The organism is Leeia oryzae DSM 17879 (assembly GCF_000376945.1).
GTDB lineage: Bacteria > Pseudomonadota > Gammaproteobacteria > Burkholderiales > Leeiaceae > Leeia > Leeia oryzae.
The window spans coordinates 115,344-173,014 of record NZ_AQXU01000025.1 but is presented as its reverse complement, the minus strand read 5'-3'; the positions used below and the strand labels follow the sequence as shown (position 1 = coordinate 173,014).

General features: G+C 55.2%; 53 protein-coding genes (2 of these 53 cut by a window edge). 30 read left to right on the top strand and 23 right to left on the bottom strand.

Going from position 1 to position 57,671, the window contains the following annotated elements; genetic code table 11:
* On the top strand, positions 1-375 hold the 3' portion of the coding sequence (locus F552_RS0114230; protein WP_245546698.1) for a helix-turn-helix domain-containing protein. 255 nt of this gene lie to the left of the window's left edge; 375 of the gene's 630 nt are visible here — the last part of the coding sequence; its start codon lies off the left edge, out of view; the stop codon is at positions 373-375.
* 52 nt (positions 376-427) lie between these two features.
* Here F552_RS0114230 and rph read toward each other — a convergent pair whose 3' ends face one another.
* The 3 genes from rph to F552_RS0114215 form a co-directional block, all read right to left on the bottom strand.
* Positions 428-1,144, bottom strand: coding sequence for a ribonuclease PH (gene rph / locus F552_RS0114225; RefSeq protein ID WP_018152423.1), 717 nt, complete (start codon positions 1,142-1,144; stop codon positions 428-430).
* Between the two features lie 115 nt (positions 1,145-1,259).
* Entirely contained in the window at positions 1,260-2,177 is a 918-nt protein-coding gene (locus F552_RS0114220; RefSeq protein ID WP_018152422.1) for a PP2C family protein-serine/threonine phosphatase, read from the bottom strand.
* Positions 2,178-2,186: 9 nt separating this feature from the next.
* The gene (locus F552_RS0114215) at positions 2,187-3,140 is read right to left on the bottom strand and encodes a serine/threonine protein kinase (RefSeq protein ID WP_018152421.1); all 954 of its coding nucleotides are present in this window, start codon (positions 3,138-3,140) and stop codon (positions 2,187-2,189) included.
* A gap of 234 nt (positions 3,141-3,374) precedes the next feature.
* On the opposite strand from F552_RS0114215, the gene F552_RS0114210 reads away from it, so the two are divergent.
* The 5 genes from F552_RS0114210 to F552_RS0114190 all read left to right on the top strand — a co-directional run bounded on the left by F552_RS0114210 (position 3,375) and on the right by F552_RS0114190 (position 8,417).
* On the top strand, positions 3,375-4,241 hold the full coding sequence (locus tag F552_RS0114210; protein WP_018152420.1) for a YicC/YloC family endoribonuclease: 867 nt from the start codon (positions 3,375-3,377) through the stop codon (positions 4,239-4,241).
* A gap of 243 nt (positions 4,242-4,484) precedes the next feature.
* The gene (gene gmk, locus F552_RS0114205) at positions 4,485-5,102 is read left to right on the top strand and encodes a guanylate kinase (protein WP_018152419.1); all 618 of its coding nucleotides are present in this window, start codon (positions 4,485-4,487) and stop codon (positions 5,100-5,102) included.
* Positions 5,103-5,375: 273 nt separating this feature from the next.
* Positions 5,376-5,582 carry a DNA-directed RNA polymerase subunit omega gene (gene rpoZ / locus F552_RS0114200; RefSeq protein WP_018152418.1) on the top strand — a complete coding sequence of 69 codons (207 nt, stop codon included), beginning with the start codon at positions 5,376-5,378 and terminating at the stop codon, positions 5,580-5,582.
* A 10-nt stretch (positions 5,583-5,592) separates the two neighbouring features.
* Positions 5,593-7,794: a RelA/SpoT family protein gene (locus tag F552_RS0114195; protein ID WP_018152417.1), complete on the top strand. Its 2,202-nt coding sequence runs from the start codon at positions 5,593-5,595 to the stop codon at positions 7,792-7,794.
* Between the two features lie 128 nt (positions 7,795-7,922).
* Entirely contained in the window at positions 7,923-8,417 is a 495-nt protein-coding gene (locus F552_RS0114190) for a GNAT family N-acetyltransferase (protein WP_018152416.1), read from the top strand.
* A 43-nt stretch (positions 8,418-8,460) separates the two neighbouring features.
* On the opposite strand, the gene F552_RS20155 is transcribed toward F552_RS0114190, so the two are convergent.
* Positions 8,461-9,243, bottom strand: coding sequence for a Trm112 family protein (locus F552_RS20155; RefSeq protein WP_018152415.1), 783 nt, complete (start codon positions 9,241-9,243; stop codon positions 8,461-8,463).
* 53 nt (positions 9,244-9,296) lie between these two features.
* On the opposite strand from F552_RS20155, the gene F552_RS0114180 reads away from it, so the two are divergent.
* The 4 genes from F552_RS0114180 (at position 9,297) to F552_RS0114165 (ending at position 17,477) form a co-directional block, all read left to right on the top strand.
* Positions 9,297-10,079: a TatD family hydrolase gene (locus F552_RS0114180; protein WP_245546697.1), complete on the top strand. Its 783-nt coding sequence runs from the start codon at positions 9,297-9,299 to the stop codon at positions 10,077-10,079.
* A gap of 89 nt (positions 10,080-10,168) precedes the next feature.
* Positions 10,169-11,080 (top strand): oxygen-dependent coproporphyrinogen oxidase, encoded by a 912-nt coding sequence (hemF, locus tag F552_RS0114175; RefSeq protein WP_018152413.1) that lies wholly within the window; start codon positions 10,169-10,171, stop codon positions 11,078-11,080.
* A 466-nt stretch (positions 11,081-11,546) separates the two neighbouring features.
* A complete protein-coding gene (gene gltB / locus F552_RS0114170) occupies positions 11,547-15,995 on the top strand; it encodes a glutamate synthase large subunit (RefSeq protein WP_018152412.1) in 4,449 nt (1,482 codons plus the stop codon).
* Positions 15,996-16,067: 72 nt separating this feature from the next.
* Positions 16,068-17,477 carry a glutamate synthase small subunit GltD family protein gene (locus F552_RS0114165; protein ID WP_018152411.1) on the top strand — a complete coding sequence of 470 codons (1,410 nt, stop codon included), beginning with the start codon at positions 16,068-16,070 and terminating at the stop codon, positions 17,475-17,477.
* Positions 17,478-17,556: 79 nt separating this feature from the next.
* Here the strand turns inward: F552_RS0114165 and F552_RS0114160 are convergent, their stop codons facing one another.
* A complete protein-coding gene (locus F552_RS0114160) occupies positions 17,557-18,882 on the bottom strand; it encodes an APC family permease (protein WP_026182748.1) in 1,326 nt (441 codons plus the stop codon).
* 82 nt (positions 18,883-18,964) lie between these two features.
* Positions 18,965-19,777, bottom strand: a complete 813-nt coding sequence (locus F552_RS19465) for a carbon-nitrogen hydrolase family protein (RefSeq protein ID WP_018152409.1) — start codon at positions 19,775-19,777, stop codon at positions 18,965-18,967.
* 190 nt (positions 19,778-19,967) lie between these two features.
* Between F552_RS19465 and F552_RS0114150 the strand changes: the two genes are divergently transcribed.
* The 4 genes from F552_RS0114150 (at position 19,968) to F552_RS0114135 (ending at position 23,056) form a co-directional block, all read left to right on the top strand.
* Positions 19,968-20,786, top strand: a complete 819-nt coding sequence (locus F552_RS0114150; RefSeq protein WP_018152408.1) for a helix-turn-helix transcriptional regulator — start codon at positions 19,968-19,970, stop codon at positions 20,784-20,786.
* A 64-nt stretch (positions 20,787-20,850) separates the two neighbouring features.
* Positions 20,851-21,444: a chorismate--pyruvate lyase family protein gene (locus tag F552_RS19460; protein ID WP_018152407.1), complete on the top strand. Its 594-nt coding sequence runs from the start codon at positions 20,851-20,853 to the stop codon at positions 21,442-21,444.
* Positions 21,419-22,288, top strand: coding sequence for a 4-hydroxybenzoate octaprenyltransferase (gene ubiA, locus F552_RS0114140; protein ID WP_018152406.1), 870 nt, complete (start codon positions 21,419-21,421; stop codon positions 22,286-22,288). The genes F552_RS19460 and ubiA overlap by 26 nt, the downstream gene beginning before the upstream one ends.
* 150 nt (positions 22,289-22,438) lie before the next feature.
* Positions 22,439-23,056 (top strand): OmpW/AlkL family protein, encoded by a 618-nt coding sequence (locus F552_RS0114135; RefSeq protein WP_018152405.1) that lies wholly within the window; start codon positions 22,439-22,441, stop codon positions 23,054-23,056.
* A gap of 80 nt (positions 23,057-23,136) precedes the next feature.
* Here F552_RS0114135 and F552_RS0114130 read toward each other — a convergent pair whose 3' ends face one another.
* Entirely contained in the window at positions 23,137-23,562 is a 426-nt protein-coding gene (locus F552_RS0114130; RefSeq protein WP_018152404.1) for a MaoC family dehydratase, read from the bottom strand.
* Positions 23,563-24,033: 471 nt separating this feature from the next.
* On the opposite strand from F552_RS0114130, the gene F552_RS0114125 reads away from it, so the two are divergent.
* Both F552_RS0114125 and F552_RS0114120 read left to right on the top strand, forming a co-directional pair.
* Entirely contained in the window at positions 24,034-24,783 is a 750-nt protein-coding gene (locus tag F552_RS0114125) for an electron transfer flavoprotein subunit beta/FixA family protein (RefSeq protein WP_018152403.1), read from the top strand.
* Positions 24,783-25,715, top strand: coding sequence for an electron transfer flavoprotein subunit alpha/FixB family protein (locus F552_RS0114120; RefSeq protein ID WP_018152402.1), 933 nt, complete (start codon positions 24,783-24,785; stop codon positions 25,713-25,715). Before F552_RS0114125 ends, F552_RS0114120 begins: the two co-directional genes overlap by 1 nt.
* 146 nt (positions 25,716-25,861) lie before the next feature.
* On the opposite strand, the gene F552_RS0114115 is transcribed toward F552_RS0114120, so the two are convergent.
* Positions 25,862-26,788: a GGDEF domain-containing protein gene (locus F552_RS0114115; RefSeq protein ID WP_018152401.1), complete on the bottom strand. Its 927-nt coding sequence runs from the start codon at positions 26,786-26,788 to the stop codon at positions 25,862-25,864.
* A 386-nt stretch (positions 26,789-27,174) separates the two neighbouring features.
* Between F552_RS0114115 and mpl the strand changes: the two genes are divergently transcribed.
* From mpl to F552_RS0114085, 5 genes are all read left to right on the top strand, one after another.
* Entirely contained in the window at positions 27,175-28,530 is a 1,356-nt protein-coding gene (gene mpl, locus F552_RS0114110; protein WP_018152400.1) for a UDP-N-acetylmuramate:L-alanyl-gamma-D-glutamyl-meso-diaminopimelate ligase, read from the top strand.
* A 310-nt stretch (positions 28,531-28,840) separates the two neighbouring features.
* Positions 28,841-29,584 carry a YdcF family protein gene (locus F552_RS0114105; protein WP_018152399.1) on the top strand — a complete coding sequence of 248 codons (744 nt, stop codon included), beginning with the start codon at positions 28,841-28,843 and terminating at the stop codon, positions 29,582-29,584.
* Between the two features lie 517 nt (positions 29,585-30,101).
* Positions 30,102-31,088: a porin gene (locus tag F552_RS0114095; RefSeq protein WP_018152398.1), complete on the top strand. Its 987-nt coding sequence runs from the start codon at positions 30,102-30,104 to the stop codon at positions 31,086-31,088.
* A gap of 201 nt (positions 31,089-31,289) precedes the next feature.
* A complete protein-coding gene (locus F552_RS0114090) occupies positions 31,290-32,141 on the top strand; it encodes a UDP-2,3-diacylglucosamine diphosphatase (protein WP_211208294.1) in 852 nt (283 codons plus the stop codon).
* A gap of 25 nt (positions 32,142-32,166) precedes the next feature.
* Positions 32,167-33,225 carry a glycosyltransferase family 4 protein gene (locus tag F552_RS0114085; RefSeq protein ID WP_018152396.1) on the top strand — a complete coding sequence of 353 codons (1,059 nt, stop codon included), beginning with the start codon at positions 32,167-32,169 and terminating at the stop codon, positions 33,223-33,225.
* A 202-nt stretch (positions 33,226-33,427) separates the two neighbouring features.
* Here the strand turns inward: F552_RS0114085 and F552_RS0114080 are convergent, their stop codons facing one another.
* Positions 33,428-34,378: a GSU2403 family nucleotidyltransferase fold protein gene (locus F552_RS0114080; RefSeq protein ID WP_169333604.1), complete on the bottom strand. Its 951-nt coding sequence runs from the start codon at positions 34,376-34,378 to the stop codon at positions 33,428-33,430.
* A 528-nt stretch (positions 34,379-34,906) separates the two neighbouring features.
* On the opposite strand from F552_RS0114080, the gene F552_RS0114075 reads away from it, so the two are divergent.
* The 3 genes from F552_RS0114075 (at position 34,907) to ypfH (ending at position 37,841) form a co-directional block, all read left to right on the top strand.
* Complete coding sequence (locus F552_RS0114075; protein WP_018152394.1) at positions 34,907-36,178, top strand: aromatic ring-hydroxylating oxygenase subunit alpha; 1,272 nt, start codon at positions 34,907-34,909, stop codon at positions 36,176-36,178.
* Positions 36,179-36,292: 114 nt separating this feature from the next.
* Positions 36,293-37,099 (top strand): DODA-type extradiol aromatic ring-opening family dioxygenase, encoded by an 807-nt coding sequence (locus tag F552_RS0114070; protein ID WP_018152393.1) that lies wholly within the window; start codon positions 36,293-36,295, stop codon positions 37,097-37,099.
* Positions 37,100-37,253: 154 nt separating this feature from the next.
* The gene (gene ypfH, locus F552_RS0114065) at positions 37,254-37,841 is read left to right on the top strand and encodes an esterase (protein ID WP_018152392.1); all 588 of its coding nucleotides are present in this window, start codon (positions 37,254-37,256) and stop codon (positions 37,839-37,841) included.
* An 18-nt stretch (positions 37,842-37,859) separates the two neighbouring features.
* On the opposite strand, the gene rbsD is transcribed toward ypfH, so the two are convergent.
* The 10 genes from rbsD to F552_RS0114015 all read right to left on the bottom strand — a co-directional run bounded on the left by rbsD (position 37,860) and on the right by F552_RS0114015 (position 49,097).
* Positions 37,860-38,255, bottom strand: a complete 396-nt coding sequence (gene rbsD, locus F552_RS0114060) for a D-ribose pyranase (RefSeq protein WP_018152391.1) — start codon at positions 38,253-38,255, stop codon at positions 37,860-37,862.
* Between the two features lie 6 nt (positions 38,256-38,261).
* Complete coding sequence (gene rbsK / locus F552_RS0114055) at positions 38,262-39,188, bottom strand: ribokinase (RefSeq protein WP_018152390.1); 927 nt, start codon at positions 39,186-39,188, stop codon at positions 38,262-38,264.
* Between the two features lie 13 nt (positions 39,189-39,201).
* Positions 39,202-40,209: a LacI family DNA-binding transcriptional regulator gene (locus F552_RS0114050; protein WP_018152389.1), complete on the bottom strand. Its 1,008-nt coding sequence runs from the start codon at positions 40,207-40,209 to the stop codon at positions 39,202-39,204.
* Between the two features lie 85 nt (positions 40,210-40,294).
* Positions 40,295-41,278, bottom strand: a complete 984-nt coding sequence (locus tag F552_RS0114045) for an ABC transporter permease (protein ID WP_033375731.1) — start codon at positions 41,276-41,278, stop codon at positions 40,295-40,297.
* 19 nt (positions 41,279-41,297) lie between these two features.
* On the bottom strand, positions 41,298-42,824 hold the full coding sequence (locus F552_RS19455) for a sugar ABC transporter ATP-binding protein (protein ID WP_018152387.1): 1,527 nt from the start codon (positions 42,822-42,824) through the stop codon (positions 41,298-41,300).
* 52 nt (positions 42,825-42,876) lie between these two features.
* Positions 42,877-43,824, bottom strand: a complete 948-nt coding sequence (locus F552_RS0114035) for a sugar ABC transporter substrate-binding protein (protein WP_018152386.1) — start codon at positions 43,822-43,824, stop codon at positions 42,877-42,879.
* 162 nt (positions 43,825-43,986) lie between these two features.
* Positions 43,987-46,077: an ATP-dependent DNA helicase RecG gene (gene recG, locus F552_RS0114030; RefSeq protein WP_018152385.1), complete on the bottom strand. Its 2,091-nt coding sequence runs from the start codon at positions 46,075-46,077 to the stop codon at positions 43,987-43,989.
* A 145-nt stretch (positions 46,078-46,222) separates the two neighbouring features.
* Positions 46,223-47,182, bottom strand: coding sequence for an NlpC/P60 family protein (locus F552_RS20150; protein ID WP_018152384.1), 960 nt, complete (start codon positions 47,180-47,182; stop codon positions 46,223-46,225).
* A gap of 41 nt (positions 47,183-47,223) precedes the next feature.
* Positions 47,224-48,051, bottom strand: coding sequence for an SEL1-like repeat protein (locus F552_RS0114020; RefSeq protein ID WP_026182743.1), 828 nt, complete (start codon positions 48,049-48,051; stop codon positions 47,224-47,226).
* A gap of 122 nt (positions 48,052-48,173) precedes the next feature.
* Positions 48,174-49,097 (bottom strand): LysO family transporter, encoded by a 924-nt coding sequence (locus tag F552_RS0114015; RefSeq protein WP_018152381.1) that lies wholly within the window; start codon positions 49,095-49,097, stop codon positions 48,174-48,176.
* 169 nt (positions 49,098-49,266) lie between these two features.
* On the opposite strand from F552_RS0114015, the gene F552_RS0114010 reads away from it, so the two are divergent.
* Entirely contained in the window at positions 49,267-50,172 is a 906-nt protein-coding gene (locus F552_RS0114010; protein ID WP_018152380.1) for a LysR family transcriptional regulator, read from the top strand.
* Between the two features lie 82 nt (positions 50,173-50,254).
* Here the strand turns inward: F552_RS0114010 and ridA are convergent, their stop codons facing one another.
* From ridA to rdgB, 4 genes are read right to left on the bottom strand one after another with little or no spacing between them, the layout of a single operon-like run.
* Positions 50,255-50,635: a deaminase RidA gene (gene ridA / locus F552_RS0114005; RefSeq protein WP_018152379.1), complete on the bottom strand. Its 381-nt coding sequence runs from the start codon at positions 50,633-50,635 to the stop codon at positions 50,255-50,257.
* Between the two features lie 51 nt (positions 50,636-50,686).
* Entirely contained in the window at positions 50,687-51,856 is a 1,170-nt protein-coding gene (gene hemW / locus F552_RS0114000; protein WP_026182741.1) for a radical SAM family heme chaperone HemW, read from the bottom strand.
* 14 nt (positions 51,857-51,870) lie between these two features.
* A complete protein-coding gene (locus F552_RS0113995; protein WP_018152377.1) occupies positions 51,871-52,092 on the bottom strand; it encodes a hypothetical protein in 222 nt (73 codons plus the stop codon).
* Positions 52,089-52,703, bottom strand: a complete 615-nt coding sequence (gene rdgB / locus F552_RS0113990; RefSeq protein WP_018152376.1) for an RdgB/HAM1 family non-canonical purine NTP pyrophosphatase — start codon at positions 52,701-52,703, stop codon at positions 52,089-52,091. The genes F552_RS0113995 and rdgB overlap by 4 nt, the downstream gene beginning before the upstream one ends.
* Before the next feature lie 130 nt (positions 52,704-52,833).
* Here rdgB and F552_RS0113985 point away from each other — a divergent pair, with 130 nt between their 5' ends.
* The 5 genes from F552_RS0113985 to F552_RS0113965 all read left to right on the top strand — a co-directional run.
* Complete coding sequence (locus tag F552_RS0113985) at positions 52,834-53,868, top strand: AraC family transcriptional regulator (RefSeq protein WP_018152375.1); 1,035 nt, start codon at positions 52,834-52,836, stop codon at positions 53,866-53,868.
* Between the two features lie 170 nt (positions 53,869-54,038).
* On the top strand, positions 54,039-55,103 hold the full coding sequence (locus tag F552_RS0113980) for an ABC transporter ATP-binding protein (protein ID WP_026182739.1): 1,065 nt from the start codon (positions 54,039-54,041) through the stop codon (positions 55,101-55,103).
* Positions 55,104-55,105: 2 nt separating this feature from the next.
* Positions 55,106-55,993, top strand: coding sequence for an ABC transporter permease (locus tag F552_RS0113975; protein WP_018152373.1), 888 nt, complete (start codon positions 55,106-55,108; stop codon positions 55,991-55,993).
* On the top strand, positions 55,990-56,781 hold the full coding sequence (locus F552_RS0113970) for an ABC transporter permease (RefSeq protein WP_018152372.1): 792 nt from the start codon (positions 55,990-55,992) through the stop codon (positions 56,779-56,781). The genes F552_RS0113975 and F552_RS0113970 overlap by 4 nt, the downstream gene beginning before the upstream one ends.
* Positions 56,782-56,861: 80 nt before the next feature.
* On the top strand, positions 56,862-57,671 hold the 5' portion of the coding sequence (locus F552_RS0113965) for an extracellular solute-binding protein (RefSeq protein WP_018152371.1). It continues 225 nt past the right edge of the window; 810 of the gene's 1,035 nt are visible here — the first part of the coding sequence; it begins with the start codon at positions 56,862-56,864; its stop codon lies off the right edge, out of view.

Below are 57,671 nucleotides of genomic sequence, written 5' to 3'. Positions count from 1 at the left end.
GTGTCGTTTGACCGGATTGTCCGCGCCCCCCAGCAGGACCCGCAATCTGCCATGGCGCCGATCCGGGTCTGGCAGGGCAAACAGCCTTCCAGCCACGCCACCTTGCTGCAAAGCGTGCCGAGCGGCGGCACCACGGTTGAGCTATGGTACTGGCAACTGGCCCCGGGCGATGTCTATCAGTCCGAGGCAGACCCGGTCGGGTATCAGGAAATCCATTATGTGATATCAGGCGAGCTGTCGCTGATCACCCAGGGACGGGTGCATGTGGTCAGGGCCGGCGAATCGTTCGTGTTTGCCAGCCAGGCCACCTATGCCTATCAAAACAAAGGACAGCAGTTGCTGTCCTTTACCCGCAATATGCTGATGGCGCTGTAAGCCAGCCGTTTTGCCCGGCCGAGTGACGCCGGGCTGTTCAGGGATGTCTATATCAACCGGCCAGCGCCGCTTTTTGTAATGCAACCAGTTCGGCAATGCCGCTGGTAGCCAAGTCCAGTAAAGCATTCATGTCTTCGCGGCTGAAGGCTTCTCCTTCTGCGGTACCTTGGACTTCGACAAAGTGGCCACTGCCGGTCATGACCACGTTCATATCGGTATCGCAATCCGAGTCTTCCAGATAATCCAGATCCAGCACGGGCTTGCCTTCAAACATGCCTACAGAAATGGCGGCAATGTGGTCCTTGATTGGCAGGGAAGGTAGCAGGCCTTTTTTGACCAGCAGGGACAGGGCATCATGCACGGCCACAAAGGCACCGGTAATGCTGGCGGTACGTGTGCCGCCGTCGGCCTGGATAACATCACAGTCAATCAGGATTTGCCGCTCACCCAATGCAGTCAAATCTACAACGGCACGCAGGCTGCGGCCGATCAGGCGCTGGATTTCCTGGGTGCGACCGCTTTGTTTGCCACTGGCGGCTTCGCGTTTCATGCGGCTGTTGGTAGAGCGTGGCAGCATGCCGTATTCTGCCGTCAGCCAGCCTTGCCCTTTGCCCTTCAGAAAAGACGGAATGTTTTCTTCCACCGAGGCGGTACAGATGACTTGCGTATCGCCAAAGCAGACCAGAACACTGCCTTCGGCATGACGGGTGAAGTTGCGGGTAATCGTCACTTGGCGAAGCTGGGTGGGTAAACGGCCGGATGGGCGCATGCGTTGTCCTTCAAAAGTCGATAAATGTTACGGGTAAATGCCAGGCCTGATGCGGTTCGCCCAGCTTTTCAGGGGCGGGCACGCCATCGGGCACGGATCGTACTATACAGGTGCCTTAATTGGTATAGCGCTTGATGGCGTTCTGGATTTCGGCAATCGCCTTTTCGATGTCTTCATCCGTGACTTCGCCACTGGATTTCAGATCATCATCCACACGGATGGTATCGAGCTGGCTGTTGACGTCGTTCGCTGACATTTTCAGGGTGGATGTGGCAGTGCTCTGGCTAAGGTCATCTTCCTCTAGCCAGGTAATGCCCAGCGCCGTCAGGTTGTCACCAAATTTTCCGCCATTGAACTCCGCCTTGTCCATCAGTTGCGGCAAGGCATACAGTACCGGGAACTGGCCCAGGTATTGCTGAAGCTCCGCCGGGTCTAGCGTGCCCCACAGGCCATCCGTGCACAGCAGAATGGTATCGCCATTTGTAATGGGGCGACGCGGGGATAACTCCACTTCGGGCGGGAATGCACTGCCCAGACAGTTGTAAATCTTGTTCCGGTCCGGGTGGGTCATGGCCTGTTCCGGGGTGATTTTCCCCATCTGGATCAATTGCTGCACCCGCGAATGATCAGTAGTCACATGCTGCTGTACGCCCTTATGAAAGAAATACAGGCGGGAATCCCCGACATGCGCCCAGTAGGCCATGTTGCCCTGAACGATGCAGGTGACGATGGTCGTACGCGGGCTTTCCAGTAGCTGGTTCTTGCGGGTGTAATCCAGAATCGCCTCGTGGGCCTGATGAATGGCCTCGTACATGAATGCAGTCGGCTCCTTGATGACCGGCTTGGCGGCCGCTTCGAACTGGCGGATCAGCATCTCGACGGCGATCTGGGCCGCAATTTCGCCCTGCAGGTGCCCGCCCATGCCATCGGCGATCACCAGCAGCAAGGCGTCCCGGCTGTAACTGTAGCCCATGCGGTCCTGATTGTACTTGCGGCCCCCACGCCGGCTTTCCTGATAAATAGAGAACTTCATGGTTTGGCCTTATCGTTTGCGGGCAAACATGTCTTGACTGAAAAACTTCCGGAGACGCTGGGTCAGCCCAGGCTCTGGCACTTTGTAGTCGTTGCGCAGCAATTCTTTTTGCAGTTGCAACACCGATTGCGGACGGTTCAGAAAATCCAGTTCCAGACACCAGTCCACAATGTCGAGCAGGTCCTGGGAGTAAATCCCTTTCCATAGCTTGCCAGCGGGCATGTACTTGTCGTCCATCATGCGCAGATCCCCGGCTTGCGGTGCATGGGCGGCCATGCAGGCATAAATGCTGGCCCCCACGCTATAGATGTCGCTCCATGGGCCCAGGTTGTCGCGGTCACGGTATTGTTCTGGCGGAGCAAAGCCCGGGGTAAACATCGGCGACAGGCGCGGGTTGTTCTGGGTAAAGGTCTGGCGGGCGGAGCCAAAGTCGAGCAGCAGCGGGGTACCATCCTGACGAATGTAGATGTTGGCCGGCTTGATATCCAGATGCAGTATCTTGTGCAGGTGCACTTCACGCAGGCCATTGAGCAGTTGGCCAAATACCAGCCGGATCATGCTTTCTTTCAGCGGCTCGTTCTGGCGCAGCTGGATTTCCTTTTGCAGCGTGCGTCCCTGTTCATAGCTCATTACCATGTACACGGTTTCGTTGGCGCGGAAAAAGTTGAGCACCCTGACGACATTGGGGTGGCTGATGCCAGCCAGTGCCTTGCCTTCCTCAAAAAAGCACTTCAGGCCGTAGCGGAAGGTTGGCAGGTAGTCCGGGTTCTCCGGCACGATGATGTCGCCCCCGGTGCGCAACACCAGCGAGCTTGGCATATATTCTTTAATGGCCACTGGCAGGGTATCGGCATCTGTTGCCAGATACACCATGCTAAACCCGCCCGAGCTAAGGGGTTTTACAATGGTATAATCCTGTAATTGATACCCGTTAGGCAGTGGTAAATTGACTTGTTGACCCATGCGGTGCCGCACCTGTTTTTTTGTGTGGGGGAAAGTGCCGTATTGCGTATGTCATCGCGTGAAATGGTTAATGATGATCAGACCTGGTTGTCAAGCTTATACCACTGTACCAACAAACCCGAACAGATTGTCGCAACATTTGCGGTTTTACTGGCCGGGCAGGGAATTGTCTGTTGTTCAATTATGGCTTGTAAAGCCTAAAGCCGTATTTTCGGCGTTTTGAAAGGATTATGCATGATTGCGAGCATGACCGGGTATGCCGTCAAAACCATTCCAACGCCAGTTGGGATGATGACGTTGGAATTGAAGGCGGTCAACCATCGTTTTCTGGATGCAACCTTCCGCCTGCCCGAAGAATTTCGCCAGTTTGAACCCCTGATGCGTGAAAGCCTGTCCGCCAGGCTGAACCGCGGCAAGCTTGAATGCCGGGCGGGCGTCGTGCCAAGACCCGATCAGGCGCCTTCATTGCAGGTCAATCAGGGAACGGTCAGTGCCTTGCTGGCAGCCGAGCAGCAGGTACTGGCGCTGGCTGGTGGTGCGCGCGGCTTGTCTGTGGCCGATATTTTGCGCTGGCCGGGCGTGCTGAACGGCGATGCTGTGGATACAGAAGAATTGGCCAACATCGTCAAGCAAGCCATAGAAGCCGTGCTGGATGACTTTATTGCCACCCGCTTGCGCGAAGGTGAAAAACTGGCTGTCATGCTGCTGGAGCGCATTGAGGGTATCGAGCGTCTGGTGGCGGTGATTACCCCGCAAATGCCGGCCGTCGTCGCTGCCTATCAGCAGAAGATGACCGAACGCCTGCAAGAGGTACTGGCGCAAGGGGATGAATCCCGCATTCAGCAGGAGGTTGCCCTGTTTGCCCAGAAGATCGACGTGGATGAAGAGCTGAGCCGCCTGGTGGCGCACTGTACCGAAGTCCGCCGCATCCTCAAGAAAGGTGGCGTGGTGGGCAAACGACTGGATTTTCTGATGCAAGAACTGCATCGTGAAGCCAATACCCTGGGCTCAAAAGCTGCTTCCATGGAGTTCACCCAGGCATCGCTCGACATGAAAGTGCTGATCGAGCAAATGCGCGAGCAAGTACAAAATATCGAGTAACGCCCGTTATGGCAGTATGCTGGATACCCTCTGGCAGGGCGCACAAGAGCCCTGCCAGAGGGTGCAGTTTTATACCAATCCGACAATCTGAGTCGAAATCATCATGAACCGGTTAAATTTTTTGTAACCTTGTGTTACGCTCAAACCTTGATGAGATGGTTTTGTGTCTCATTTCAATGCCCGTTGTACCCATCCGTATCGCAGCCTGTATTGGAATAAAAACACGAAGGTACTCAATTCGCTATGCAAAAAGGTAACATTTTCATTGTGGCTGCACCCTCCGGTGCAGGAAAAACAACGCTGGTTTCCGCCCTGTTGGCAGCCGATGCCAATGTGCGTTTGTCGGTCTCCTTTACCACCCGCGCGCCGCGTGCGGGCGAAACCAACGGACAAGACTACCATTTTGTCAGCCGTGATACGTTTCTGGGCATGATCGAACGCAGCGAGCTGCTCGAACACGCCGAAGTGTACGGTAACTTCTACGGCACTTCGGAGAAATGGATTCGTGAACAACTGGCGACCGGCCAGGATATTTTGCTGGAGATCGACTGGCAGGGGGCGCAGCAGGTTCGCCGCCTGTTCCCGGAAGCCATCTCCATCTTTATTCTGCCGCCATCGCTGGAAGTGCTGGAACAGCGCTTGCGCGGACGTGGCAAAGATGCGGAAGAGGCCATCCAGGTGCGTCTGAAATCGGCACAGGACGAGATTCGCCATGTTGACGAATATGATTATGTGATCGTGAACCAGCATATTGACGAGTCTGTGCACGACATCATCAGCATCGTCCGGGCAGCCCGTTTGCGTCTGGAAAACCAGTCGCTCAAGTTTGGTACTTTGATTGCCGAGCTAAAAGGCGTATAAGTACACTATCAACCGTGCAATTGCGTTGAGGGAATATACTGGCCCTAAAAGGTGCGAGCCGGTACAATATATTCCCTTAAGCAGTTGCATCTTGGGATGCTCTGAATCAATCGCTGCGCAGACCCTGAATGCCGCTGTGCGGTGCCGGAACATTGCTATCTGTCTGATATGTCTCGTTTTCTGTGCACTGCTCCCCGCGCATTGGCTGCATCTTCCGATTGGTTCATGGTCTCCCTGGCTGTTTTTCAATGTTTTTTAACTGAGTGAATCACTATGGCACGTATTACAATTGATGATTGCCTGAAACGCATCACAAACCGTTATAACCTGACACTGGCCGCAACCACACGTGCTCGCCAGATTGCCAATGGTTCTACACCACTGGTCGATCAGGCGCGTGACAAGCCAACAGTGGTTGCGCTGCGCGAGCTGGCACAAGGCAAACTGTCAGAAGATATCGCCAAGCGTTATCGCGACTGAGTTTGCGATCATGGAAGAGCCTGCTGTTCATCCTGCCGAATCCACCCTGGTGGAACCCAAGGGTGCGCCTGCGGCAGGCTCGACTACTGCCTTGCTAGAGCAGGAAATCGCCGCATTTTTTGCCAAGCTGAAATACCTGCCCGAGAGTGATATCAAAGCACTTGAAGCAGCCTACCGCTTCAGCGAAGTAGCCCACGAAGGGCAATACCGCAAAAGTGGTGAGCCGTATGTGTCTCATCCGCTGGCCGTTGCCAGCATCCTTGCCGACTGGCACCTTGACCCGCAAGTTCTGACTGCTGCCCTGTTGCACGATGTCGTGGAAGACACGGCCGTAACGAAGGACGAACTGCAAGAATTGTTCGGCAAATCGGTTGCCGAACTGGTCGACGGGTTGTCCAAGTTAGAGCAGATCGAATTCCAGAGCCATGAAGAAGCGCAGGCGGAAAACTTCCGCAAAATGCTGCTGGCCATGGCTCGTGATATCCGCATTATCCTGATCAAGATTGCCGACCGGCTGCACAACATGCGCACGCTGGACGTAATGCGCCCCGAAAAGCAGCGGCGGATTGCGCGCGAAACCATGGATATTTATGCGCCGATTGCCAACCGCATCGGCCTGAATGCCGTGTATCAGGACTTGCAAGACCTCAGTTTCCGCTTTTTGCACCCCAACCGGTATCAGGTGTTATCCAAGGCGGTTAAAGCGGCACGAGGTAACCGGCGTCAGCTGATTGATAAAATCCTGGCGGCCATCCAGCAAAAGCTCAATAACGCCAAACTGGCCGCCACCGTGGCCGGCCGCGAAAAGAACCTGTTCAGCATCTATAAAAAGATGCAGGAAAAACACCTGACGTTTTCCGAAGTGCTGGACATCTATGGCTTCCGGGTCGTGGTGGAAGACGAGCCAACCTGTTACCTGACCCTGGGCGTTTTGCACAGTCTGTACAAGCCGATTCCGGGCAAGTTCAAGGATTACATCGCCATTCCCAAGGCGAATGGTTACCAGTCTTTGCATACGACCCTGTTTGGTCCGTACGGTACGCCTATCGAAGTGCAGATCCGTACGCGCGAAATGCACCGCACTGCCGAAGACGGCATCGCATCGCACTGGATGTACAAGAGCACGGACGGCACCCTGAACGATGCGCAGCAGCGCACCCACAAGTGGTTGCAGCGTTTGCTGGATATCCAGTCCGAAAGCGGAGATGCCGCCGAATTCCTGGAGCACATCAAGGTTGATCTGTTCCCGGATGAAGTCTATGTGTTTACGCCGAAAGGGCGGATTCTGGCCTTGCCACAAGGGGCAACGGCGATTGATTTTGCCTACGCCGTGCATACCGATATCGGGACGCATTGCGTGGCTGCGCGCATCAACTACGAGCTGATGCCACTGAGAACCCGTCTGCGCAGTGGCGACCGGGTAGAGGTGGTCACTGACCCGGCCGCTTTCCCGAATCCATCCTGGCTGTCGTTTGTATCGACGGGCAAGGCACGGTCACATATCCGTCATTATCTCAAGACCATGCAGTTCAGCGAGTCGGTAGCTTTGGGCGAAAGCTTGCTGGAGCAGGCGCTGGATGTCCTGGCACCGCAACGGGAGGCTTTGCCGGAAGTCATCTGGGACAAATACCTCAAAGATATCGGCGTCAAATCCAAAGAAGAAGTGCTGACCGATATTGGCCTGGGCAAGAAGTTGTCGATGGTGGTGGCACGTGCGTTACTGAAGCTGAGCGGCGTAGTAATGGCTGAACAGCAGCAGATCCCTGCCATCCAGTTGCGAGGCTGGGAAAGCTCCGCACTGCATTATGGCAAGTGCTGTTACCCGTTGCCAGGTGACAAGATTGTCGGTCTGGTGACCAAGGGCCAGGGATTGGTGGTGCATGTGGCCGATTGTCCGGCTGTCACTCAGTCAGACGTGAACCCGGAAAATCTGGTCGAAATCGACTGGGATCCGCCGTCAGGTAAAACCTATGAAGCCGGTCTGGACGTAATTGCCGTGAACGACCGTGGCGTGCTGGCACAGGTGGCATCGGTGATTTCCGACCACAATGCCAATATCGTGAATGTTCAGCTCGAAGAGTTCGAGCAACGTCCCAATTTTACTTTTATCCGCTTCCTGCTGCAGGTGCAGAGCCGTGCCCAGCTGGAAGACATCATGCGTAACCTCAACGTGATGCAGGTAGTCGAAACCATCCGCCGTCGCAAACTCTGAATCTGTCCCTCTGCTTGTCCGTTTTAGTCATTGGCAGCCCGAATGACTTGATGTATGTTCTTTGACGCCGCTAGCGCATGACTGCCTTGTGGCGCAATTCCCCAACTCATTTTACTCATGGATGTGCTATGTCTTTTGATGTCCCTTTTGTATTGCGTGAAGCTACCGCGGCTGACGTGTCTGCGATTCATGGCATGATTCTTGAACTGGCTGAATTTGAGCAACTGACGCATATGGTCGTAGCCACTGAAGCCGACTTGCATCAGCACTTGTGTGGTGAAAAGTCACACATCTACGCCAAAGTGGTGGAAGAAGCCGGTGACGTGGTGGCCTTTGCCCTGTACTTCCGCAATTATTCGACGTTTGCCGGGCGTGCCGGTCTGTATCTGGAAGACTTGTACGTCAAGCCGGCTGCGCGTGGCCGCGGGTACGCCAAGGCTTTGCTCAAGGCTTTGGCAGCAGAAGCCGTGGAACGTGGTTTTGCGCGTTTTGAATGGAGCGTGCTGGACTGGAACCAGAACGCGATTGACATGTATGAAGCCATGGGCGCCATGGTGATGCCGGAATGGCGCATCTGCCGCGTGACCGGTGATGCCCTGACAAAGCTGGCCGCTACCGCGTAAACGATGTCAATCACGGACCGGGGCGGTTGCAGTGCCCCGACCGTCAGGCCTGTTTGTGTTGCTGATATTGTGCCCGCACTATCAGGCCGGCCCAGAGCATGGCCAGTATCGTCAAGGCACTGCCGGTCACATGGGCCAGCGTCGCCAGTTGCTGGTCGTGCGCCAGCCAGCCAAGATCCCCCAGAATGTTATGCCAGTCATGCCGGTCTGCCCGCATGTCCACCATGTCTTCCGAGTATTCACCAATCAGTGGTAACTGCAAGGCTCGTGCATCGCCAATATAAGGTGCGACGTCCATCAGGCTTTGCCCTGCCCAGGCCAGACACACGCTGGCGGCAAACGGATTATTGTACTTCAACAGAAAGGCGCCGCTCAGGATCAGGGGCCACAAGACCTGAAACAGGCTACCGCCCAGAATGGTCATGAAATGCCCGAAAGGGATGAAGATGACGTGGCCGGCTTCATGAAACACCAGATTGACATGATGCATGAACGACATGCCGATCTGGTTGTCGCGCCAGTTCATGGTGATGAAATAACCCCCCCAGATGCACAGCAGGATCAGACCAATCGCACGTGCCCACCACAGGTCATGGTCCGGTAATTGATCATCATCGGCAGGTGGAGCAATCAACCGGTTCCAAAGTCCTACTTTGCCCGCAGTGTCTGCAGGGAAGATCGTGATTTCTGCGGACGGAGGTGTTTGCGCCTCCAGGAATTTGGCAAACACCAGACCGCAGCCCGGACAAATCTCGGTCAGATGACCATCGGGCAGGCGGGTATCGGCTTTGCATTTCGGGCAGGCAAGAAACGGATGTGATGGCATCTTGGGGGCGGTTGGCAGTATGCTTGGGAAATCTGACTATAACACCCGGACAAATGATGTGGATAGACACGCACTGTCATCTGGATGCCCCTGAGTTCGCTGCCGACCGAGAGGCCGTGATTGCCAGTGCGCAACGCGCTGGTGTGTCGGCATTTGTGATTCCGGCGGTGACGCTGGATACCTGTCAGGACGTACTGACACTCTGCCAGCAGCAACCGGCATGTGTGCCTGCACTAGGGCTGCATCCGATTTATGCAGACTCCCATCATCAGCTCAGTGATATCGACCGATTAGACGAGTTGTTAGCCCGCCACCGGCCACGTGCCGTGGGCGAGATCGGACTGGATTTCTTTGTGGAGGGATTGTCAGAAGAAAAACAGACTGCGCTGTTCGTTGCGCAACTGAAACTGGCCAGAAAGCATGATCTGCCGGTGTTGCTGCATGTCCGGCGGTCGCAGGACAAGATCCTGAAGTATCTGCGCCAGTTTCCGGTCAGGGGCGGCTTTGCCCACGCCTTTAACGGTAGCCGGCAGCAGGCGCAGCAATTTCTGGACATGGGTTTCAAGCTGGGCTTTGGCGGGGCAATGACCTATCCGCGCGCCTTACGCATCCGTGAGCTGGCAACCACCCTGCCGCTGGATGCGCTGGTGATCGAGACCGATGCACCGGATATTCCGCCAGAATGGCAGCCGCATCAGCGGCATGCACCAGACCAGTTGCCACGGATAGCCTCCCTGTTGGCTGAACTGCGAGGGGGTATCCCGCTGGGTGAGCTGGCTACCCAGCTCCGGCGTAACAGCGAAGCGGTACTGGGTCCATTGCCCGCAGGTATTTGACGCGCAATTTCAGCTTGTTTAAACCGGTAGATCATTAGACAATTCGGGTCTTGATCTATTGCCGCTCAGGCATCAATGATGGAATGCCCATGAATCTTGCCGCTGTAAAAACCTACTTGCTGGATTTGCAACAACGGATTGTATCCGGCCTGGAAGCCTTTGATGGCCAGACGTTCCGGCGCGATAGTTGGGACCGGCCGGCAGGCGGGGGCGGATTGTCCTGTCTGATCGAGGAAGGCAACTTCTTCGAGCGGGGCGGGGTGTTGTTCTCTCACGTGATGGGCGACAAACTGCCTCCATCGGCATCGGCTAGCCGCCCGGAAATCGCCGGTCGCCATTGGGAGGCCATGGGTGTGTCACTGGTGCTGCATCCACGTAACCCCTATTGCCCGACCGTGCATCTGAATGTCAGGTTTTTCTGCGCCATGGCAGATGGCAAAGAACCCGTCTGGTGGTTTGGTGGCGGCATGGACTTGACGCCGTACTATGGGTTTGAAGAAGACGCCGTGCATTTTCATCAGGTGTGCCATGATGCGGTCGCTCCGTTTGGCGAGGCATGGTATCCAAAACTCAAGCAGCAGTGCGACCAGTATTTTTATCTGAAGCATCGGCAAGAGCCACGCGGGATTGGCGGCTTGTTCTTCGACGATTTCAATAGTCTCGGTTTTGACACCTGCTTTGCCTTTACCCGTGCAGTGGGCGATGCCTTCCTGGCTGCGTATCTGCCCGTCATTACACGTCGCAAGGACATGCCTTATGGTGAGCGCGAACGCAATTTCCAGTTGTACCGACGTGGCCGCTATGTAGAATTTAACCTGGTGTTTGACCGCGGCACCCTGTTCGGTTTGCAGTCTGGCGGACGGACAGAGTCCATTCTGTTGTCCATGCCGCCGATGGTGAGCTGGCGTTATGACTGGCACCCGGAAGCCGGCACACCAGAAGCTGCATTGTATGAAAATTTCCTGACTGAAAAAGACTGGTTAGGGCTGGCAAACGCCTGAAATTTTCCTACGTAATATTCCGTAGTGGCGCCAAAGAGTTTTTTTGGCGTCCGTTTCGCAATAGATGTGTCGTTTTTCTGACGAATGTTGTCGCCAAAATGACCGTTTTTTTATCTCTTCATAATTCAAATGGCATAAAATTGCCATTTTTCCTTTTTTAATCATCAGCTTATGGCTTATGTCGCATTTTTATAAAATTCATTGCTGATCGTGTCGTAATTTCATAAAATGAAGCCTCTGATACGGTTTTATGCAAGGTCCACGCTACAAGCTCGACACCATCACAATAAATCGCATCCGATGTGAGAAAACCGCCTTACAGTGGCGGTTTTTTTAACCGGTACGATCTTGCAAATTCGGTTTCAAATCATTTTCAGTAGTCCAGTCTGAAGTTAATCAAGAACCCGATTGGATACCCGGGCTGGCGGGTAGGGACAGGGTTCTGTGGCTGTTCGTGAGGGGAAAAATGGACAGACAGCAATGGTTGGACGGCTCGCTATACCGCCGACATTTTGAACAAGATAGTTGTGGCTTTGGCCTGATTGCCAATCTGGATGACAAACCGAGTCACTGGCTGGTAAAAACAGCCATTGAGTCTCTGGCACGTCTGACGCATCGCGGCGCAGTTGCCGCCGATGGCAAATCGGGGGACGGCTGTGGTTTGCTGTTCAAGAAACCCAGTGCTTTCCTGCGTGAAGTGGCAGGGGCATGCGGTTTTCCGCTGGCAGACAATTACGCGGCTGGTCTGGTGTTCTTGAATGCGGATGCTGCCATTGCAGAAGCATCCCGCACGATCCTGAAAAAAGAACTGGAAGGGCAAGGCCTGCTGGTCGCCGGTTTCCGTTCTGTACCTACCAACCAGGCAGCTTTGGGCGCATACGCCAAAGAAACCTTGCCGACCATCGAGCAAGTGTTTGTCAATTGCCCGGCCATCATGAACACCGAGACGTTCGAGCGTCGTCTGTACATTGCGCGTCGTCGTGCCGAAAAAGCGGCGCAACCTGCTGACAAGTCTTTCTATATTCCGACGCTGTCCGGCAACGTGATCAGCTATAAGGGTCTGGTCACGCCAGATAACCTGCCGGTTTTCTATCCGGACCTGCAAGACCCGCGCTTCCTGTCATCGCTGGCAGTATTCCACCAGCGCTTCTCGACCAACACCTGGCCAGAATGGCGTCTGGCACAGCCATTCCGCATGATGGCGCACAACGGCGAGATCAACACCGTTCAGGGGAACCGTTCTTGGGCCCGTTCGCGCGAACAGGTCATGGTTACACCGCTGATTCCAAACATGGATGACATCCGTCCTATCGTCAGTACCGATGGTTCTGACTCCATGTCCATGGACAACCTGCTGGAAGCCCTGGTGATGGGTGGCATTCCGCTGTTCCGTGCGTTGCGTCTGATGGTGCCGCCGGCTTGGCAAAACGTCGACAGCATGGACAAAGATCTGCGTGCCTATTATGAATATACCTCCATGCAGATGGAACCATGGGATGGCCCGGCCGGCATCGTGCTGACCGATGGCCGCTATGCCGCCTGTATGCTGGACCGTAACGGTCTGCGTCCGGCCCGTTACGTGGTGACCAAAGATCGTCACCTGACCATTTCTTCGGAAGTGGGCGTGTGGCCGTATGCACCGGAAGACGTGGTGGAAAAAGGCCGTGTACGTCCGGGTCAGATTTTTGCCGCCGATTTGCAAACCGGCGAGCTGCTGCGCTCTAACGACATTGATAACCATATCAAGAGCTCCGCGCCGTTCCGTACCTGGGTCAAGGAAAACGCCCGTTACATCGAAACCGCACTGGATGAAGACGGCCTGGGTCCGGTCATGGACAAAAAAGAGCGTCTGGCATACCAGAAGCAGTTCCAGCTGACCTTTGAAGAGCGCGACCAGATTATCCGCGTGCTGGCAGAAGACGGCCAGGAAGCGGTGGGCTCCATGGGCGATGACACCCCGATGGCGGTATTGTCACAGCAGATCCGGTCACCGTTTGACTACCTGCGCCAGCAGTTTGCCCAGGTGACCAACCCGCCAATCGACCCGATCCGTGAATCCATCGTGATGTCACTGAACACGGTGTTTGGCCCTGAGCGCAATATTTTCGAACAGAGCCCGGACCACGCCAAGCGGTTGGAGATCCGCTCGCCAGTATTGAGCCACGCCAAGTACGAAGCGCTGATGACCCTGACCGATGCTAACTATAAATCGGTCAAGTTTGATATCACCTACAACCCGCAAGAACATACCCTGCGCAGTGCACTCGACAAGCTGGTTGACGATGTGCTGGCGGCAGCCCGTTCTGGCGGCGTGATCCTGACCTTGTCAGATCGCAATGTACGCAAGGACCGTCTGCCTATCCACGCCCTGTTTGCTGTGGGCGCAGTGCATGCTGCGCTGATCAATGCCGGCTTGCGTACCAAGACCAACCTGGTCATTGAAACCGCAGCTGCGCGTGATCCGCATCACTTTGCCTGCCTGATCGGCGCCGGTGTGTCTGCGGTGTACCCGTACCTGGCTTACCAGACCGTGCAAGAACTGCTGGAAACCCAGCAGATCAGCGGCAACATCAATGACTTGCTGTCCCATTACCGTAAAGGGATCAACAAAGGCTTGCTGAAAGTGCTGTCGAAGATGGGGATTTCCACCATCGCCAGCTATCGGGGTGCTGGCCTCTTTGAAGCCGTGGGTGTGCACGAAGAAGTCATTGCCCGTTGCCTGCCAAATACCGAAAGTCGCTTGTCCGGTGCCAATTTCGATGACTTCGAAGAAGACATGAAATCACTGGCTCGCCAGGCCTGGAATCCGATGCGTCCGATTTCTCAAGGCGGTTTGCTGAAGTACGTGTTTGGCGAGGAATACCACGCCTACAACCCGGACGTAGTGACCTGGCTGCAGAAAGCGGTTCAGAACGGTGATTATGAGGCCTATCGCAAATACGCCGATACCGTGAACAACCGTCCGGTGGCCATGTTCCGCGACATGCTGAAACTGAAACTGACCGACGGCATTTCTCTGGAAGACGTCGAGCCAGTGGAAGAAATCCGCAAGCGTTTCGACTCTGCCGGCATGTCGCTGGGTGCCTTGTCGCCAGAAGCACACGAAGCACTGGCCGAAGCGATGAACCGCATCGGTGGTCGCTCTAACTCGGGTGAGGGTGGCGAAGACCCTGCGCGTTATGGTACGGTCAAAAACTCCAAGATCAAGCAGGTGGCGACCGGCCGCTTTGGCGTGACGCCGCACTATCTGGTCAATGCCGAAGTCTTGCAGATCAAGATTGCCCAGGGTGCCAAACCGGGCGAGGGCGGTCAGTTGCCGGGTGACAAGGTGAGCCCGCTGATCGCGCGCTTGCGTTGTTCCAAACCAGGGATTCCGCTGATCTCTCCACCGCCGCATCACGACATCTACTCGATCGAAGATCTGGCTCAGCTGATTTTTGATTTGAAACAGGTCAACCCGCAGGCACTGGTATCGGTGAAACTGGTGGCAGAACCAGGTGTGGGGACCGTCGCCGCTGGTGTAGCCAAGGCCTATGCCGACCTGATTACCATCTCCGGTTACGACGGTGGTACCGGTGCATCCCCGCTGACTTCAGTGAAGTACGCGGGTACGCCATGGGAGCTGGGGCTGGCAGAAGCACAGCAGGTCTTGCGTGCCAACGGCCTGCGCGGCCGTGTCCGCATGCAGACCGATGGTGGCCTGAAAACCGGTCTGGACGTGGTGAAAGCTGCGATTCTGGGCGCTGAGAGCTTCGGTTTCGGTACCGGGCCGATGGTGGCGCTGGGTTGTAAATACCTGCGTATTTGTCACCTGAACAACTGCGCAACCGGCGTGGCGACACAAGAAGTCAAACTGCGCACCAAGTACTTCATTGGCCTGCCAGAAATGGTCATCAACTACTTTACCTTCATCGCGCAGGAAACCCGCGAATGGATGGCGAAGCTGGGTGTGTCCAAGCTGGAAGAGCTGATTGGCCGTCTGGACCTGCTGGAACTGCTGGAAGGTGAAAGCGACCGCCAGAAACGTCTGGATCTGAATGCACTGGTCGGTGGCAGGGCAATTCCTGCGTCTGAACCGCGCTTCTGTGTCGAGGCAAGCAACCCGTCCTTTGACAAGGGCGAGCTGGCCGAACAGATGGTGGTAGATGCCCAACTGGCGCTGCAGCACAAAACCCAGCAAGAGCTGTATTACCCGATCAAGAACACCAACCGTTCCATCGGTGCGCGTCTGTCGGGCGAAATCGCCCGTCGCTGGGGCGTAGACGGTTTGCCGGAAGGTACCCTGCACGTTCGCTTCAAGGGCAGCGCAGGCCAGTCATTCGGTGTCTGGAATGCCAAGGGTCTGTACCTGTCGCTGGAAGGCGATGCCAACGATTACGTGGGCAAAGGCATGAACGGTGGCCGTATCGTGATTGCACCGCCAGCAGGCTCTGCGTTCAAGGCGCACGAATCGGTGATTATCGGTAACACCTGTCTGTACGGTGCTACCGGCGGCAAACTGTACGCGGCCGGTATCGCAGGCGAGCGCTTTGCGGTACGTAACTCTGGCGCGTTTGCGATTGTCGAAGGCGTGGGTGAGCACTGCTGCGAATACATGACCGGTGGTTGTGTGATCGTACTGGGTGAAACCGGTGGCAACTTTGGGGCCGGTATGACCGGTGGCTTTGCGCTGGTGTATGACGAGCATGACAAGATTGTTCGCCGCTACAACAATGAGCTGGTAGATATCCAGCTGATTACCAGCGAGGCGTACGGGCATGTTCGCCAGTTCTTGCGTGATCGTATTGAAGAGCACGTAGAGCTGACCGGTTCAGAACGCGGGCGCGATATTCTGGATGACTTTGCAGATGCAGTTGGCAAATTCTGGTTGGTAAAACCGAAAGCAGCCAAGCTGGAAAGTCTGCTGAAGGACTAACCATTCGCCCGGGGTTGGGCGCAAGCCCGACCCGCGTTCTGTACAGAGTGACATAAAGATTTGAGGCTTATCATGGCTGATGTATTCCAGTTTTTGAATCTTGGCAGAAACCCCGGCGAGAAAAAACCGGCGGATGTCCGCAAGATCGAGTTTAAAGAGATTTACCAACCGCTGCCGAAAGAGCAGGCGGTTGAGCAGGCAGACCGTTGCCTGGGGTGTGGTAACCCGTATTGCGAGTGGGAATGCCCGGTTCACAACTTCATTCCAAACTGGCTCAAGCTGGTACGGGAAGGCAAGCTGTTCGAAGCGGCAGAAATGTCCCACAAGACCAACTCTTTGCCAGAAATTTGCGGCCGCGTCTGTCCGCAAGACCGTCTGTGCGAAGGGGCTTGTACCCTGAATGATGATTTCGGTGCGGTGACTATTGGCTCCATCGAGAAGTACATTACCGATGAAGCCTTCAAGGCCGGCTGGCGTCCGGACATGTCCGACGTGGTCTGGACCAGCAAAAAAGTGGCTGTGATTGGCGCTGGCCCTGCCGGTCTGGCCTGTGCCGACGTGCTGATCCGTAACGGCGTCAAACCGGTGGTATTTGACCGTTACGAAGAAATTGGCGGCCTCTTGACCTTCGGCATTCCGGAATTCAAGCTGGAAAAAGAAGTGGTACAGCGCCGTCGCCAGATCATGGAAGAGATGGGCGTCGAGTTCCGCCTGAATACCGATATCGGCAAAGACATCACCATTGATGAATTGTTGCGCAATTACGATGCCGTCTTTATGGGCATGGGCGCTTACAAATACATGAAGGGTGGCTTTGAAGGTGAAAACCTGCCAGGTGTACTGGAAGCTTTGCCGTTCCTGATCTCTAATATCCGTCACAAGATGGGCACGCTGCAAGACGGCGAAACCTTCATGGATATGGCTGGCAAGCGCGTGGTGGTACTGGGTGGCGGTGATACGGCCATGGACTGTAACCGTACCTCTATCCGCCAGGGCGCCAGCAGCGTGATCTGTGCGTACCGTCGTGACGAAGAAAACATGCCGGGTTCCAAACGCGAAGTCGTCAACGCCAAGGAAGAGGGCGTGCAGTTCCTGTGGAACCGCCAGCCAGTCGGCGTGGTGGCGCAAGACGGTGCACTGGGCGTGAAAATGGTGACTACCCAGCTGGGGGCACCAGATGCCAAAGGTCGCCGTTCCCCAGAGGTGATTCCGGGTTCTGAAGAAATCATCCCTGCGGACGTGGTGATCGTGGCGTTTGGTTTCCAAACCGAAGCCGAGGCCTGGTTTGACGCGCAAGGCATCAAGACCGATGACCGCGGCCGTACCCTGGCATCAGCCAAGCAAGCGTTCAAGCATCAGACCACCAACCCGAAAATCTTTGCGGGCGGTGATCAGGTGCGCGGTGCAGATCTGGTTGTACGTGCCGTGTTTGAAGGCCGTCAGGCAGCCGAAGGCATTCTGGGTTACCTGAACGTCTGGTAAGCCGTGCTGGTTGAAGCAGTTTTGCATAACAAAAAAGCGAGGATTTATCCTCGCTTTTTTGTTATGGGTGTATTCCCGTTTATTCTGCTTCGGTGAAATCCATTTCAGGCGGTTCTTTGCTGAACCCTTTGGTGAGGTAGGCCAGATAGACAAGCCCGATGACCAGCCAGCTAAGGCCCAGCGTAATGGCTTTCTGGTCCAGGCTGATCAGCAGCCACAGGTCAGCAGCAGCCCCCAGAATCGGGATCAGCAGAAACTTCAGGAAGTCGCGTGGCGCAGGTTCGGTTCTGCGGATGTAGAAGCGGGCAATCACGGACAGGTTGACACTGGTAAACGCCAGGAAGGCCCCGAAGTTGATGAAGGATACCGACGTCGTTACGTCCATGGCCAATGCCAGCAAGGCAACCAGGCCACACAAGACAATATTCAGTGCTGGGGTCTGGAAGCGGGCATGCAGTTTGCCGAAGATGCATTTTGGCAATACGCCGTCACGCCCCATGGCATACAGCAAGCGTGACGCACTGGCTTGGGCCGACAAACCGGATGCAAACTGGCCAATGATCAGGCCGATCAGGAAGATGGTCACAAAGATATCGCCGCCGATGTTTTTGGCAATCTCGGAAGCGGCCGCATCAGACGACTGGAATACAAACCCGGGGTGGGCCAGACCGACAAAATACGAGGTGGCGATAAAAATGCCGCCGCCCAGGAGCGTAATCAGCAGAATCGCGCGGGGAATCACTTTCTTCGGGTTGATGGTTTCTTCTGTCAGCGTGGTAACGGCATCAAAACCGAGGAAAGAATAACAGGCAATGGCTGCACCGGCCATGACCAGTGACATCTGCACTTTGGGCTGGTAGAACGGCGCCAGATCAAACAGGGATTTGCTGGCATCGCCAAACACATAATGCATGGCCAGCAGTACAAAGGCGATCAGAACCAGCATCTGGATCAGCATCATCAGGTAGTTCACGGTGTTGGCAAACTTGATGCCCAGGATGTTGATGACAGTGGTGACCCCGATAAAGGACAGAATCCAGACCGACATGGGTACATGCGGGAAGGCGCTGTTCAGGTACACCGCGCCAAACAGCCAGATCACCATCGGCAAAAACAGATAATCCAGCAACACGGCCCAGCCAACCAGAAAGCCCAGTTTCGGGCTGATGGACTTGCGTGCATAGGTATAGGCAGAACCCGCCACCGGATATTCTGCTGCCATCAGTCCATAGCTGTAGGCGGTCATCAGCATGGCCAGCAAGGCCAGTGCATAGGCCCCGGCCACCACCCCATGGGTACTGTCGGCCATAATGCCAAAGGTCCCCAGTACGATGATCGGGGTCATATAGGCTAATCCGAACATGACCACTGAGCTGAGTGTCAGCGACCTTTTTAGTTTACTCATGCTACTCTCTCCCGGAAAAAAACCAAGCAGATGCCTCTCACCTGCCTGGGTGAACCAAAAAACATATCAATCGGATATCAAATCAGGAAAAGACGAAGGCAGTCTGGCCTTGCTCTGATGACTGGAGTTCGCCTGTCAGCGGGATTCTTCTGAGCTGGGTGTAGCGGTAGTCGGCCCGGCTTTTCTGCAGGTCATCCAGATCAATCTCGAACGACCGGATTTCTTCTTCACGACCAAGGGCAGTCAGCACTTCACCAAACGGATTCACCACGGCACTGTCACCGGCAAAGGTCAGGCCGCAGCCGGTACCACAGCGGTTCACCATGACGGCAAAGACCTGGTTTTCCATGGCGCGTGCCGTAATCAAGGCGCGATGTACCGGACCATACGGGTCCATATTGCCGTTGGTCACAATCAGCAGATCAGCCCCTTGCATGGCCAACGCACGCGCGGTTTCCGGAAACTCGATATCAAAACAGATCAGAATACCGACGCGCAGGCCTTTCCACAGGCCGGTGACCATTTGGTTGCCGGGTTCAAACACGCCGACATCGGTGGCCCACAGGTGGGTTTTGCGATATTTGAGGGCAATACCCTCAGGTGATACCAGTACCGTGGTGTTATAGAACTTGCCGTTATCTATTTCGGCAAAGCCCAATGCCACGGAGATGTTTTTGGCTTTCACCGCTGCTTTGACGGCGGCCAGCGTCGGGCCGTCTTCGGTTTCTGCCACTTGTTTGACTTCTTCGGCAGAGGGGAAGCCCATCAAACAGGTTTCGGGGAATACAATCAGGTCCGTGTCATCGGGCGCTTGCGCAATGATGGACAACACCTTTTGCAGGTTGGGGGCCGTGACACCGTCTTGCGATGAAATTTGTGCTAACTGGATTTTCAAGCTTGTCTCCTGAGTCATTTCGGTAGATGCTCTTTCTTTTGGCTGCAAATCATCAAATCTGTTGCTGTTTAGCCGGATTTGCCGACTGTTTTGCAGGGGTTGTACTTAAAATGATTCCAGCACCCAGTATAGGCTGCAACGTTTCACAATAACATTACTCCAGTGGGGTACTCATAGGGGGGTAGTTCGTGTGTTGAATCTGGATGATCTGGCATGGCATCGCGCCATTGGCAGTGTGATTGATACGCTGGACCAGAATGAATTCTGGCTGCGCCTGACCCGGTTGCTGGCCGATTATGTCCATTTCGACAGCTGGGTGGCCTTGCGCTTCTCGGCACACGAGCGGCCGCTGGTATTGGCAGAAATCCCGCTGGATGACGGCTTGCCGGACCCGCTGTTTGAAGATTACCTTAGCGGCCTGTACATGCTGGACCCGTTTTTTATCGCCGCGCGAGAAAGCCGTCGCGAGGGCTTGATCCGTCTGGATGATGTGGCACCGGACCGCTTCAAGAGTACCGAGTATTACCAGCGTTACTTCCGTCTGAATATCGTGGAAGACGAAATCCAGCTCAATTGCCTGGTGGATCACGACGCGACGCTGTGCCTTTCACTGGGCTCGCACCGCCGGTTTAGCCCGGCAGAGCTGGCGCTGCTGGCGGTGCTGAGTCAGTGGCTCATCCCGCTGCTACGCCAGCGCTGGCGGCATGAGCTGCGCCAGCTGGCCGCCACGGCCACCCCCGTCCCGCCGGCGACCAGTCCGTCTGCGCTGGCCAACCGGGACATGCTGGACTTCCGCCTAAGCGGGGCTTCGCTGTCCGCTAGAGAGCTGGAAATCAGCCGCCTGATGCTGAGCGGGTTTTCATCCAAAGGCATTGCCCAGCGTCTGGGCATATCGGCAGAAACCGTCAAGGTCCACCGCAAGCATCTGTATGCCAAGCTGGGCATCAATTCACAGTCCGAGCTGTTTTCCCTGTTCCTGAAAGACACCACCCAACGGCTGGAACGCTAGGTGCACTTGCAGCCGCATCGCCAATACAGCATTTGCTGGCAGCCTCTGGCATAATAGCGGGCGTATGAAATACCGCCATCTCCAATCCTCCCTCAAGCACCCCTTATATGACCCTGTATGGCACAGTGGCCGGGTGCTGGCTAACGCGCAGGATTGGGCCTGGCTCGGTTCTGCCGGGTCGCTGACCTGGCGCCTCAAGCAGCTGTCGCCGGATTTTGCCGTGACGCTGATGCGCTCTGTGGCAGACATGCCGACATTTGATGAGTGGCGCTCGATCGGCCTCACCAAACCCGGCAAGGTATGGACGCGCGACGTCTGCCTGACCCTGGAGGGCGAACCTATGGTGGTTGCGCACAGCATTACGCCACTGGCGGGCATCCGCCATGTTTGGCGGTCACTGCATACGCTGGCCAGACGTCCGCTGGCAGAGCTACTCTTTACCGACCCGGCCGTTATCCGGCTGCCGCTTGCGTATGCCAAAGTCTCCATGAACCACCCCTTGCACCAGCAAGCCCGCCAGATCCTGCCGCATTTGTCTTGCCCGCTATGGGCTCGCCGCTCCGTGTTTGTCCGTCATGCGGTGCCCTTGATGGTGACAGAAGTGTTTCTCCCCAATCTGTGGAATAAAATTCATGGCCAGCGCCAACCTGCTCAATAAACTGGATGCCTACGCACGCCTTGTGCGTCTGGATAAACCCATCGGTTCTTTACTGCTGCTATGGCCAACGCTCTGGGCGCTATGGCTGGCCGGGCAGGGCAGGCCAGATCCGTGGATCGTAATCATTTTTGTATGCGGCACGGTGCTGATGCGTTCTGCCGGTTGCGCCATCAATGACTGGGCTGACCGGGACTTTGACGGTCATGTGGAAAGAACCGCAAGAAGACCATTGGTCAGTGGTGAAGTCACCCCGAACGAAGCCTTGCTGGTTGCCGCCGCCCTGGCACTGGTGTCGCTGCTGATTGCATTGCCGCTCAATCGCCTGGCGCTGCAGATGACCATTCCGGCCGCTATCCTGGCCGGAACCTACCCGTTCTTCAAACGTTTTTTTGCCATTCCGCAAGCCTATCTGGGCATCGCCTTCGGCTTTGGCATCCCCATGTCTTATGCCGCCCTGACCGGCAGTATTCCCGCCGTTGCCTGGTGGATGCTGGCCGCCAACATCCTTTGGACGGTGGCCTACGATACCGAATACGCCATGGTTGACCGCAATGACGATATCCGCATCGGCATCAAGACCTCTGCCTTGACCTTTGGCCGTCACGACGTACTGGCTGTCATGCTCTGTTATGCCTTGGCACTCAGCATTCTGGCGGTCATCGGGCGTTATTATCACCTGGGGTTGCCCTACTTCGCAGGCTTGCTGGTGGCCGTGGGCATTGCCTTTTATCACTATATCCTGATCAGAACCCGGGAGAGAGCCCGCTGTTTCAAGGCCTTTTTACACAACAATTGGCTGGGTTTTGCCATCTTCACCGGTTTGGTCATCGATCTGTGGCATTGATGGGCAAGCTGCGTTTTATTTCGCAATGCATCAAAGTTTGACCATTTCACCAAGTGGCCAACCCTGAAATTTGACCTAAAGCAAATTTTGACGACTTCAGACACCTGACAATACCCGCTGTTATTTAGTGTATTTATCGGGAGTATGGAAATGAAATTGAAATTTGCAGTCGCGGCAGCCGTTGCCGCAATGTCGTTTGCCCATGTTGCGCATGCAGAAGACGAAGGCAACTGGATGGTTCGCGCGCGTGCGGTGAATCTGGATATGGCGCAGAAATCTGATCAAGTTGGTGGCACTGGAGCGTTTGATCAAATCACCGTTAACAACAAAGTGATTCCAGAACTGGACGTAAGCTATTTCTTTACTCCAAACATTGCTGCAGAACTGGTACTGACCGTGCCACAGAAACAGCACGTATATTTGAGCGGTAGTGATATCGGTACTTTCAAGCACCTGCCACCTTCATTGCTGTTGCAATACCACTTCAACCCGGAAGGCAATTTCCGTCCTTACGTTGGCGCAGGTATCAACTACACGCTGATCGGTAAAGAGAACCTGAATGGTGGCGCTTTGCATCTGGATAACCACAGTACTGGTCTGGCGCTGCAAGTTGGTTTTGACTACAAACTGGATAAAAACCTGTACCTGAACGTTGATCTGAAAAAAGCACAATTGCGCAGTGATGTATTGAACAGCAGTGGTGCCAAAGTGTCTAGCGTGAAGCTGGACCCGGTGATGTTCGGTATCGGTCTGGGCTGGCGTTTCTAAGTCGTCACTCCTGACGGATTGATGCAAAATAAAACGGCGATGAAGATGCTTCATCGCCGTTTTATTTTGGGACAAGCGGATTAGCCGCGGCTAGGCGCCATCACCAGTGCTTCACCTTCCAGCACCACGGTATCTCCTACGCGGCAAACGGTAGACAGGGTTACGCGTTTTTTGACCAGATCAATCGCAGTGACTTCTGCCCGGGTAATCACGGTGTCACCCGGACGCACCGGCGCGCGGAACTTCAGGGTCTGGCTCATGTAGATGCTGCCTGGTCCTGGCAAGCGGGTACCGATCACGGCGGAAATCTGCCCAGCCGTCAGCATGCCGTGGGCAATGCGGCCCTTGAACATGGTGCCTTCTGCATACACCTGGTCCAGATGGGCAGGGTTGGTGTCGCCACTGACGCCCGCATACATGACAATATCGGCGTCGGTGATGGTACGACCAATTTCAACCGACTGACCCACCTGCAAATCTTCAATATAAGTACCAGCAAATGACATGGGGAACCTCTCCATTCATGAAGTAAGAAAACGCCAGAGTGCTATTTTGCGTCGCAGCAAAATGCATGGCAAGGCATACATTTTTTCATGGTCTTAGTGTATCATGATTTCTTATTGCGGAACTTGATTCCGCATTGCGGTATATTGGTGTGGGTGGTTTTGCATCAACTTTTTGGCAAAAGCAGACCATTGCCGCGCGATCGTTACAGTGCCTGTACATGCCCATGGTTGATCCGCTTAAATGACTGTCACAAAAGTAGATTTCTTGATCTTGCAAAGGTGACGTTCGTTCAAGAAGCCTGTTAAAATGCCAAGTTAAGTTAACAGACAATGCGGTTACAGCAACGATAGGGCAGTAACTCGCTACAGCATCTGGTATGTACGATTTTCTGGTAGCGTCACGAAGGCGGTTAGCCTCTTGACGATACGTGTTGTTAGACCGAATGATTCTATTTAGCCAGTAGGAGGCGTATGAAAGTCCTGGTCGCAGTAAAGCGCGTTGTGGATTACAACGTCAAGGTACGCGTAAAAACTGACGGTAGCGATGTGGATATCGCCAACGTCAAGATGTCCATGAACCCTTTTGACGAAATCGCGGTAGAAGAAGCCGTGCGTCTGAAAGAAGCCGGCAAGGCCAGCGAGATCGTGGTGGTGTCCCTGGGTGTGACCCAGTGCCAGGAAACCATCCGTACAGCGCTCGCCATGGGCGCCGACCGTGGCGTGCTGGTCGAAACCGATGCGACGCTTCAGCCACTGGCTGTTGCCAAGCTGCTGAAAGCCGTTATCGACAAAGAACAGCCGCAACTGGTGATTCTGGGCAAACAGGCGATCGACGACGACGCCAACCAGACCGGCCAGATGCTGGCTGCGCTGACCGGCTTTCCGCAAGGTACATTTGCCTCCAAGGTAGACGTCGCCGGTAACGAGCTAACCGTCACCCGTGAAATCGACGGCGGCCTGGAAACCCTCCAGATCAGCCTGCCAGCCGTGATCACCACCGACTTGCGCCTGAACGAACCGCGCTTCATCAAGCTGCCGAACATCATGGCGGCCAAGAAGAAGCCGATCGAAACCCTGACCCCGGCCGCGCTGAACGTGGACGTCACCCCACGCCTGACCGTGGTCAAGGTCGCCGAGCCGGCCGCCCGTGCCGCCGGCAAGAAAGTGGCCAGCGTCGCCGAGCTGGTTGAAAAACTCCGTACAGAAGCGAAGGTGCTGTGATGAGCGTACTAGTCATTGCCGAACACGATAACCACCAGCTGAAAGCTGCCACCCTGAAAACCATTGCCGCTGCACGCAAGATCAGCAGCGACATTCACGTGCTGGTGGCTGGCCACCAGTGTGGCGCAGTGGCAGAAGCCGCCGCCAAAGCCGCTGGCGTCACCAAGGTGCGCGTGGCCGATGGCGAAGCACTGGCGCATCAGCTGGCCGAGAACATGGGCACGCTGATTGCCGGTATCGCCAAAGAATATGAAGCCGTGCTGGCACCGGCCACCACCGCCGGCAAGAACTACCTGCCGCGTGCCGCCGCCCTGTGCGACATGGCCATGGTTTCCGACATCGTGGCGGTAGAATCTGCCGACACCTTCGTGCGTCCGATCTACGCCGGTAACGTACTGGCGACGGTCAAGAGCAGCGACGCGGTGAAGTTTGTCACCGTGCGTACCACCGCCTTTGATGCCGACGACAGCAACAGCGGCAGCGCCGCGATCGAAGCCGTGGCTGCGGTGGCAGACAGCGGCAAGTCCCGCTTTATCAGCGCCGAGATGGCCAAGTACGACCGTCCGGAACTGACCGCCGCCCGTGTGGTGGTGTCCGGTGGCCGTGCACTGGCCTCGGCTGATAACTTCAAGTCAGTACTGACGCCGCTGGCCGACAAGCTGGGTGCGGCGCTAGGTGCCTCACGCGCGGCTGTCGATGCCGGTTACGCACCGAACGATTACCAGGTGGGTCAGACCGGCAAGGTTGTGGCACCGGACATTTACTTTGCGATTGGCATCTCCGGGGCAATCCAGCATCTGGCCGGCATGTCATCGAGCAAGGTGATTGTGGCGATCAACAAGGACGAAGAAGCACCGATCTTCCAGGTCGCCGACTATGGCATCGTGGGCGATTTGTTCACCATCGTGCCGGAGCTGGAGAAGGCCCTGTAACACAGGTCCTGTCCGCTAAAAAGGTAGCTACGCGAGTCCGGGTAGCTACCTTTTTTATTGCATTGTCACCTACGGCTTACCAGAAAATCAAAAGCCTCGGCGCGTATGCTGCCGAGGCTTTTTAACGGGGGCATTTCTAGTCGCGCCTAAGCCGACTCTTTCGAGAATTCGATGTGCGCGGTTCCCAGGCTCTTGGCTGCAAACAGAGCGCGGTCTGCACGCATGACCAGAGAGTGACTCTTCTCGTTGCCCCCCATCTGGGCAATCCCGGCTGAAATCGACACCATCAGTTTGTCGTTGCTGAGAAATAGGGGAGAGCGCTGAAGGATCAGTTGCAACCGGTCCATCACAAACTTGGCACCTTTTAGGTCCGTTTCGGGCAGAATCAGCAGAAACTCTTCATCCCCGTAACGCACCATGCTGTCTGAATCACGCATCACAGAGCGGCCAATGGTGACCATGTGCTGCAAAATCTTGTGAGACAGATCAATTCCGAAGCGGCCTTTATACTCGTCAAAGCTATCGACCGAAATCAGGCAAACCGTGAGTCGGCTCTTGTTCTGCTGGGCTTTGGCTACTTCGCGCGGCAAGGTCTTATCCAGGCCCAAGCGGTTTTGCGCGCCCGTGACATGGTCGTGGTGCAGGCCATGGTTGGTAGATTCCACTTCATGTTGCAGCGTCTGCAAGGTCTGGCGGGTTTCATTTAACTCGACGCGCGAGCTCTCTACCGTTTCATGCATTGATTTTGCTGTAAACAACAACGAATTCAACAGCTTAAGGATTTCATGCTTTTCTTCGACCGAAGTCAAATCCTCAATCGAGTCTTTAATAACCTTGTTGGAGCCACCCAGATATTGCACCAGGCCAACCGTGGTAGATGTAGCGGCATCTACCGCTTCATGCACTTTGGCAATCAAGGCTTCATCCATTGGACTGGCAGCATCTGGCGCGTCACTCTTCTCGCCCGTGACTTCATAATAGAAGCGGGCGTAGTTTTCTGGGGTGGGCGGCAAGGCTTGTTCGGCCAGGCGAATCAAGGCAATCCGCGCAATATCGGCTGGTGAGGCTGGCATATTATAGGTTTAGCACATCAAATTAGGTTTAGCTCAAATTATCGCCCGGAAAGTTGCAAATGTCATAAAATATGTGCAATTTTTCCATTTATAGAAGGCGAAAGAGAGCAGAGCATAACCACCTGTCACCGACTATGCAAGAAATTGTCACAATTGAAAGCAAGATAAATACCAAGCCAGAAATGATGAGCACGGCGCAATGCTGATGTACCGTGGCTCTAGAGGGGATTGGCGGTAATACAACACCAAAAAACAAAACGCTCATGGCACTAAACAAACTGCCCTGAATCAAATTTTTACAGGTCAACTCGCGCACAAGCGGGTTAATCACTTCATAATAGCCACCTGTTGCAGATCAACTTCAAACAAACACAGTATATTTAAATATGCATATTCATATTCTTGGTATTTGCGGCACCTTCATGGGTGGTATTGCGGCGTTGGCAAAATCGGCCGGCCATAAAGTCACCGGCTGTGATGCCGGGGTCTACCCGCCCATGAGTACCCAGCTGGAGCAACTGGGCATCGAGCTGATCGAGGGGTTCGATCCCAGCCAGTTGTCGCTAGGGGCTGATATTTACGTCATCGGCAATGTGGTATCCAGAGGTAACCCGCTGATGGAAGCCATTCTCGACAAAGGCTTGCCTTATATCTCCGGCCCGCAGTGGCTGAGTGAAAACATCCTCCAGCAAAAATGGGTACTGGCCGTTGCCGGTACACACGGCAAAACCACCACCAGTTCCATCCTGGCCTGGATTCTGGAAGCCGCCGGGCTGAACCCGTGCTTTCTGATTGGTGGCGTACCGCAAAACTTCAGTGTGTCTGCCCGGCTGACTGACAGCCCTTTCTTTGTGATCGAGGCAGACGAATACGATACCGCGTTTTTTGACAAGCGTTCCAAGTTCGTCCATTACCGTCCACGGACTGCCATTCTCAATAATCTGGAATTTGACCATGCTGACATCTTTGCTGATCTGCATGCCATCGAAACCCAGTTCCACCATCTGGTGCGCACCATTCCTTCTTCTGGTCGGATCGTCTCCAATGCCGCTGAAGCCAGTTTGCAACGCGTGCTGGACCGAGGATGCTGGACAGAAGTTGAAGGTTTTGGCGGAGAGACCGGTAACTGGCAAGCTGCAAACGTAGATGCTGATGGCAGTTTTGACGTGCTCATGAACGGACAACTGCAAGGTCGAGTGACATGGCAACTGTTGGGTGAACATAACCGCCAGAACGCGCTAGCCGCGCTGGCTGCCGCCAGACACGTCGGTGTGCCTGTCGCCGAAGGCATTGCCGCCCTGGCGCAGTTCCAGAACGTCAAGCGCCGTATGGAAGTGCGTGGCGTTGTAAACGGCGTCACCGTCTATGATGACTTTGCCCATCATCCCACTGCCATCGAGACTACCGTGGCCGGTTTGCGGCACAAAGTCGGCAACGCCCGCATCCTGGCGGTGTTAGAACCCCGTTCCAACACCATGAAACTCGGTACACTCAAAGACCAATTGGCCGCTAGCTTGAATGGCGCAGACCAAACCTTCTGCTACGCCGCCAACCTGGGCTGGGATGCAGCCGGCGCATTGGCGCCTCTGGGCGCATTGGCGAATACCTACGAGCAACTTGACGAACTGGTCGCCGCGGTAACCTCCTTTGCCAAACCGGGTGACCATGTACTGGTCATGAGTAACGGCGGCTTTGGTGGCGTACATGGCAAATTGCTGGAAGCGCTGCAACACAATGTCTGATTGATCGGCCGGATTATTGGTGCTGGTGGCGTATATCACTACGCTCTATACACGCTGCAGTTTGTAACTAAATACTTATTGTAGGGTGGATAGCGCGTAGCGATATCCACCAATCCCCGGTTTAGGGTAGAGTTCATTTGTAATGTTGCATACAAACCCTGCCAGGACATGATCAGCATAAACGCTAAATAGCCAACGCAATAATGCCGTAGGGTGCAGGTAGCCAAGCGATTACACCCATTAGATACTAACGACTGCCTGCTACTCCCAACCATAAACCTTCAGCTCAACGGACCAGCCGCTTAGCACCATGGACATCACTTGGTTTATCCGCAACCTGCTCGCATCTTTCCTGTTGCCGCCCATGTGTTTTGTGCTGCCAATCCTGACGGGTGTCGCTTTGCTGCGCTACATGCCTAAGCTTGGCAAAACGCTGATTCTGCTATCGACCTTCCTGCTTTATCTTGCCTCCATCCGCTTTGTGGCAAGTGCCCTGATGGCGCCACTCGAACAGAATAGTCATTTCCAAGGCCAGAAGGACGCACAAGCCATCGTGATCCTCAGTGGTGGTCGCCGCCATGGTTCCGAATACGACGGACAAATCACCTTGTCTGACAGCAGTCTGGTGCGGCTGCGTTATGGTGCCTGGCTGGCGAAACAAACCGGTTTGCCCATTCTGCTCACCGGCGGAGCCCCTGAGGATGGTGGCACGCCAGAAGCGCACATCATGCAACAGGTCCTGCAACAAGATTATCAGCTGTCTGCCAAATGGCTAGAAATAGCCTCCCGTACCACACAAGAAAACGCCGGATTCTCGTTACCTATCCTTAAAGCAGCCGGCATCAGAAAGCTGATTCTGGTCAGCGACGGCTGGCACCTGCCCAGGGCACAGCTTGCCTTTCAGCAACCCGGCATCACTGTTTACCCAGCCGGTGTCAATTTCACCCCCGCCTTTTCACCCTGGCCCCGCAACTGGATACCCTCCGCCCTGAGCCTGGAAAAAACCAGCTGGGCCATGCATGAGTATATTGGTTTACTGTGGTATCGCTTCTAAGCCGATATGCCATGACCGATTATTTGCTGGTGGCTCTATTGGTATTTGCTAATCATTCCCCAAACAATTGCCAGGTCATGTTTTACAGTATCAGCCACACATTCTTTCAGGGTGATGGTGCAAATTAAACTGATCTATCAGTGTCATCCCGTTAAATGAAGCCTCTAGGGCAGATGGAGCAAAGCGATAGCCACCAAATCCTCGTACCACGCCCGCCCAACCACTCTCAACACCACGTGGACCATACAATGCATGGGTGGCTTCCTTTGCCTCGATAAGGCCTGTATGTGCACCAAGCTGCACCTACACCTGCTAAATATAGCTCGGGTTGCCTATTAATTAAGCGTCATGAAATGTAATGTTGCAAAACCACAACATTTTCACGCCCAAGCATAACGACCTTGCATGCAATACTTGGCTTTTTTACGACACATGCGCTTTAATAGTCTCGTGGTTTTGAAATTGATGTCTTCCAAGGCATCGATATACGTCAATCAAACTCAACGGAGTTTTACAAATGAAAAAACTGATCGCAGTTGCAGTTCTGAGCGCTTTCGCAGCTCCAGCTTTCGCTGACAGCGGCAACGTTACTATCTCTGGTTATGTTCGTGGTGGTTACGAGCATTACAATAAAGCGCAAGATGGTACCGCTTCTCAAAACCGTATCGATGGCCGCGTACAGATCACTTTCTCTGGTACTGAAGATCTGGGTAATGGTCTGTCTACAGTTTGGGGTGTTACAACCCGTAGCGGTCTGGGTGCAGTTGATGAAACTGGCGATGGCCTGCAAGGTGGTAAAGAAGCTTACTTGGGTCTAAGCAGCAACTCTTGGGGTCAATTCCGTTTTGGTCATGATCTAGACAACTACAACGATGGTAAGCACAACGGCTTCACTATCTATGGTGGTGAGTTCTTCGGTCGCACCGACGGTGCTGACATTTCTGGTACTGGCCATACTGGTTCTACCAATAACGCAGTTCGTTATGACCTGCCAGCAATGGGTAACTTCACTGCATCTGTACGTGCTAACTTGGGTGAAAACCACTCAACTACTCAGTCAGCAGATAAAGGCTATACTCTGCGCGCAGATTACGATACTGAATCTTGGGATATCGGTGCAGCATACAACCATCAGCAAGACAATGGCTTTGCTGACAGCACCGTTAAACAGTACAACTTGACTGGCGCTTACCGTTTTGGTAACGGCCTGGAATTGGCTGCTGAATATGAGCGTACCAAAGTTGGTGCTGGTGTTGCCCAGAAAGAAACCATGTTGTACGTAAACTATGCTGCTAATGACAAACTGTCAGTTGGTGGTGAGTTGGGTTATGCCAAAAATGCAGGTTTTGTTGATGGTGCTAAAAACAAACTGTACGGTTTGTATGCTCATTACAGTCTGAGCAAACGCACTCAAGCATTTGGTGAGTTTGTTTCTCAGAAACAAACTAACCCAGACACAGATCGTAAGAGCAAGTTCATCATTGGTCTGAAACACTCTTTCTAATCTGTTAGTTATCTAACGGTTTAGAATATGAAAAAGCCACCTTCGGGTGGCTTTTTCTATTGGTTTCCTATCCAATGTAGTCTGGATGATGTTATGGCCAGATGCATCAAGCAAAGACTGCTATTGCCTCCTGCTGCGTTGTCATGATTCTTTCATGCATTCTTCACTCGGCTGTCACCTGTGCCTGTTTTCATAATGGGCATGAATGCTCATATTGTTCCTCTCCCCAGTCTTCAGGCCGCCAAAGTGTCGGTGCCGACAACGCATTTTCGCAGCATTTTCATTTCTGACACTCACTTGGGTACGGCCGGTTGCCAGGCCAGCTATCTGCTGGATTTCCTGAAACATACGGAATCTGACTATCTGTATCTGGTCGGGGACATCGTGGATGGTTGGGCGTTACGGCGCAACTGGTACTGGCATCAGACTCACAATGATGTGGTGCAGAAGGTGCTACGCAAGGCGCGCAAGGGGACCAAGGTGGTGTTTATACCGGGGAACCATGATGAGTGTGTGCGACATTTTTTGGGACTGACCTTTGGCGAGATTCGCATTGCGGATGAGGCGGTGCATGAACTGGCTGATGGCCGGAAGCTGCTGGTGTTGCACGGGGATTTGTTTGATGGGGTGATCCAGTGTGCCAAGTGGCTGGCGTATGTGGGGGACCGGGCATATGAATTTACGCTCAAGCTCAACCGTTGGCTGAATCATCTGCGCGGTCGGTTGGGTTTGGGGTATTGGTCTTTATCGCAATACCTGAAGCACAAAGTCAAAAAGGCGGTGAATTTTGTTACCCAGTTTGAAGAGGCGGTAGCGGCAGAAGCGCGGGCCCGCGGGCTGGATGGTGTGGTGTGCGGGCATATCCACAAAGCAGAATTACGCGAGATTGATGGCGTAATTTATGCCAATGACGGGGATTGGGTAGAGAGCCTGACTGCCTTGGTCGAGACGCTGGATGGCGAGTTGCAGATTATCAGCTGGCATGTACAGGGTGGGCAGGTCATAGAAACCTTGCCGGCCCGGCAAAAAGTGGCGGCGTGGGTCAATGTGTAATGTGTGCGGGTGATAGGAGAGTGAGATGCGGATTCTGATCGTGACGGATGCATGGTTGCCACAGGTGAACGGAGTGGTCCGGACGTTGCAATACACAGCGGCAGACTTGGCTCGTTGGTGGCATGAGGTGCATTTCCTGACCCCCGAAGGGTTCCGGACGGTGCCAATGCCTACCTATCCGGATATCCGTTTGTCTTTGTTTCCGTACAGACAAGTCAAAGCGCGCATTGAGGCGTTGCAGCCGGATGCAATCCACATTGCCACGGAAGGGCCGCTGGGGCTGGCGGCCCGCAAGTGGTGTATCCGCCACGGGGTGCCGTTTACCACGGCTTACCATTCGCGGTTTCCGGAGTATGTGAAGTTGCGTACCGGTTTGCCGCTACGCATCAGTTATGCCTGGCTGCGCCGCTTTCATGGTGCAGCTGCTCATGTAATGGTACCTACGCCGGTGGTGCGCAGGGATCTGGAGTTGCACGGGTTTACCAATGTGGCGACGTGGTCGCACGGGGTGGACCTGGAACATTTCCAGCCAACCGGAGCGGCCAACGCCTTGCAGACGACACCACCGGTATTTTTGTATGTCGGGCGGGTGGCGGTTGAGAAGAACCTGGCTGCATTTTTGTCTCTAGACTTGCCTGGCAGCAAATGGGTAGCAGGGGTGGGGCCACAGCGGGCGGCGTTGATGAAGAAATATCCGGAGGTGAACTGGCTGGGGGGACTGGATACGGCGCAATTGGCAGAGGCATACCGGAGTGCCAGCGTGTTTGTGTTCCCCAGCAAGACGGACACGTTTGGTTTGGTGATGCTGGAAGCCATGGCGTGCGGTTGCCCGGTGGCGGCATATCCGGTCACCGGTCCGCTGGATGTGATTGGGGATTCGCAGGCGGGGGTGATGTCGCATGACTTGCGGCAGGCGTGTCTGGATGCGTTGCAGATTGACCGGTCGGTGGCTCGGCGGCACGCGGCGCAGTTTGCCTGGTCTCATGCCAGTACGCAGTTTTTGTCCTGGTTGCAGCCCATTACATGGGCAGCGCGTCAGGATAAGGCAGGGGATGCCTTAGTGGCGAGTGGTGTTGTTGAGTAGGAGGTCTGGTTTGAGGATGATTGGTGGATATCGCGTTGCTCCATCCTGCTTGACTGCCCGAGTCTTCTAAATCATCTCAGCTTTCTTCTGTACGGCAAAACTGTGATTTCCATCTCCGGGTCTATGATGCTGTAATTCGTAGCAGGCGTCTGGTGATGGTTTTGGGCGGTGTATACGCTTCGTAATGTTTATCTGCTGGTAGCTAGCCCAGGCATTGTTGCAGTTGGGTATGCCATTCTGAGTCTGGTTTGATGTCTTGTATCATATGTGGGACGAGCTTTTGAATGGCGCTTTTTATGTATGCTGGCGCTTCTTGCCAGGCCTCATCCAGCTGCCAGGGTGACTCCTTGGCTAGTGCATGACCAAGCAGGTTGGCTTGCTGACGGTCTTTGGCTGCTTTTGCATGCAGGCTGCCTCGGTGAACACTGCTAAAAAGTTTATGCCATACTAGTCTGGATGGTTGGGGTAACCTGACGGGAATGGCATGCCCGCCCGCCAGCAAGATACTTGTTTCCGTGATATCCAGTAAATAATCATAACCTTCAATGGCTTGGGCTGCCCAGCCCAGTTCGGGTAGCGTAACAATCGTGCCAGTCGTTTTGCCTGGGGTGAGTACGTCTACCCGCAGGCTTTCAATGCCAGGTAATTTGACGGACGTGCTGGGGGCATTGTTTGGCATGCCCGGAACAGCAACAAATGGGAGGCCTGTGGCTTGCATGGTCTGCAGGAAGGCCATGGGCGCGGCCAGTTTGAGCGGCTGGTTGCGAGCCAAGTCAATATCCAGCGTACGGGCGCTGATTGTGTAAATGCCAAGGTCGTTTAACATGGCCATGAAGGCTAGGGTACCAACCAGTGTCAATCCTGCTTCTACTGCGCCACTGTTGTAAAGCTCCACCATGACTCTGGCAGTGAGCTTGTCTGCTACTTGAAACCCGAGCTTTTTCATTAGGCCGACTTGGGTTTGTACCCACTGGCTAAATGCAATCTGCTCTTCCATGTGGGTTTTCTGCTGGTGATCTTCTGCCCGGCAGATGAGTGTCTCCGCCTGTTTGCCAGGAACACTGTAGAAGACCCTGTACCAGTAAGCTGTGCCGGTGCCATCACGGATGGTCAGTGTACCAGGGGTGCCTGGGAGTAGGTTATGAACGGACATTACCCGCTCTTTCAGCTCTGTATACTGGGTATGAAATGCAAGCTCATGATGTCGGATCGGCATGGAAATATCGTTACCCCATAAAGTGTCAGTTTATTGGGTAATGATAGCACTATTGATAAACGGATTACCCCATAAAATATAATTTTATGGGGTAATTGATGGATGGCATTCTGTATGGTGCAACATCAACCAAAGCAAGCCAAATAGTGTGATTTATTGTTAATCGCATGTCGAATTAAGACACATATTTTTGTTGATGGCGACAAGCCGTTTGATCCAGATCAAAGTTTGTACTGGCGCTTGTTAAGCTAATTTTCCTTCTTGAATAGTCCTTACAGATCAAAGACATCCATGTTTTGGTAAAACCTGATAAAAGTTTGACCAAATTCATGGGTTCATCCCCTTGTTAGTCGAAATCCGTCTTTCGCTTGTCGGAAAAACGCTAATTGCAAAGTGCTGAAAGCCCGACGATTGCATCGCGTTCTGCAGCAGGTTTTTGACTAAATCGAATATGGGGTGAGAGAAATGGGAACTCGTGAGATTGGCTTTAAAAGCGTAGAAAATACCGATAAAATTCGTGAACTGGTGGCAAACCGTGTCCCTGGGCATAGTCTGGATGCGCCGTTTTATACCAGCCAGGAAATCTTTGATGCCGATGTGAAATATATCTTTGGCCAGCACTGGATTTACGTGGGTGTGTCACCCGATGTGCCAGAGCCAGGTGACTACATGACGGTGAATATCGGTAGCCAGCCTGTGCTGATTGTGCGCGGGGATGATAACGAGATCCGTGCCTTCCACAATGTTTGCCGCCACCGCGGTGCGCGTGTCTGTAATGGTGCTAAAGGCTCTACAGGTAATCTGGTGTGTCCTTACCACCAGTGGACGTATAACACGCAGGGTTCTTTGCTGTTTGCAGAGCACATGGGAGAAGGGTTTGACCTGAAACACCACAGCCTGAAACCGGTACACCTGAAAAATGTGGCTGGCTTGCTGTTCATTTGTCTGTCAGATAACCCGCCGGCCGACTTTGAGGATCTGGTCAATACCATGACGCCTTACATCAAGCCGCATCAGGTAGAAAACACCAAGGTCGCTGCCCAGATCGATATCATCGAAGAAGGCAACTGGAAGCTGACCATGGAAAATAACCGTGAATGCTACCACTGTACCGGTAACCACCCTGAACTGACCATTTCTCTGTACGCCTACAGCTATGGCTTTGCGCCAAGCGAAGGCACCGACCCGGGGGCAGAGGCATACGACAAGATGATTGCCCAGCGTCATGCGGAGTGGGAAGCCATGGGGCTGCCATCGAAAGAGGTTGAGCGCCTGGAAAGTGCCATCAGTGGTTTCCGTACCCAGCGCATGCCGCTGGACAAGCATGGCCAAGCCCAGACCATGACCACCGAGTCTGCCTGCAAAAAGCTGCTGGGTGACTTTACCGACCCTGCACTGGGCGGCCTGTCTTTCTGGACGCAACCTAACAGCTGGCACCATTTCATGGCAGATCACATCGTGACCTTTACCGTGCTGCCGATCAGCCCGGACAAGACGCTGGTACGTACCAAGTGGCTGGTGAACAAAGATGCCGTCGAGGGTGTGGACTATACCGTGGAGAACCTGACCCACGTCTGGAACCAGACTAACGCGCAAGACCGCTTCCTGGTGGAAGAGTCGCAAAAAGGCGTGAATAGCCCGGCCTATGTGCCAGGCCCTTACTCGCCTTATACCGAGTCACTGGTGGAGAAGTTCTCTGCCTGGTATATCGGCCGCTTGAAAGCCTTGCTGGGATAAGCACGTAGCCTGACTGGGTGTGTAGATGAGCAAGACCCTTTGCGAATGATCTGCTTGCAGATGTTTTGCGGAGGGTCTTTTTGTTGGTAATTTGTGGTTACAGGAGGTTCTGCCATGCAACAACGCAGTCTGTTTGTATCGCACGGGGCGCCGGATATTTTGCTGGAACCGGGGACCTGGGGGTCGATGTTATCAGCGTATGGGCAGATGCTGACGGGGATTCGTGCCGTGCTGGTGGTATCTGCCCATTGGCAAACCCGGGGGCTGACAGTGACCGCTGCGCCGGCACCGGAAACCATACACGACTTCGGGTCTTTTCCCGAGGCCCTGTATGACATGCATTACCCGGCCAAAGGGGCGCCGGAACTGGCAAGGCATATTGCATCGATGTTGACCCAGCAAGGCTGGTTGACATCAGTCGATGCCTGGCGGGGGCTGGACCATGGCGCCTGGGTACCGCTGATGCAGTTGCTGCCGGAGGGGGATATCCCTGTCTTGCAGCTGAGCATGCCGCAGCAGCTAAATGCCGAAGGGGCGTACCGGCTGGGCCAGGCGCTGGCACCACTAACGCACGAAGGGGTTCTGGTGGTGGGCTCGGGATGTCTTACCCATAATGTCAAAGAGTACCGTCAGAAACTGCAGGACGACGCGGGTTACGTGACGGCCTTTACCGAGTGGGTGCGTGACCGGGTCATGATGAGCGACCGGCAGGGTTTGCTGAAAACGCTGGAAGAGGCGCCATTTGCCAGTCGGGCGCATCCCACGCCTGAGCATTTCTTGCCCTTGCTGATTGCCATGGGCGCCGCAGGTGAGGAGGCTCGACCAACCGTGCTGGAAACCGGCATCCAGCATCAGGTGCTGTCTCTGGAATCGTATGCCTGGAGCGTGGCCAATCACCCGGATACCTTCAGGGCTTGCTAAGAGGTGATGACGGGGGATTGTTCCAGAATATGGTGCAATATATTCCGGCAGGGAGGCTGTTTTTATCGTTTGCTTCTCTGTAGGCTATACCTTGGTAGGGCAGACTGGTGGATCAGGCTGCCACAAACAGGATTAACCCGAAAGCAAACACGATATGAGCAAACCCGCGTTATTCATCTTTTTGCATGGTGTTGGCGATAACGCCGCCGGCATGCAGGGCTTGGCCAATGTATTCCGTCACCAGTTTCCGGATGCACACTATTATGTGCCCAATGGCACCATGCCGTTTGGCATGGGGACGGGTCGCCAGTGGTTTTCGATTGAAGGGGTGACGGAGGAAAACCGCACCGCGCGGGTGGCAGAAAAGGTGCCTGCGCTGATAGCGGACATCAAGCGGGTGCAAGCGGAAAAAGGCGTTGCGCCAGAAAATATTGTCCTGGTCGGGTTTTCGCAGGGGAGCATCATGTCGCTGGCCGCAGTGGCCGTTGAAGATGGTCTGGTAGGGCATGTACTGGCATTTTCTGGCCGCTATGCCAGCTTGCCGGCGGAGGCGCCCAAACAGACCCGTCTGCATTTCTTCCATGGCGAAGCCGACCCGGTGATGCCGGTGCAATTGGCGTATGCGGCAGTAGAACATCTTGGCAAGCTGGGCGGTACGGCCACGCTGGATACGACGCCCGGGCTAGGGCATAACATCAGTCAGGATTTGTTGTCCAAAGCCATTGCGTATCTGCAGGAGTAGGCTGTAGTCGTTCCGACATTAGAACGTAACGCCCGCACGCAGGATAATATTGGCGTAGGGCGTGCATTCTCCCGTCCGAACGACGACTTTGGCCTGTTGGCACAGGGCTTTGAGCGCTGTGTGGGTAATGGTTTCTTGCGGCAAATCCCCCAACAGAGTTGTGATACCGGTGCTGATAACCGGGTTGTACTGCGCAGTTTCTGAGGCGATGAGTGCGGCTTCTGTGGCCAGTTCGGCTAATATCACTTTGAGTACCGGCAAGAAGGCCGGTAAGCCGGGAACCACCGCCAGGTCGATCACGGGCGTATGCGTCGGGACGGGGAGGCCGGCATCGCCGATCACGATCAAGTCGCCATGACCGGCGGCGGTGATGATTTCAGCCAGCTTGGCGTGCAGTAATCCGTTTTTTCTCATGATTCCTTATCCGGGTTGATTGGCGCTGGTGACTTCGTGCCGCGCTGGAATGGCGCTCTGGGCGCCGCGACGGCTAACCGTGATGGCGCTGGCGGCTTGTCCGAGCTGTATGGCCTCTGTCAGGGATAATCCTTCTTGCAGTCCGGTGGCGATACCGCCGATAAAGGTATCCCCGGCGGCGGTGGTATCGATGGCATGGACCTTCTGAGCAGGAAAGTGGCCGTTGGCCTCGGCGCCTGCTGCCCATACGCCTTGGCTGCCAAGGGTAATCAGCACCTGTTTCACACCTCTGGCTAATAGCTGTTTGGCAGCCTGAGACGCACTGTCCAGGCTATCGACAGGAATGCCAGTCAGTTCGCTGGCTTCGGTTTCATTCGGGATCAGGTAGGTAACGGCATCCCAGCAATTATCTGGCAACGCGGCCATAGGTGCCGGGTTGAGCAGTACCGGGGTGCCGGCCGCTTTGGCGATGGCCAACAGGCGTACGATGGCGGGCACCGGGATTTCCAGTTGCAGTACCAGCAGGCAAGCCTGGCGAATGGCGGGGGCCAATGGGTCGATATCTTCTGGCGTGTAGGTGCCGTTGGCCCCTGCGGATAATAAAATCCGGTTCTGGCCGTTGTCTTCGACCAGAATCATGGCAACCCCGGTAGGCGCATCTACGGTTTCAATCCCGTCGATGTTGGCCCCGACAGTGGACAGGCCATCCTTCAGACGTTGACCAAAATCATCCTTCCCGACCCGCCCGATCATATGGACGTGACCACCCAGTCTGGCACAGGCAAAGGCCTGGTTGGCGCCTTTACCGCCATGATGGGTCGAAAAATCATGGCCGTGCAGGGTCTCACCGGCTTGCGGCACACGTGGGGTACGCATGACCAAATCCATGTTCAGGCTGCCGATCACCAGGATGGGGGCGTGCGGGTTTTGCATATCGTTCTATCAATCAGGCTTGGGTAAGAGGCGCAGTGGATTGTCGTACCACCAGCTCGGGCTGCAAAATGAGCTGACGAGTCTGGGTACGGCTACCAGTGAGCCGTTCAAGTAACAATTCTGCCGTCCCGGTGCCGATCGCCGCTTTGGGCTGAGCAATGGTGGTGAGCGGCGGAATGGTGTAGGCCGCAAGTTCGATGTCGTCAAAGCCGACAATCGATATATCATCGGGCACGCGTAATCCGGCATGGTGGATGGCACTGATGGCACCGATCGCCATCACGTCGTTACAGACAAATACCGCGGTCGGTGGGTCTTTTCTGGCCAGCAGCGTTTGCATGGCCAAGAAACCACCGCGGCTGGTGAAGTCACCTCGGGCCACATCTCCCTCTCGTCTGGCAATCGATGCATCGGCCAGCGCTTGTTTCCAGCCGGCCCGACGCTCAGAGCTGGGAGACAGCCCGGCAGGACCGCTGATACAGGCGATATTGCGATGACCAAGGCTGATCAGGTGTTCGGTGGCCATTTTGCTGCCTGCGGCATGGTCGACCTGGACCAGGTCGCAATCAAGCCCGGCAATGTTGCGATCGACCAATACCAGTGGCAGGTTGAGTGCTTCTAACTGGCTGGCCAAGGCAGATTCTGCGCCGGAAGCGACCAGAATCAGGCCGTCGATGCGTCGTTCTGCCAGCACACGCAGGTGGCTGGCTTGTTTGTCCGGGTCGTTGTCCGAGTTGCATAACACCAGGTTGTAGCCTGCATTGAAGCACTGGCTTTCTACCCCTCGGATGATTTCTGCAAAGTAGGGATTAGAATTGCTCGGGATCATCATCCCTAACGTGCGAGTGCTATTGTGCTTGAGGCTACGGGCAATGGCGCTGGGCACATAGCTGAGCGCGGCAACCGCTGCCTCGATGCGCGCTTTGGCGTCTTCGCTGACAAAGCGGGTGCCATTGAGTGCGTGCGAGACGGTGGTGACCGATACGCCAGCTTGTAGTGCAACGTCTTTAATAGTAGCCATAGGTGCTCAGGTATACGCCAGTTGAGTTAACACAGTGTTTCAAATCTCTGTAGCTTAGATCAATGTTAACTGATTTGCCGGTTGTTTAATGGCTACGCCGGTTGCGGCGGCGTTCGCGGTACATGTCCAGCACCACGGCAACGATAATCACGCAGCCGGTGATGATCCGTTTGGTGGGTTCGGATGCGCCAATCTGGGCCAGCCCTGCTTCCAGGACGGAAATCAGCAACACGCCCAGGAAGGTGTTGGCGACCGAGCCACGGCCCCCCATCAGGCTGGTGCCGCCAATCACGACCGCGGCAATCACCACCAGCTCGGCGCCGATCCCCGCATTCGGGTCTGCGGCTTCCAGCCGGGAGGCCTGCATGATGCCGGCGAGGCCGGCCAGCAGGCCGGTAATGGCAAAGACGGCAATCTTGACTGGACGAGGGTCTACCCCCGCCAGCCGAATGGCTTCTTCATTGGTGCCGATGCCGACCATGTAGCGTCCGAACACCGTCTTGACCAGTACAATTTGCGCGATGATCACAATCGCAATCGCGATAAAGAAGGACGGCGAGAGTTGTCCCGCTACTGGGGCGCTGAGCCAGTCGATTGCCCCGCCAATATATTGGGTTTTGGAGTCGGTTGCGATATAGGCACCGCCACGGGCAACTTCCAGCATGCCCAGCGTGACGATGAAGGATGGCAAGCGCCATCCGACTGAAATGGCCCCATTGACGAGCCCGGTCAGCAAACCGGTGAGCATCGCGAGCCCTACTGCCGGGAGCAGGCTCCAGTGCCATTGCAGCATGGCAATGCCGGCAACGGCACTGGCTAACGCCATGACGGACCCGACCGAGAGGTCAATCCCGCCAATGATCAGGATAAAGGTCATGCCCACGGCCGTGACTGCCACAGCTGGAATTTCATTAGCTATGGTGGTGAAGGTATCGAGGCTCAGAAAGTACTGGCTGAGATAGCTAAAGAGACCAATCATCAGCAAAAGAGCGATCATGAGCCCCAGATAGTCGCCAAACTGGTGCTTGATGCTGCGTAAGGCGTTAGTCGAATGATGTTGGGTAGTCATCAGGGATTCTCTGATTTGATTAATGGGATACATCCTCGGTCACCTGTACCGAGCTGTATTCGCTGAAGGCGGCTTCCAGCAGGCTTTGCTGGCTCCATTGGCCACGTTCGAGGATGGTGACAAGCTTGCCTGCACTCATCACCGCAATCCGGTCGCAGACCGTCATCAGCTCGCGCAAATCGCTCGACACCATCAGGAGCGCCTTGCCGCTGGCCGCCATGTTGTCCATTTCCTGATAAATGTCGGCACGGGCGCCAATGTCGACACCACGGGTGGGTTCGTCGAGCAGCAGAATGTCACAGTTACGGTGAATCCAGCGGGCAAACACGACTTTTTGCTGGTTACCACCGGAGAGTTCGCCGGTGGTCTGTTCGATGGACTGGCTACGGATACCCAGCAAGTCACGCATCCGGTTCACGATGTTCATCTCTTTGGCGGTTTGCAGCCAACTGCGGATAGACACATCTCCCAGATTGGCGATGGTGGCATTGACGCGAATCGACTGGCTCAATAGCAGCCCTTGCGCCTTGCGATCTTCCGTCACCAGCCCGATGCCTGCCTTGACCGCATCGGCAGGGGAATGTCTTGCCGGCAGTACTTTGTCCGTCAGGTGGATGTCACCTTGGTCAGAACGGTCGGCTCCAAAAATCAGGCGCAGCAATTCGGTTCGTCCGGAGCCCACCAAACCGGCAACACCGAGGATCTCGCCTTTGTGTAAGGTCAGACTGACATCCCGTACCGATTGCCCCCGCGACAGGCGGTTCAGGGTCAATGCGACGCCATCCACAGGGCGGCGAGGGCGGTCGAGGCTTTCCTGTACATCTTTGCCTACCATCAGCCGGACAATCTCGTCCTGGCTGGTGGATGCCATGGGCAAGGTTTCAATCAGGTGGCCATCCCGCAGTACGGTCACGCGATCGGCAATCTTTGTCAGTTCATCGAGTCGATGAGAGATATAAATGATGCCGACCCCCCGTGCCTTGAGCTTGCCAATCTGCTCAAACAGGTGTTCTACCTCGCGGTCGGTCAGCATGGCGCTGGGTTCATCCAGAATCAGCACTTTGCAGTTGCCCACCAGATTGCGGGCAATTTCTACCATTTGCTGGTGGCCAATGCCTAGCTGGCTGACCGGGGTATCCGGGTCAATATGCCCAAGGCCGATGGTTTTCATCTGATCAAAGGCGAGTGCAAGCAATTCGTGCTTGCGAATAAAACCACCCCGGTGCGGCAGGCGGTCCAGCAACAGGTTTTCGGCCACGGTCAGGGTGGGAATCAGCCCCAGCTCTTGCAAGACCATCCGTACGCCTTGCTGTTCGGCGGACTTGCGGTTCTCTGGGCGGTAATCCTTGCCATCTAGCAGCATCACGCCGCTGGATGGATCGACCAGCCCGGCAATAATCTTGGAGAGCGTGCTTTTACCCGCACCGTTTTCTCCGGTGAGAGCCAGCACTTCGCCTGCATGTAGCGTCAGGTCAATATGCTGCAGTACCGGGCCGGCATAGTGCTTGCCGATGCCGGATGCATGAAAAAGTGCACTGCTTGTCATGGGCGTGTTCCATTGTCCCTGGCAACCCCAGGCTGCCAGGGACGGTGCATGGTTACTTGGTGACCAGTTTAACTTTGGTTTCTACAACGGCTGGCAGCTGGTTTTGCGGTGTTTTCGCTTTGACGGCTTTCAGCGCGGTTTCGATACCGAACACGGCTTGCTGTGCACCGTACTGGTCCGCAGTGGCCAGTACGCGGCCATCTTTCAGCATGGGCTGAATGGCAGAAATATTATCGTAACCGACCACTTTTACCTTGCCGGTTTTGCCAGCGGTTTTGATAGCGGCTACAGCGCCCAGTGCCATATTATCATTGCCTGCCAGGATGGCTTTAAGATCCGGGGTTTCGCGCAGCATGGCGCTGGCAATGGTATTGGCCTTGTCCATCTCCCATTCGCCAGACTGAACGTTGGTCACATTGGCTTTGACGGCTGCCATGGCATCCTTGAAGCCGGCGGTACGTTGCTGGGCATTCAGGGTGGTAGATACCCCTTCCAGAATCGCCACTTTGTCACCGGCTTTCAGGGTTTTGGCCAGATAGTCACCGACTAGTTTTGCACCCGTGCGGTTGTTCGGGCCAACAAACGGCACGCTAATGCCTTTTTCTTTCAAGGCATCGGCATCCAGCTTGTTATCGATATTGACCACGATAATGCCTTTGGCCGTGGCTTCTTTCAGGACGGGGACCAGCGCCTTGGAGTCCGCTGGCGCAATCACGATGGCGTCCACTTTCTCTACCATCATCTGCTGAACAATCTTGATCTGGGCTGCCGTGTCGGTCTCATCCTTGATACCGTTGCTGATCAGGTCAAAGTTTTTGCTATGTTGTTTCTGATACGCCTTGGCGCCATCTTGCATGGTTTGAAAGAATTCGTTCGCCAAAGACTTCATGACCAAAGCGACTTTCGGGTGCGCAGCATCGGCAAAGGCATGGCTACCGGCAAACAGGCCGAATGTTGTCATCGCGGCCATGGTTTTTAGTGCAAAACGGCGAGTGTTCATCAGTTTCTCCTAAGGTGTCTTTTTGACTTATTGGGTATGAAAACAATGACGCAATCGTTTGCGCAATCGTTTGCGTGCAGTTTATGAGGAGAAAATATGCAAATCAACAACTTTCGATGTTGCGATGCGGAATGAATAACAGGAGATGGTGATCGAGAAAGGTCAGGCGTCCAGCAGGCCGGTGCGGTTGCCGATCCAGCGCTCCAGGTGCGCTGCGGCGACATCCGGTGCGTCGGTCAGCAGGCGTGGTGCCAGGTTACGGGCGACTTCCAGCAGATCAATGTCTTTTTCCAGATCGGCGAAACGCAGCAGGGGCACGCCGCTCTGACGATTACCCAGCAGTTCGCCAGGCCCGCGGATATGCAAGTCTTCCCGCGCAATTTCAAAGCCGTCAGTGCTGTGGCGCATCAGGTCCAGCCGTGTCTGGGCAATTTCCCCCAGCGGGGCCTGAAACAACAGGGTGCAATAACTGGCCTTGCTACCCCGGCCAACCCGACCACGCAGCTGGTGTAGCTGTGCCAGCCCCATCCGCTCGGCATGGTCGATCACCATCAGCGTGGCGTTGGGGACGTCTACGCCTACCTCGATCACCGTGGTGGCGACCAGAATATCCAGCTCATGATGCTTGAAGGCGTTCATCACGGCCTGCTTTTCACTGGCAGGTAACTTGCCGTGCACCAGCCCGATGCGTAAGTCCGGCAGCATGGCTTGCAAGGTCTCGTGTGTGGCAACCGCCGTTTGCAATTGCAAGGTTTCGGATTCTTCAATCAGCGGGCACACCCAGTAGGCTTGCGCGCCTTGGCCGACAGGCGCGGGCCGGCAGGCATTACCCACGCGTTCGATCAGTTGCTCGCGCTTGCGGTTATCCAGCAGGGTGGTAATGATGGGGGTTCTGCCGGGCGGCAGTTCGTCAATCACCGAGACATCCAGATCGGCAAAATAGCTCATGGCCAGGGTGCGCGGGATGGGCGTGGCCGACATCATCAGTTGATGGGGAGCCCGACCGTCGTCGCTGCCTTTGCTGCGCAGTTGCAGGCGCTGCCCTACGCCAAAGCGGTGCTGCTCATCGACCAGCAGCAGGGACAAATTCTGGAATTGCACCTTGTCCTGAAACAGGGCATGGGTACCGACCGCAATCTGGATATCGCCACTGGCAATAGCGGCCAGCGTAGTTTCTCGTTCTTTTTTCTTCTGGCTGCCGGAGAGCCAGCCAATGCGGATGCCCATCGGCGTCAGCCATTCATTCAGCTTGCGGTAATGCTGTTCCGCCAGCAGCTCGGTCGGCGCCATGAAGGCGGCCTGGGTATCGTTTTCTACGGCTTGCAAGGCGGCCAGCGCAGCGACAATGGTTTTACCGCTACCCACATCCCCTTGCAGTAAGCGCTGCATCGGCACGGTACGGTTTAGGTCCCGGCAGATTTCATCTACCACCCGTTGCTGGGCAGCGGTGAGCGCAAACGGCAGTGACGCCAATAACTTGGCGGTCAGTGTCCCTTTCGGGATCAGCGACAGGGCAGGGACTTCCCGGCGTTTGGCGCGGTTGGCCAGCAAGGTAAGTTGCTGGGCCAGCAGTTCATCAAATTTCAGCCGCCGCCACGCCGGGTGATGCCGGGCCGTGAGCGGGTACATATCGGTATCGACCGGGGGCGAGTGCAGGAAGCGCACGCTCTTTTCCAGTGGCGGCAACTTGTACGGCGCCGTGATGCTGGCCGGCAGGGTGTCATCCAGTGCCGTGTGCTTCAGGGCCAGCCCGACCAGGCGTTGCAAGGTATCTTGCGACAACCCGTTGGTAGTGGGGTAAACCGGTGTCAGTTTGTTGCCCAGCGGCGCATCCAGACCATTGAAACGGGTACGCGGATGCACCATCTCCAGTCCCCAGAACCCGCTCTTGATTTCGCCGATCAAGCGCACCTGCTTACCCGCCTGCCATTGTTTCTGCTGGGAAGGGTAGAAGTTAAGAAAGCGGACGATCAGTCGGCCGGAGCTGTCTGCCACTTCGGCAATCAACTGCCGGCGCTGGCGGATCTGCACTTCGCTTTTCTTGATCACGCCTTCGACCACCACCACCCGGTCTTGCGGGGCCTGGGTAATCGGGTACAGCTGGGTTTCGTCTTCGTAGCGCAAGGGTAAATGCAGGGCCAAATCCTGCAAACGGGTCAGTCCCAGTTTGGCCAGCTTTTGGCGATTGGCATCCGTGAAACCGGGCAGCTTCAGAAACGGGTCGGCAGAAGGGGGCGTGGGTTGAACGGCCATAGAGCCGGATTATTCCATAGTGCTGGCTTGCAAGCCAGTTATGGCGTGATAAAGGCGAGAAATTCAGCCACCATCGGCTGGCGTAAGCTTTGGTGGCTGAATGTAGTTATGCGTTTAGGGCAAATGAATAAAAGCGCCACTCTTGTTAAATCGTAGGTTTAGGCGTCACTTTTTGATGTTGGTCGGGATGCTCAAATACTGTGTGCTGATTCTGTGATGCACTTATGGTGTGCTGTTGTGCTCCATTGCTTAACGAAAGTCTGATATCGTTAAATTCACCAAATTGTCCAAGAATCAATTGCTTGTCAGCATTATAAAACAGGTAATCATAACGTTTCCCGCCTTGTTCATGGGTAATCTGAGCAACATGGTGTATTAGCTGATGTTTATCATGATCTGGCAAATGGGCTAGAGATTGTGAGAGGTGTGCTTCAGCCTGCTGGTAGAGTGGTCTCAGAGCCTCAGGTACATTTGGACTGCGGGTATGTGCGTGGTGTTCTGATGTGCCATGAAGCTGGGGTTCCGGTTTGATAAAGTCTGGTTTTGCTCTTAGTGCACCCAGAAACTCCGTTCTTTCATCCCAATAATGGTTTCCGCTAAGCTTTACGGAGGCTGGACCCGTTGAAGACTGGGACCCAAAGAAATGGATATGTCCATGCTTATCATAGTTTTGGAATATCACGATATGCTGTGATCCACCTGGCATTTTTAGCATGAGTAAGTCGCCTGGCTGCAAATTGTGGTCATGTTTTGCTGCGGGCGGGAGGACATCAAAATGTTGTTGTGCATAAGGCGTAACATGCGTGCCATTAAACAGTGAATGGGTACTGAAAGCATTGCTTCCTGTTACGCTTGGGTAGGTTTCATCAATTTTGAAACCTGCCTCTTTCAGTGCTCTCCACACGAGCGCCGAGCAATCGACGCCCTTTTTGTGATCACTGTCCGGCCCATCCCGTTCGTCCCGATAGATGTCTTTATTGCCCTGTTGCTGTTTGTGTGAATAGGCCACGTCCGGCCTACCATACTCAAATTCTCCAGGCTGGAAGTGAGCAAGTGCCACATCAATAATTCGCTGGTTCTGCTGTTTCTGAATAGAATTGTCCACTCTTGCTATCCGTGATGTGATTAAAAATCCGTTACCGCCTTTTATTGCGATTGTTTTAGCATTTGAGCCGCTTGCCGTTGGTATTGTCTGGCCAGTGACGGGTTGGCTGGTAGGCCAGGCAGTCCGTGTTGGTAAATTCTGGCCAATGACAGGGTCGGGAAGGCATCTTGTGAGCCGGCTTCTGTCTCATTGGCGGCTGCCAGATACCAATTGGCCGCTTTCTGGCCATCGATAGACAATCCGCCTCTGCCTTGCTCAAACATCAAGCCCGTCAGGCTAAAGGCCCAGTGCGAATCCCAGCGGTTGGGCAGGCCGTTGCGATTCTGTCGCAAGTAATAGGTAGCTGCGGGGAGCAGGTTGTGGGCGACCCAGGCATCTTTATGCGGGTCATGGTCAAACAGCAGATACAGGAGAGATTGCTGTTCGATGACGAGCATGGTGTCTTGCTGCGCATATTTGGCGGCAGTAAACGGCTTGTCAGTCTGCGTTGGCTTTCCCGGGGCTGTCAGGCGGCTTAACCGGTCGTGTACCAGACTGTAGCGGCAAGCTGTTTCAAAGTGGACTAGCCAGGGTGCGGCAATCTGATAAGTTTTGGCGATGCTGCCACAGGTTTTGGGAAGGCTGATGAGCCACTGACGGTAGTCGGGTGTCGCTGGTGGCGTGGCGCGCGAACGTTTTAATTCTGCCTCGCGCTGGTCCAGTTGCCGACTTTCGGCCTGAAGGGTGGCCTTACAACTGCGCGCATCGGTATCCGTCAGGTCGCAGGGTGGCTGGGTGTAGTGATTGGGCCTGGCATCTCCGGCATAACAGGACATGGTGGCAGGTAAGAGGGCGAGCGAGACCAAGAGGGGGAGCAAACTGGTTTTCATGATGAAATATTATGTCAAAAGAATATTATTATTCAATTGGCATTTTATATCAATGAAAACCAGCATCGGGACCGGAGGGTAGCACGCCATGTTCGTGCGTAAGCTCAGGTGGATGTCATCTGCTAAACATGCAAGAACAGGATAATCATCACTGGTCCGGCAATGGTCAGAATCAGCCCGCTGACCAGCGCCGCTGAGACGCTCTCCAGACCACATTTCTGTTTGATGAGTGGCAGGCTGGCATCCAGCGCGGTGGCGCCGCAGGCAGCAATGGTTTCTTGTGCAAAGCGGTTGCCGAGCATATACAGCATGATCACGGCCATGAGCTCCCGGAACAGGTCAGTCAGCAGGGCGATGGCGCCATAGGCCTCACCCAGCTGGCTGCTGACCAGTACACTGGATAAGGTAAACCAGCCAAAACCGCTGGCAAGGGCCAACCCGGTCCTGATGCTGTCACCCGTCCACAGGGCGGCGATGATGCCACCCAGCAAAGAACCGGCAACCACCAGCGCAGGCAGGTAGAGAATCCTGACCGAGCCAAACAGGTTACCCAGCCGGATGCGGGTCAGGTCAATGCCGACCACAAATATCATTGCGTACAGTAGCTGGTTCACATTGAGCTGAAAAATGGCATCGACGAAGGGAGGCAGGTCAAGGCCAGCCGCCAGTATGCCTGCAGCGATCAGGCTCAGGGCGAGCATGCATTCTTTTGCGGCTTTACCCAGCGCGCCCCATGAATGTTGCGTATCAGCGCCCTGGGTATCCCGGGTGTTGCCTGATTTCAGTAACCAGAACACCAGCAGGGACGACAAAGCATTGGTCAGGACGGAGAAGATGAGGGCATGGTTTAGCCCCATGCGGATCACGTGTGCGTCGTTCAGCACATGCCCAAAGTCATGGCCGCTATAAAACAGCATCAGCCAGACCAGCGGGTTAATCAGCTGGTTGGCCAGCTGGATGACGCTGGCTGGCAAGTAAAAACCGATGCTATAGCCGGCGCCAATCGCCAGCAGCAGCGGAAACAAAGATGTCAGTATGCTTTCCATACAATGAAGGTCCTGCCAGATTCGTTGACGGTTGGTGGTGATCCTCCCCCGGGTAAGGAGGCTAGGCAGGTATTATTTCAAATACCAGTACACCAGAAAATGATGGTTTTTTGACTTTAAAATTCCATTTTATGGAATACTGTGGCGATCGAAATGATCTGGACACCTCATGCAGAACAAGCTGGACATGTTGCGCATCTTTAGCGTGGCGGCTGCCTCACGCAACTTCAAGGAGGCCGCACAGCGACTAGGCATTTCTCCCCAGGCGGTCACACGGGCGGTACGCGAACTTGAGCTGCAAATGGGGGAAGTCCTGTTTCATCGCAATACGCGACAGTGCCGGATTACCGAGGCGGGCGAACAACTGGCCATTGAGGCAGAGGCAGGCTTGGCAGCCATTGATCGCGTGTTCCGGCAAAAGTCGTCCTTTGCAGAGGCCGAGATCGACGGACTGGTACGGATTACAGCCCCGGAAGTGATCGGGCAGGATAGTCTGGTCGTGGTGTTGGCCGGGTTACAAAGGCAGCATCCGGGCTTGAGGTTTGACCTTCATCTGGCAGATGAAGAAACCAATGTGGTGGATGAAAAAATCGACATCGGCATCCGCCATGGTGTGATGCGCGATAGCCGTTTTGTGGCCCGCAGTGTTGCCATGGTGCCTTACTACATCGTTGCAGCACCTGCCTTGATCCAGCGTGTAGGGACGCCAACCTCTCTGGCTGAACTGATGACCATGCCTGTGACCGGCACACTGGACCCGGGTACCGGCAAACCGTGGCCATGGCTGTTCCGGGAAGGGCAGCAGTGGCTGCCAAGTCAGCAAACTTTCTTGAGTAATAGCGCCAGTGCCGAATGTGCCGCGGTGCTGCAGGGGATGGGGTTTGCCCAGTTACCGGGGTTTCTGGCGTGTCCGCATCTGCAGGCGGGCACGCTGGTGCCGGTGCTGGCAGATGAATCTCCGTCACCGTGGCCGCTCAGCATTTTCCGGCCACAAAGGGAACCCGTGTCTGTGAGGGTACGTACCACCTTTGACTGGCTGGTGCAGGCTTTTTCGATGAGCTATACCTATCCGTGAATGTGGGCATGCCGCCAGCACAAGGCAGAAACAACAAAGCCCGCCATTGCGGGCGGGCTTTGTGGCGCTTGCTGGCTGGAAATTAGCCCAGGAACAATACGCCGTCTGCTTCGATCAGGGAGCCGCGTGGCAATGCAGGCACCTGAACGGCTGCACGTGCCGGGAATGGCTGTGGTACGTACTGAGCCATGATTTCGTTTACTTTGGCGAAGTTGGCCAGGTCCACCATGAAAATGTTCAGTTTGACCAGGTCAGCCAGCGAGCCGCCAGCGGCTTCTGCAACAGCTGCCAGGTTTTTGAACATCTGATGGATCTGTGCGTCGATACCTTCAACGATTTCCATGGTGGCAGGGTCCAATGGAATCTGGCCAGACAGGTAAACGGTGTCGCCGGCTTTGACGGCTTGGGAATACGCGCCAATGGCTTTAGGGGCGTTGTCGGTATGGATGATGGTTTTTGCCATGGTTTACTCCGGTTGGGGGTTGGTTCTGCACTGGGTTGATGCGCACCGGCATCAGGCAGGCAGAAACTGTTGCAATAAAGTGTTTAAAAACCGCTGTCCTTTCGGACTTGGTGCAATGATCTCATGATTCCGGGTGATCAAACCCTCAGATTCGGCAAGTTGAAGTGTTTTTTCGACCCGGGAAATCGGCAAGCCGGTGTGCTGGGTAAACAGCTCGACCGGAAACCCGCCGGTCAGCCGCAGCGCATTCATCATGAACTCGAAGGGCAGTTCCTTAAGGTCGATCTGGTGTTCTTCCTGTACCTGCGTACCGGCAGCGGTATGGCTTAAGTAGCTGGCGGGCTGTTTGTAGCGCATTTGCCGGATGATCCGGTCGTGGAAAGACAGCTTGCCATGGGCGCCCGCGCCAATGCCCAGATAGTCGCCAAATCCCCAGTAGTTGAGGTTGTGCTGGCAGTGGTGGCCGGGCTGGGCAAATGCGGAGGTTTCATAATGCAGAAAGCTAGCGCTTTCCAGTCGCTGTTCGATCTGTTCCTGCATGTCGGCAGAGAGGTCGTCATCCGGCAAATCAGGCGGATAGCGATGAAACAGCGTGTTGGGTTCCAGGGTCAGGTGGTAGCAGGACAAATGCTTGGGCCCGAAGGCTAGCGAGGTCTCGACGTCCGTCAGGGCCTCTTCCAGTGTCTGCTGTGGCAAGCCGTACATCAGGTCCAGGTTAAAGGTATCAAAAGTGGTAGCGGCAATCTCGGCAGCGCGTCTGGCTTCATTGGCATCATGCACGCGGCCCAGCGCCTTCAGGTGACGCTCGTTGAAACTCTGGATGCCGATCGACAGGCGGGTGATGCCGGCGCTGCGGTAATCCTTGAATTTTTGGATCTCGAACGTACCGGGGTTGGCTTCCAGCGTGATTTCTGCATCGGAATGCAGGCGCAGCCGTGCACGGAAGGCCTCCAGCAGCCGGTCCAGCCCTTGGGCGGATAGCAGGCTGGGAGTGCCCCCGCCAAAAAATACCGATACCACCCGGCGGCCCCAGATCAGCGGCAGCGCAGATTCCAGATCCAGAATCAGGGCGTCGATATACTCGGCTTCGGGGAGTTCGCCCTTTTTCTCGTGCGAGTTGAAGTCGCAGTATGGGCACTTCTTCAGACACCACGGAATATGCACGTACAGCGACAGCGGCGGCAGGCTGGTCATTTGCCAGTTGCGCGTGCCGATGGGCATGGCGACGGTCTGGGTCACTTGCCGGCTTCCTTGTACGGGTTCACCAGGCTGTCGATCATGTCGTGCAATGCCTGACGGATCTGGGCTTCTGTACACTCCAGCAGCACGGCATCTTCCAGCGCGTCTTGCGCCATCTGGCGCAGTTCTTCGATGTTCTCGTTCAGTACCTTGATTTTTTCGACACAAGAGACGGGGCTGCCGTCAGATTTGCACCAGATGGGTGGATTAAAACTCATGCGACCAGCCCGCTTTCTTTCAGTTTGATCAACAGGGACTGGATGGCTTGTCCCCGGTGAGAGATGGCGTTCTTGTCTTCCTTGCGCATTTCGGCGGCGGTGCAGCCATGTTCTGGCAGCCAGAAGTACGGGTCGTAGCCAAAGCCGCCGTCACCTGCCGGATGCTGTTGCACCACGCCATGCCACATGCCTTCGGCCACGATCGGGCGCGGGTCATCTGCATGCAGTACCAGAACCAGCACGCAATAGTAAAATGCCCGCCGGTCGGTTTGGTTGACCAGGTCGGCAACCAGCTTCTGGTTGTTGCGTTCGTCAGACTTGGGTTCCCCTGCATAACGGGCAGACAGCACGCCTGGCGCATTGCCCAGCACCGGGACACAGATGCCGGAATCATCCGCCAGGGCGGGCAGTCCGGTGATCCGGCTGGCATGGCGTGCCTTGGCCAGCGCGTTCTCCAGGAACGTAACATGGGGTTCTTCTGCTTCAGGCACATTCAGTGCGCCTTGGGGAATCACCTCGATATCCAGCGGCGACAGCAGGGCAGAGAACTCGGCAAGTTTCCCTTTGTTATTGCTGGCCATGACCAGTTTTTGCAGTGCAGAAGACACCATGCGTACCTCAATGAACAATTGCCCTGTATTTTACGCGCGTTCACCGGTTGAGGGTAGGGACACATGAGTTGCTTGTCGCAATACAGTGTTGTCCGGTATCTTCAGTGCATCATGACACCGGAACCATACCGTGCCCCAAGGGATTGAAAACACGAATGCGGCGCAAATGCCGGCCAATCTGCATACGGTCGCGCTGACTGTCTCCATGATGCTCAAGCGCGGCTTGCAGGTGGCCGATCTGCTGCACGGCAGCGGCATTGCAGAGGACGACCTGAAACAGCCGTCGGTGATGATCACGCATGCACAAGAGCTGATCGTGTTTGCCAACGCCTACCAACTGAGCGGCGATTCTGCCATCGGGCTGGATATCGGTTCCGACATGCATATTTCCAGCTACGGCATGTTGGGGTATTCCATGCTGGTCAGCCCGACACTGGGGGAGGCCTTGCGGTGTGCGCTGGATTTCCCGTTGCTGTTGGGTAGCTACTTCAAGGTAGCGCTAGAAAACGAAGGCGAGCTGACCGCGCTGACCGCCAGAAACTATGGTTATCGGCCGGATTTGTACACCGTGAATTCCGAGATGTGCCTGTCATCGCTATGGGCAATTGTCCGCGACGTGATGGCTGCGCCGGTGTCTCCGGTAGAAGTGCGCGTGGCGCATGGACGGCCTGTGCATGCGGCTCGCTATCTGGAGGTATTCGGTGTGGAAGGCACTTTTGATGCCGATCATCATGCGCTGGTCTTCCCGACTGCCTGGCTGGAGCGGGCGCTGCCGCTGGCAGAACCGGTAAGTTACCTGATGGCCAGACGGCAGTGTGCGCAACTGGCCAGCGAATGGGAAACCGCCAGCGGGCATAGCGTGGTGGCCAAGGCCTTGCGGTTATTACACGCAGAGCCGCGCCGGTACAGTGCGCTCAACATGCTGGCGGATGCGCTGCACATGTCCGAACGAACCTTGCGCCGGCGACTGGCCGATGCCAATACGTCCTACCAGGCGCTGCTGGATCGCGTTCGCTATGAACTGGCCCAGGATTACCTGCGTCACACCAAACTGACCATTGCTGAAATTGCCGAACGCTTGGGGTATAGCGAAACGGCCAGTTTCCGGCATGCCTTTTTGCGCTGGTCCGGCAAAGTCCCCAGCGACTGGCGAAACTACGTTTAGCCGGGTAGAAAATATTTCGCTTGCGAAACACCGACTGCTTTTCGTCATTGTCAATCACATTGGCCGTAATTATCCCCTTCGTGGCCGTTTACACTCTTATTGCATCAGGTAGGTCTGCTGTCAGAATGCGTCTGTACCGCCGTAATCACATCACGCAGGGAGAGAGCAAGATGCAGCAGCGGCAAGTCGCCATTCATATCGATCAGGTATCCATGTGCTTTGGGCAAGGGGCAGAGCAGGTCACTGCCCTGGACTCGGTGTCTCTGGATATCCTGGAAAACGAGTTTTTTACCCTTCTGGGGCCATCTGGCTGTGGAAAAACCACCTTGCTGCGGCTGATTGCCGGTTTCGAGCAACCCACCAGCGGCCACCTGCAGCTTTACGGTCAGCGTCTGGAAGGCACCTTGCCTTTCCAGCGCCCCATCAATACCGTTTTCCAGAGCTATGCTTTATTCCCGCATCTGACTGTGGCCAAAAATATCGCTTTTGGTCTGGAAATGCAGAAGAAACCGCAAAACGAAATCGACGCCACCGTGGAAGAGATGCTGGCGCTGGTCAAGCTGAAAGGTTTTGCCAATCGCCGTCCGCATCAGTTGTCTGGCGGGCAACAACAGCGTGTGGCACTGGCCCGTGCGCTGGCCAACCGCCCCAAGGTCTTGCTGCTGGATGAGTCCCTTTCTGCGCTGGATCTGAAACTGCGCAAAGAAATGCAGGTCGAGCTCAAGCGCCTGCAACGCGAAACCGGTATTACCTTCATTTTTGTGACCCACGACCAGGAAGAAGCACTGACCATGTCTGACCGGATTGCGGTCATGTCGGGCGGGGTGGTGCAGCAGGTCGGCGCGCCGGCGGATATCTACGATCGTCCGGTCAACCGCTTTGTGGCCGACTTTATTGGCGAAACCAACTTCCTGAATGCCGTGGTGGTTACCGATGGGTTTGACCTGGGCAAACTGGGCACGCTGCCTTATCCGGTCAGCAAGCTTGGCCTCGGCAGCAAAGTGACCCTGGCCCTGCGGCCCGAACGCCTGTGTTTTTCAGAGGATGGTTTGCCTGGCGTGGTCGAAAACGTCGTCTATATGGGGACGGACACCATCTATCACATCTCGCTGCAAGACCAGCCCGGCATGCATGTACGTTTGCAGAACGATTACGGCGCGCAAGCAGCCTATCAGATCGGCAACAGCGTCAAGGTCGGTGTACTGGCCGATTCCATTCGCGTGCTGGAGGATTGATCATGCTATCAGCGTCTGTACGTCGTACCGGCCTGCTAGCACCTACCGTCATCACCCTGTTTGTGTTCATGGTGTTGCCGATGGGGCTGATGGCCTGGATGTCGTTTCTGGAGCCCGGCACCTATGGTGGCGTGCAATGGGGGCATTATTCGGCCAAGAGTTATATCCAGTTCCTGTATGAATGGGATCTGGATGACCAGTTGGTACTCAACACCGATTATGTGGGGATTTTCCTGCGGTCTTTTCTGCTGGCAGGCGGCGCCACGCTGGCGACCTTGCTGATCGGTTTCCCGACCGCGCTGTATATTGCGCTAAAAGATGAAAAAGCGCGCAACCGCTGGATTCTGCTGATTTCCATCCCGTTCTGGACCAACCTGCTGGTACGGACCTTTGCCTGGATGTTGTTGCTAAGAAACGGCGGGCTGGCAGAACAGTTCCTGTCGTCTATCGGGCTCGTCAAGGAAGAGCTCAACATCCTGTATACCCCGACAGCGGTGGCCATCGGGCTGGTGTACTCTTTCCTGCCGTTCATGATTTTGCCCATTTACACCAGTCTGGAAAAAATGGACTGGAAACTGGTCGAAGCAGCGTTTGATCTGGGAGCCAACCGCTGGATGGCGTTCCGCCGGGTGATCCTGCCGCTGGCCATGCCAGGCATTGTGGCTGGCTGCATGCTGGTGCTGATTCCGGCACTGGGGTCGTACTTCATTCCGGAGCTATTGGGGGGCGGCAAAAGCCTGATGATCGGCAACCTGATCCAGAACCAGTTCGGAGCCTCCCGCAACTGGCCGTTTGGGGCGGCACTATCGTTCGCGCTGCTGACGGTGGTGATGGTCACCATGATTGCCTATAACCTGCGGTTTAAACGTGCACCGGGAGCAGACAAATGACAACTTCCGTGAATCCTTTATGGCGCTTCCGCGGCGTGGCGGGTACCGCATGGTTCGCCATGGTGTACCTGTACCTGCCGATCCTGATCCTGATCGTGCTGTCGTTCAACGCCAACAAGGTGGCCACCATCTGGAGCGGGTTTTCCCTGCAATGGTACAGCGTGGTGCTGGATAACCCCAATATCATGCGGGCCGCCAAAAACTCGCTGATCATCGCCTCTTGCGCTACCGTGGTCTCCACCGTGTTTGCCACGCTGGCGGCGCTGGCGATGTCCGGACCGACATTCCGTGGCCAGTCGGTCATCAATGCCATGCTGGGTTTGCCGCTGCTGGCACCGGAAATCGTCACTGCGGTGGCTTCGCTGTTGTTCTTTCTGGCCATCGGCATGGAGCTTGGTCTGTTGTCGGTGCTGGTGGCGCACGTGGTGTTCTGCATCCCGTTTGCCTACATGCCGATCCGTGCCCGCCTGGAAGGCATGGACCCGCGCTATAAAGAAGCCGCGTCCGACCTGTACGCCACCCCTTGGGCCACCTTCTGGCGCATTACCTTGCCTTTGCTGATGCCGGGTGTGGTCTCCGGTGCGATGCTGGCGTTCATCATTTCGTTGGATGATTTTGTGATCACCTTCTTTGTGGCGGGCGCAGGGGCGACGACCCTGCCGGTGTATATCTTCGGCATGATCCGCATGGGCATTACCCCGGAGGTCAATGCCATTTCAGCCATGATGTTGCTGGTGTCCATCCTGTTCGTGATCCTGTCCTGGCTGGTAGGCCGGGTCAAGCAGTAGGTTTTTCGGTTGTGCAGTGAGAACGTGTTTTGCTGTTAACAAGTAGTCATTTCTTGCGTACTTGATGAGGAGAGTCAAAGATGAAACGTCGTGCAATAGCCCTGATGACTGCATTCGCATTTTCTGGCGTGGTACACGCTGGTGGTGAGCTGAACCTGTATAACTGGTCGGATTACATTCCGCTGGATCTCTTGAAAAAATTCGAGAAAGACACCGGCGTGAAGGTTAACCTGGACGTCTACGACAGCAATGAATCGCTGTTGGCTAAGCTCAAAGCCGGCGCAACCGGTTACGACGTGATCGTGCCATCGGATTACATGGTCAAGATCATGGTGGCCGAGGGGCTGCTGGACAAGGTGGAAATCAACAAGCTGCCCAACTTCAAGAATGTCACCGCACCGCTAAACAAACCGTTCTTCGACCCGACCCGTTCTTACTCTGCACCATACATGTGGGGCGTGACCGGCTTTACCTATGACTCTGCCCGCGTACCGGGCGGCAAATTGCCAGACAGCTGGAAGTCGTTCTTTGAACCGCCAGCAGAGCTGAAAGGGCAGGTTGTAGCGCTTAACGACATGAACGACATGTTTGTGGCCGCCTCGCTGTACCTGAAGATCGATCAGTGCACCGAAGACCCTAAGCAAGCCCAGAAAATTCTGGACACCCTGATGAAACAAAAGCCGATGCTGGCCATGTACAACTCTGACGGCACCATCGAACGGATGCAGGCCAAAGAGGTCATCATGCATCACCAGTGGAACGGCGCCGCCCACCGCACCAAAGAGAAACTGAAAACGGCCGTGTTTGTCTATCCGAAAGAAGGCATGCCGTTCTGGAACGATAACTTTGCCATTCCGAAAGGGGCAAAGAACAAAGACAACGCACTGAAA

Excerpts from the sequence above, each read along its gene's own strand:
- rph (WP_018152423.1), bottom strand. The coding sequence starts at position 1,144 with ATGCGCCCATCCGGCCGTTTACCCACCCAGCTTCGCCAAGTGACGATT.
- ypfH (WP_018152392.1), top strand. The coding sequence starts at position 37,254 with ATGAGCAAACCCGCGTTATTCATCTTTTTGCATGGTGTTGGCGATAAC.
- hemW (WP_026182741.1), bottom strand. The coding sequence starts at position 51,856 with ATGCCCATCGGCACGCGCAACTGGCAAATGACCAGCCTGCCGCCGCTG.
- F552_RS0114215 (WP_018152421.1), bottom strand. The coding sequence starts at position 3,140 with ATGGGTCAACAAGTCAATTTACCACTGCCTAACGGGTATCAATTACAG.
- rdgB (WP_018152376.1), bottom strand. The coding sequence starts at position 52,703 with ATGGTGTCTTCTGCACTGCAAAAACTGGTCATGGCCAGCAATAACAAA.
- rpoZ (WP_018152418.1), top strand. The coding sequence starts at position 5,376 with ATGGCACGTATTACAATTGATGATTGCCTGAAACGCATCACAAACCGT.
- F552_RS0114115 (WP_018152401.1), bottom strand. The coding sequence starts at position 26,788 with ATGCCAGCCTCACCAGCCGATATTGCGCGGATTGCCTTGATTCGCCTG.
- F552_RS0113975 (WP_018152373.1), top strand. The coding sequence starts at position 55,106 with ATGCTATCAGCGTCTGTACGTCGTACCGGCCTGCTAGCACCTACCGTC.
- ridA (WP_018152379.1), bottom strand. The coding sequence starts at position 50,635 with ATGGCAAAAACCATCATCCATACCGACAACGCCCCTAAAGCCATTGGC.
- hemF (WP_018152413.1), top strand. The coding sequence starts at position 10,169 with ATGAATCTTGCCGCTGTAAAAACCTACTTGCTGGATTTGCAACAACGG.
- F552_RS0114210 (WP_018152420.1), top strand. The coding sequence starts at position 3,375 with ATGATTGCGAGCATGACCGGGTATGCCGTCAAAACCATTCCAACGCCA.
- F552_RS0114070 (WP_018152393.1), top strand. The coding sequence starts at position 36,293 with ATGCAACAACGCAGTCTGTTTGTATCGCACGGGGCGCCGGATATTTTG.
- F552_RS0113970 (WP_018152372.1), top strand. The coding sequence starts at position 55,990 with ATGACAACTTCCGTGAATCCTTTATGGCGCTTCCGCGGCGTGGCGGGT.
- F552_RS0114010 (WP_018152380.1), top strand. The coding sequence starts at position 49,267 with ATGCAGAACAAGCTGGACATGTTGCGCATCTTTAGCGTGGCGGCTGCC.
- F552_RS20155 (WP_018152415.1), bottom strand. The coding sequence starts at position 9,243 with ATGCCATCACATCCGTTTCTTGCCTGCCCGAAATGCAAAGCCGATACC.
- F552_RS0114015 (WP_018152381.1), bottom strand. The coding sequence starts at position 49,097 with ATGGAAAGCATACTGACATCTTTGTTTCCGCTGCTGCTGGCGATTGGC.
- F552_RS0114090 (WP_211208294.1), top strand. The coding sequence starts at position 31,290 with ATGAATGCTCATATTGTTCCTCTCCCCAGTCTTCAGGCCGCCAAAGTG.
- gltB (WP_018152412.1), top strand. The coding sequence starts at position 11,547 with ATGGACAGACAGCAATGGTTGGACGGCTCGCTATACCGCCGACATTTT.
- F552_RS0114120 (WP_018152402.1), top strand. The coding sequence starts at position 24,783 with ATGAGCGTACTAGTCATTGCCGAACACGATAACCACCAGCTGAAAGCT.
- F552_RS0114035 (WP_018152386.1), bottom strand. The coding sequence starts at position 43,824 with ATGAACACTCGCCGTTTTGCACTAAAAACCATGGCCGCGATGACAACA.
- F552_RS0114135 (WP_018152405.1), top strand. The coding sequence starts at position 22,439 with ATGAAATTGAAATTTGCAGTCGCGGCAGCCGTTGCCGCAATGTCGTTT.
- F552_RS0114130 (WP_018152404.1), bottom strand. The coding sequence starts at position 23,562 with ATGTCATTTGCTGGTACTTATATTGAAGATTTGCAGGTGGGTCAGTCG.
- F552_RS0114160 (WP_026182748.1), bottom strand. The coding sequence starts at position 18,882 with ATGAGTAAACTAAAAAGGTCGCTGACACTCAGCTCAGTGGTCATGTTC.
- F552_RS0114050 (WP_018152389.1), bottom strand. The coding sequence starts at position 40,209 with ATGGCTACTATTAAAGACGTTGCACTACAAGCTGGCGTATCGGTCACC.
- F552_RS0114180 (WP_245546697.1), top strand. The coding sequence starts at position 9,297 with ATGATGTGGATAGACACGCACTGTCATCTGGATGCCCCTGAGTTCGCT.
- F552_RS0114105 (WP_018152399.1), top strand. The coding sequence starts at position 28,841 with ATGGACATCACTTGGTTTATCCGCAACCTGCTCGCATCTTTCCTGTTG.
- F552_RS0114195 (WP_018152417.1), top strand. The coding sequence starts at position 5,593 with ATGGAAGAGCCTGCTGTTCATCCTGCCGAATCCACCCTGGTGGAACCC.
- F552_RS0114220 (WP_018152422.1), bottom strand. The coding sequence starts at position 2,177 with ATGAAGTTCTCTATTTATCAGGAAAGCCGGCGTGGGGGCCGCAAGTAC.
- ubiA (WP_018152406.1), top strand. The coding sequence starts at position 21,419 with ATGGCCAGCGCCAACCTGCTCAATAAACTGGATGCCTACGCACGCCTT.
- F552_RS0114020 (WP_026182743.1), bottom strand. The coding sequence starts at position 48,051 with ATGAAAACCAGTTTGCTCCCCCTCTTGGTCTCGCTCGCCCTCTTACCT.
- recG (WP_018152385.1), bottom strand. The coding sequence starts at position 46,077 with ATGGCCGTTCAACCCACGCCCCCTTCTGCCGACCCGTTTCTGAAGCTG.
- F552_RS0114080 (WP_169333604.1), bottom strand. The coding sequence starts at position 34,378 with ATGTCCGTTCATAACCTACTCCCAGGCACCCCTGGTACACTGACCATC.
- F552_RS0114190 (WP_018152416.1), top strand. The coding sequence starts at position 7,923 with ATGTCTTTTGATGTCCCTTTTGTATTGCGTGAAGCTACCGCGGCTGAC.
- F552_RS0114095 (WP_018152398.1), top strand. The coding sequence starts at position 30,102 with ATGAAAAAACTGATCGCAGTTGCAGTTCTGAGCGCTTTCGCAGCTCCA.
- F552_RS0114045 (WP_033375731.1), bottom strand. The coding sequence starts at position 41,278 with ATGACTACCCAACATCATTCGACTAACGCCTTACGCAGCATCAAGCAC.
- F552_RS0114165 (WP_018152411.1), top strand. The coding sequence starts at position 16,068 with ATGGCTGATGTATTCCAGTTTTTGAATCTTGGCAGAAACCCCGGCGAG.
- rbsD (WP_018152391.1), bottom strand. The coding sequence starts at position 38,255 with ATGAGAAAAAACGGATTACTGCACGCCAAGCTGGCTGAAATCATCACC.
- F552_RS0114085 (WP_018152396.1), top strand. The coding sequence starts at position 32,167 with ATGCGGATTCTGATCGTGACGGATGCATGGTTGCCACAGGTGAACGGA.
- F552_RS19455 (WP_018152387.1), bottom strand. The coding sequence starts at position 42,824 with ATGACAAGCAGTGCACTTTTTCATGCATCCGGCATCGGCAAGCACTAT.
- rbsK (WP_018152390.1), bottom strand. The coding sequence starts at position 39,188 with ATGCAAAACCCGCACGCCCCCATCCTGGTGATCGGCAGCCTGAACATG.
- F552_RS19460 (WP_018152407.1), top strand. The coding sequence starts at position 20,851 with ATGAAATACCGCCATCTCCAATCCTCCCTCAAGCACCCCTTATATGAC.
- mpl (WP_018152400.1), top strand. The coding sequence starts at position 27,175 with ATGCATATTCATATTCTTGGTATTTGCGGCACCTTCATGGGTGGTATT.
- gmk (WP_018152419.1), top strand. The coding sequence starts at position 4,485 with ATGCAAAAAGGTAACATTTTCATTGTGGCTGCACCCTCCGGTGCAGGA.
- F552_RS0114075 (WP_018152394.1), top strand. The coding sequence starts at position 34,907 with ATGGGAACTCGTGAGATTGGCTTTAAAAGCGTAGAAAATACCGATAAA.
- F552_RS0113995 (WP_018152377.1), bottom strand. The coding sequence starts at position 52,092 with ATGAGTTTTAATCCACCCATCTGGTGCAAATCTGACGGCAGCCCCGTC.
- F552_RS0113980 (WP_026182739.1), top strand. The coding sequence starts at position 54,039 with ATGCAGCAGCGGCAAGTCGCCATTCATATCGATCAGGTATCCATGTGC.
- F552_RS0114125 (WP_018152403.1), top strand. The coding sequence starts at position 24,034 with ATGAAAGTCCTGGTCGCAGTAAAGCGCGTTGTGGATTACAACGTCAAG.